Below are 43,994 nucleotides of genomic sequence, written 5' to 3' on the forward strand. Positions count from 1 at the left end.
AACCCCGGATGTCCTGAATTTGCTTTTTGTACTGCATCGACACTCAATGTACGGATCGTATTCACACCAAGCTGATCAATTTTATCAAACAATGTAACCCCTCCTGTAATTTAGGTTTTTTTTACCTATATTTCTACTTCTAATTTTATAGTATCTCCTCTGAAAAAGCAACGACTTTTAGTTTTTTTTACTAAAACTTGCTATTTCGGTCGTGGAGGCCTTTTTTCTTCTGGATTTCTTTCAATTTATCTGGTGTGACATCATTTCCATCGGGATCAACCACTTTCATCCCTTCAATATGATGTCTCATGCCAGAACGAAAGGCTGTCAGATATGCTTCTCGTAATTCCTTTTGCTCTTTGACTTCAGCTGGTGTCAATCCTTCTGCTTTTTTCTTTTTAGCTAACTGATTGATACGTTCGATTTTTTCAGGCGATAACACAACTATTCCTCCTCGCTTTTGCTTCTCCTACATCTTATATAAAAAACGAAAAAAAAACAACTACATCAATAGTCTTTAATGCGAACATTTGTTTGAAATCATGTATTTTCTATGGTACTATCTATTTATCAAGTGAAAGAAGGTGTACCTTGTGGCCCGACAAACTGAAACAAGACAAATCGAAGTCTTACGATATATTCACGAACAAGTGACCCAAAAAGGCTATCCACCGACTGTCCGTGAGATCGGAGAAGCTGTTCAGCTTTCTTCCACATCGACAGTCCATGGTCATCTTGCCCGATTAGAGAAAAAAGGCTTTATTCAAAGAGACCCTACGAAACCACGTGCAATCGAATTGACGCAACAAGGATTATCAAAAATTGGGATTCGCCCAACGACGATCCCTGTTCTCGGCGTTGTTACTGCCGGAGAGCCGATACTAGCTGTCGAGGAAGCTTCTGACTTCTTTCCAGTCCCACCAAACCTTTCCTCAGAAGAAGGCAGTCTGTTCATGTTGACGATCCGAGGAGAAAGTATGATCAATGCTGGGATATTGGATGGCGATAATGTCATTGTCCGTAAACAAGAAACTGCACAAAATGGTGATATCGTGATTGCGATGACTGCAGAAGACGAAGCAACTTGCAAACGGTTCTATAAAGAAAGAGATCATTTCCGTTTGCAACCCGAGAATGATTTACTGGAACCGATCATTTTAGATGAGGTGTCGATCTTAGGTCGTGTCGTTGGTCTGTACCGTAGTCATATTTATTGATAAAAAAGAAAATTCAGTTATTTATTTACGAGCTTGAGATCATGATCTCAAGCTCGTCTTTTCCTCTTTTAGTAGATATCTTTGTTCTTTTTGAACTTCCCTCTTTACAAACCGAACAAAAGTTCGTATTCTATAAAGAGGTGAAAATCATGAAATCAATGAGACGTTTTGGTTTAGTATTGATCGTTTTGTTTTTAGGTATTATTATTGGTAATTTTGGTCTACGTACAGCGCTGTTGGTTTTTGTTCCTTTGTTTACATTGTGGTTTATGTTGTGGGATGAAAAAAAATACCGTCAATCACAACGTCGTCAATCCCATGAAGACTCCTTCTATCACGAAACCTATTACAGCTCCAGGCACTCGTAAAAGTAAATAAGATCACTTCTATGAAAAATCCGTCCAAGCAAACGATGATCGCTCGTTTGCTTTTTTTAACGACAAACTGACTACCTACTCCTTGCACACATTTGTTCCATCAATAAATTGAGGCTACTCATCCAACGAAAATCCCCTTCCGCAAACGATTCATCCGTTTGTGGAAGGGGGTTTTCTGTTCAATATTTTATTTGATTAATACTCCATCAAAGTAATCATGTCGTAACCTTCGATTTTGTCACGACCATGCAGATCCATCAACTCGATCAAAAAGGCACAACCCACAACAACTCCGCCAAGTTCTTCGATCAATTCGATCGTTGCTTTGATCGTTCCACCTGTTGCTAATAAGTCATCACAGATCAAGACTCTTTGTCCTGGTTGAATTGCATCTTTGTGCAACGTCAAGGTATCTGTACCGTATTCAAGCCCGTAAGTGACTTCGATCGTTTCGCGAGGTAATTTTCCTTTTTTACGCACAGGAGCAAAGCCCACGCCTAATTCGTAAGCCACTGGACACCCTACGATAAATCCACGTGCTTCTGGTCCAACGACCATATCGATACGTTTTTCTTTCGCATAATCAACGATTTGCTTCGTTGCTTCACGATAAGCATCTCCATCAGCCATCAATGGCGAGATATCTCTAAATATAATTCCTTTGGACGGATAGTCAGGAATACTGGCAATATAATTTTTTAAATCCACTTTATTGTTTCCTCCTAGGTTGTTAACCATTTTTTTATTGTGGGAATGTCACTTAATAGTAAGAATTCCTCTGATTTGATTTTTTTCAATCGCTCCTGATAGCGGTCACTTGCAGTCAATAGATGACTCGCCGGATCTGCGACTTTCTCCAAAACACCATTGTTTATTGTAACAAACTTCAACTCAAAAAACACCTGTATCATAAAAATTAATAATTTTTGTGGAATTTTTAAATAGTTGGCCATTGCACCTAATTTATGTCTGATATCGATCCGTTCTTGCGCATGGATCAATTTGAAGAGTCGAGCATATTGTTCTCTTGTTCCTACACCGTTCAAGTATGCTTCATCAACAGAAATACCTAAAAAGTAAACTCGGCTAAAGGACCCAAATGATAAGATCTCTTTCAAGTCGTTCAAATCGGTTGGACAATCGATCACGACTAATGCGTTTGGGTCATTTTCCTGAATCCATGATTGAATCATTTCTTTATCTGTCCAATGAATGATGTGTTTTTGTATCGACTCATTTAGTTCTTTGATCGATGCTTCATCAAACGCTAAATAGAACGGACTTTCGATTTCATTTGCTAATGTTCGGTAACGTTTCGCCCGCCAATCAAATACTTGCAATCCTTCTACTGCAAAGTCAGAAACCATCAGCTGCGGTTTTTTGCGCCCATTCCATTCATTGATCGATAATTGTCCTACAATATCAAGCGAATCATCTACAAATTCATTTTCTTGTGGGCCAAAACCAAACGCGACAGCATCTAATTGACTATCTTCATCCACTAAAGAAAGCTTCAAGTGCTGTTGGTTCGAACCGATTCGTTTTACATTTTCGACTGCAACCTGTTTGAATAAAAAGTTAGGTACAGGATTATCTGTTCCGAATGGTGCCAGTAATTTCAATGTAGCGATTTGTTCGACCGTTACATCCTTTGGGGAGACGATTTCATCGATCACCAACACAGGACCTTTAGACAAGTCGATTTGCTTTTCTTCTATATAGGCATTCATCCGGTCTTGTAACTCAGGGATATTTTCCGCTGGCATTGTTAATCCGACTGCTGCGTGATGGCCGCCAAAAAATGTAAACAATTCACGCATCTCATTCAGCATATCGAAAAGATTCAACGCTTCGATACTTCGACCTGATCCTTTTGCAACGGACTGGTCTTTGATGCCTAGCACGATTGTTGGTTTGCCTGTTTGATTCATGATTTTTCCTGCAACGATCCCTAGTACCCCTTCATGCCAGCCTGGATGTGCTAATAAATGGATCTGGTTCTCTTCATTGATCATCGCCAATGCTTCTGAGGTGATTTGCTCAACGATCGCTTTACGTTCTTCATTGACCGTTTGTAACTGCTCGGCTAATGTCTGAGCTTGACTTTCGTCGAATGTGGCTAGTAATTCAACTGCTGGATTAGGGTCTCCCATCCGGCCGATGGCATTCAAGCGCGGGGCAATCGAAAAACCGATCATCGTTTCATCCGCTTCATTCGTACGTACACTACTTTTCGCAAACAGTGCCTGTAAGCCTACTCGCTCGGTATGACGAATTGCCTCTAAACCTAACGCCACTAGCGTCCGATTCTCATCAGTCATAGAGACAAGGTCAGCGATTGTGCCAATTGCGACTAAATCTAAAAATTCTGCTGGTGGTTCTTCCAACAAAGCGGTCGCTACTTTAAACGCGACACCGACACCTGCTAATTCTCCAAAAGGATAATTGCCTTGTGGATGGCGGGGATGGATGATTGCATAAGCCGCCGGTAATTCACTAGGCAACTCATGATGATCTGTCACGATCACATCTACTCCCTGCTGTTGTGCATAAGCAATTGCTTCATGCCCAGCTACCCCATTATCGACAGTCACGATCAATTGAGTCCCTGCGGCTATTTTCTCTTGATAAACGGTTAGATTAGGTCCATACCCATGTTCAAATCGATTAGGTAAAAAGACTTCCACTTGGGCACCAAGCAATTCTAACGTTTCTTTCATGACGGTCGCACTGGTGATGCCATCTGCATCATAATCTCCGTAAACTAAGATTTGTTCACCATTGATCACGGCTTCTTGGATACGGCTGATTGCCTTGTCCATATCAAACATCAAATATGGATCATGCAACTTTTGCTCTTTTGGATGTAAAAACCGATGGATACTTTCTTCCTCTCGGTATCCTCTTTGCCATAGCAATTGCCCGATCAGAGGAGACAATCCTTGTTGTTTGATTATTTGGATAAAAGATTCAGAAGGTGTTGTTTCATTGACCTTCCAATCAAAATTTGCTCGTCTCACATACTCACCCCTAACTTAGTCATTATAGCAAACGTCTTCTCTAAAAAAAAGAATTTCAGAAGATTAGATTCTGACATCTCCAACTTAAATAAACCAAAGTAGACAAAACAGATTCGTTTGCCTACTTTGGTTGCCTTTTAGAAATTGAGTAATAAATCCTCTATTTGATTTTTGATACAGTGATTTCTACCACTTTATTCTATTTACTTTCAAAAAAACATCAGCTATCCATGATCAATCAAAGTAATTGACGCTTTGCTTTGGTGTTTGAGAAGGTGATTCAGAAGGTGTTTGCATTTGTTCGATCTGTATTTGCTTTGCTTGTAATTCTGCTTGATAGGCCGCTTCAAGTTCCGCACGTTCATTTCGAAATTGTCTTTGTTGTTCTTCTGTCGCCTCTTCGATTTTCTTTTGGATATCTGCTTGGTTCTCTGCTAATTCTTTTGTTAATTGTTTTAATTGTTTCTTCTGTTGCCATAGTGTCGTAAAGGCTGTTAAAAATACAATCAATGCACCAATCAATGCTGAACCAATGATCACTAGAATCAATGGCGCATTAAAAGAAGCAAATCCAAAGCTTACAGGAACATTTTGATTGTTCAATACAGCGAACACGACAATGACAAGTACAAGTAAAAAACCAACGATCACACTACCTTGCTTTTTCATTTACTTCACCTACTTTTTATTAAAAATTCCACCTGCAAAATAATCCCCAATGGTTGGGAAAAGTGCATAAAATTTAGACGCGATTTCTAGCAATACCGGCTGATTGATCTCACGTTTAGGATGCTTCATCGCTCGCACGATCGTTTGTGCTAATTTAGTTGAATCCAAAACTAAATGACCGACTTTTTCCAAATAACTACCACTTGGATCAGCCTTATCAAAAAATTCCGTTTCGATTGGTCCGGGATTTACCGTAGTGACCGCGACTCCTAGTGGCTTCAACTCTAAACGTAACGCATTTGAAAAGCCCAAAACAGCAAATTTAGTAGCAGAATAGATCGTAGATTTAGCTGTCGCCATTTTTCCTGCCATGGATGCCACATTGATGATATGTCCTTGACGTCTTTCTGCCATATCGATCGCAAATTTTTGTGTCAATACCATCATCCCCAAGACATTGACTTCGAACATATCGTAGGCTTTTCCTAAGTCAAAGGATAAGAAATCCTCAAAGATACCAAATCCAGCATTATTGACTAAGATATCAACACGACCGACCTCAGTCATCACCTTGTCGTACAATTCATCTACGCTGTCAGGATTACTAACATCTAGTTGAAACGCGTATGCTGGTTTTCCACTTAGTTCTTGACAAACCGCCTTCACTTCGCCGATTTGTTGGATTCTTCTCGCACACGTGACAACGATTGCTCCTTGTTTTGCTGCTTCATAACAGATTTGTGCACCTAAACCACCAGAGCCACCAGTGACTAAAACGACTTTATTTTCTAAATTCAACTTTTTTCCTCCTCTTGAAACGGAACATCCACAACCTCAAAATCTTTCATGACTTTTGTATTTGGAAAGATTTCTTGCGCTTCTTGTTCAAGTTCTTGTGTTGCTTTTCCTAGATATCTCGCACTGATATGGGTCAGTAATAATCTTTGGACATTTGCTTCTTTTGCCACTTCTGCGGCTTGATGAGTCGTTGAATGGAAATAATTATGGGCCATTCTCGCCTCGTTTTTATTAAACGTACTTTCATGCACCAAGACATCTGCGTTTTTTGCTAATATAACAGAATTGGTCGTTTTTCGAGTATCTCCTAAAATGGTCACGATTCGTCCTTTTTTATCTGGACCGACAAAATCGCGTCCATTGATGAGCTGGCCATTGTCTAATTGGACCGTCTCCCCTTTTTTTAGTTTTCCATAGATGGGACCAGCTGGAATATTCAGTTCTTTAAGCTTATCCACTTGTAATTCGCCTTTGTGATCATGCTCAACGATCCGATATCCGTAGCTATCGATGCCATGGCTTAATTTTTTTGCATACACAGAAAAGTGTGCGTCTTCAAAAATAGCTTGATCTTCTGATAAATCAATAAAAACAAGGGGATAGCCTAGTTTGGTTTGAGAAATCGTCAGCGCATTGCGTACAAATGCTTCCGTTCCTTTAGGGCCATAGATTTCTAATGGTGTTTCGCCACCCTGAAAAGAGCGACTACTGATTAAACCTGGCAAACCAAAAATATGATCCCCATGGAGATGAGTGATAAATATTTTTTCTATTTTTCTTGGACGGATATTTGTTCGTAGAATCTGCATTTGCGTGCCTTCCCCACAATCAAACAACCAAATCTCATTTCGCTCGTCCAAAAGTTTCAATGCGATACTTGAGACATTTCGATGTTTAGCAGGAACCCCTGCGCCTGTACCTAAAAATTCTAGTTCCATAATTTACCTAACTTTCTATTCATTCTTATTAATTCTAGGGTAAAATCAGCCGACAATCAACTGAAATTCGCAGGATAATTTTTAGAAGACTGTCCCTATAAATGAAAAGAGTGAATAAGTACCACTATTCTTACATCCATTCTTTTTATCGTTATTCAGAAGGCGTAGTATCCTCTGAGCTATCGGTTGGCTTTTTGTGCTTTTCATCCCAATTTTTCTGCGCTGTTTCTTTTGCATGTTTTTCTACCTCAGTTGCATCATGAACGTCTTGTTCTACTTCTTCATAATCCAATCGAGTGATTTCTCCACCTAATTCCATCATCACAAGTTGGTTCAATGGTCGGTTGTCCTCTTCTTCTGCGATCAAGATCAGACCTGTTGCGCCTTCGCCGATCTTATTTCCAACAAAATCAAACACCGTTTGTGCATCTTTGATTTCCTTGGCATCTTGGCTCGCACCGATCATTCCGCCCGCAAACCATCCTAGCAAGATCCCTAATGGGCCACCTAAAACGCCAACTAGCATTCCGATCAGACCACCTTTAGAGGATTTATTGTTCCCAGTAAAATCTAAGAAGTCTTCGATTTTGAATTGATGGGCGCCATTAGACTGATGGCTGATGACCGCCATTTGTTCGCCTTTGATCGCTCTCGTCATGTGAAGCTTCTTGATTTCGGAAAATGCTTGGTAAGCTTGACTTTCTAACTCAAAATTCAATATGATCACTCGTTTGCTCATGGAGATCGCCTCTTTCTCATTTTCTTTTAGTGTACCTTGGAATAAACAAAAATAAAAGGGAAAACCTTTAAAAAATAACGCAGTATACAAAAAAAGGAGTTTGACATTCGTCAACTCCTCAAATCCGATAAAGGTTCTACGAAAGCCTGCTCCTAAGAGAGTAAGTCAAAACCCAAAAAAATGAACGATCATTTTCTCAAATTTTGCCTTACTACTTGGAACTGAACGGCTATCTAGTCACTTAAATATGTGGTGTATCTAATATTATTCGACAAATTCAAACTCAAACTCACCAATACGCACCAAGTCACCATCTTTTGCACCTCTGGCACGCAAGGCTTCATCGACACCCATCCCACGTAATTGGCGAGCAAAACGCATCACCGTTTCATCGTGGTCAAAGTTAGTCATTTGGAACAACTTCTCGATTTTCTCACCTGACAATACCCATGTCGCATCTGGTTCACGATCGATCGTAAATTCAGGACCTTCTGGATTGAAGCCATAATGAACGGTTTCTTCTTCGATCTCTTCCTCGTATAATGGGAATTCTGGTGTTACTTCCAACAGATCAGCTGTCGCATTCAGTAAGGCATCCAGTCCTTTACGAGTCACACCAGAGATTGGGAATACTGGGATGTCATCGGCAAATTCATCTTCTTTGTTTTTATTTAGTTGTTCTTTGAATTTCACTAGATTTTCTTCTGCATCCGGCATATCCATCTTATTTGCTACAATGATCTGTGGACGCTCTAACAAGCGCAAGTTATGAGAAGACAACTCATGGTTGATCGCCAAGTAATCTTCGTAAGGATCGCGCCCTTCCATTCCACTCATATCGATCACATGCAAAATGACACGAGTACGTTCGATATGACGCAAAAATTGTGTGCCTAATCCGACGCCTTGTGAAGCTCCTTCGATTAGTCCTGGAAGATCCGCCGCCGCAAAACTACGTCCGTCACTTGTAGTGACCATCCCTAGATTTGGTACAAGGGTAGTAAAGTGATACGCCCCGATTTTTGGTCTTGCCGAAGAGATCACAGAAAGCAAGGTCGATTTCCCAACCGAAGGAAAACCTACGAGACCTACGTCTGCTAGTACTTTTAATTCTAATTCGATTTTACGTTCTTGGCCGGGTTCGCCGTTTTCAGCAATTTCCGGCGCAGGGTTTCTTGGAGAAGCAAAACGGATATTTCCGCGACCGCCGCGGCCACCTTTTGCTACTACTAAAGTCTGACCATCTTCGACCAAATCTCCTAAGAGTGCCCCTGTTTCTGCATCACGTACAGTTGTTCCTTGAGGGACTTTGACATACGTATCATCAGAACCACGTCCATGCATCCCTTTACTCATGCCATTTTCACCGGGCTGAGCCTTAAAGTGACGGTTGAAACGGAAGTCCATCAACGTGCGTAAGCCTTCATCAACGACTAAGATCACATCGCCTCCTTGACCGCCATCACCACCAGCCGGTCCTCCATCAGGTACATATTTTTCTCTACGAAACGCAACCATCCCGTCTCCGCCTTTACCAGCCTTCACGTCGATTGTTACTTGATCTAAAAACATGGACATATTATCGTCCTCCTATTTCCTTTTATCTATTCTAACTATACTGACTACCTGAATTTCCACAATAAACACAAGTCCTGTCTATTTTATCGGTGAATGGCCCGTTTGTCCATCATTAAACTGAAAGTTTCACGGAAATACCTGACTCTTTCTTTATTTTACTGCAAGAACGAATGGAGACAAAATAAAACGTTGTGACCAAAAGTTTCAAGAAAGTTCTTAAAGTTCTTTAAGAAACACTTTGGTCACAACAGTTATTTTACATATTTTTCTAGGAAACTACTTACAGTCTTTTGATAATTCTCAGGATCAATCGAATATGCTTTGGCATGCTCTGCTCCTGGGACGATATATTTTTCTTTTGGTCCGTTCGTCGCTTGGTAGACTTTGTCCAACATTTCGTAAGGAACAAATGTATCCGCATCCCCATGGATAAACAGCATCGGTAATTGGTTTTTTTCTAATTGTTTGATCGCATCAGCTTCCCCAAAGAAATAGCCGGCTCTGATTTTTGTCATCAAGCTGGTTACTTGGATCAGTGGGAACGGCGGTAAGCTAAATAATTCATTGAGCTGATAAGCCAATTCTTCGTTAACAGAGGAATAACCGCAATCTTCGATGATCGCTTTAACATTTGTAGGCAGTGATTCTCCGCTAGTCATCATCACCGTCGCTGCCCCCATACTAATACCGTATAGAACGATTTCTTCCGATTGACCGTTTGTTTCAAGCACTTGATCGATCCATTTCACATAATCTTTCCGTTCGTGCCAGCCAAAGCCGATATAATCCCCTTCACTTTTTCCGTGTCCACGCGCATCAGGTACTAATACGTTATAGCCAAGATCATGGAACATCTTTGCGTAATTTGCCATCGTTTCTGCATTGCCCATATATCCATGAGCCACAATCGCCGTCTTATGACTGTCTGTTGCTGGTAGATAAATGGCTGATAGCTTCAACCCATCCGTAGATATCTGTTGCCACTCTTTACGATTGTCAGGATTCGCAAACCAAGATTGTGCACTCGATTCTTCATTTGTTTTTGTTGTGCCAGGAGTATCGCCTTCTAAAAAGTCTTTTTCTGAAGGAACAACGGCATAGTTATAAAAATAATTACCCGCAAAGACTAATACGACTGTCACGAGTAATGTCACGCCGATTAAAATTTTGATCCAAAGTTTCATCTTATACCTTCCTTGCTTTTACATTGATGTACTGTCTAAAATTAGTATAAACAAAGAGGACGTGTGATGCAATCTAGAATAAATAATAATCGTCATTGAAAGACCCGTAAAGCGATCAAAGCTTTACGGGTCTTTTCAATATTTAATTGTATAATTATTTACTTTCAATCAACTTGAAGTTTGACCATGGTTTCAAGAAATCAAGTAAGAATAACTCATCGTCTGAGATACGTCCGACGATATTCACTCGCCCATCATTTTTCATTTCCTTTAAAGCAATTTGTGTTTCGCCTTTATATTGACCATAACCAACGTTATCGATCAATACATCCCCACGGGTCATATCTTTCGTATTATGCGCTGGGAATGGTTTGTCTTTGTAATAGATGCGTGTCATCGTGGAACGCAAGATATACTCTGAGCGATCTCCACGATAACTATGAAGATTGTCGAATAGACAAATACGTTCGTCTTCTGTGATATCGTCTGCAACATCCACTTTTAATGTAGGATAACTTGCAAAGAAGGCTTCAGACATTGCGCGTAATTCCTCTTCACTCGCATAAGCATTTCCTACTGAGATATCATCGATCAAACCTGTCAACATCAAGTGTTTGACTTGCGTCGCGATTTCAAGATCACGATGGTCTTCTAGTGAACAAAGTCCGTCTTGTGTCGGCCATGGGCCAAAGTCGGCTGTTTGTGAATTTACGAATGCCATCGTATTCAAATTATATTTGCGGAATTTCTCCGAACAAGCGACAAAATGATCATATCCTAAACCAGAATAACGATGAGGGTAAAAGTTATGTGAACCTAGTAAGTTATCTGTGTTCGGCGAATAGCTCATGATATTGTCAACATAATTCGTGCCTGAACTCATGTTGATCTCAATTTTGATATTGTATGGATTGCGAGTCATTTTTGCTTCTTCAGCTCCAGTAAATCCAATATCAAGACGAATGCCGTCAGCGCCCATCTCATCAAAGAACGATAGATCATCATAAGAGATCTCTAACTGTTCAAATAAAGCTGGATTGATATCCACCATGACTTCCATCTCTAATTGATTGGCATAATCGACTACCTTTTTAAAGTCTGCTAAGACTTTTTCTTTATCGTCTGCAATTTGTAATAAACTTGTGAATACACGTTTAAATCCGTATTTATGTGCTAAATCTAAATATTCTTTGTCCTTTTCAAACGTTGAACGTTCTGGATAAATTGAAATTCCTAATTTTCCCATGTGTTGATACCCTCCTGGATGTGCGTTTTTGTATCCACTTACATTATAACAAACCGCTTTCAAATGGTCTACACCTTTTGCTATTTATTAAATAATTTCGCTTATTGTTCGAAAAAGTGTAGGTATTTATCTGATAATTTGCTATCATTAAAGATAACAACGAACTAAAAAAGAAAGGAATTACTTATGAAACACAAAAAATTATTTTTAACTATGAGTATGGCTGCAACGCTATTATTTGCAGCTGGTTGTACGTCGAACGGTTCAGATACCGCGTCTTCAAGTACAAAAGAATCTACAGAAAAAACAACAGAGACTAGCACTGTAGAAAGCATCGATTTAAATTCTTTAGAGTTACCTCAATTGAATACAGAAGTCGCTGATAACGAAGATCTAGTTGAAATGGTCACAACTAAAGGAACGATCAAGATCAAACTATTCCCAGAGCTTGCACCAAAAGCTGTGGAGAACTTTATGACTCATGCTAAAGATGGCTATTACGATGGCGTCACTTTCCATCGTGTCATCCAAGACTTTATGATCCAAGGTGGCGATCCTGAAGGGAACGGAACTGGCGGAGAAAGTATTTGGGGAGAAGGTTTCGAAACGGAGATCTCAAACCAACTGTATAACATCCGCGGCGCCCTTTCAATGGCTCGTACACAAGACCCGAATAGTAATGGCAGCCAATTCTTCATCGTACAAAACTCTGATGACATGCATGATGGTTTATTGAAAGATGATTACCCACAAGCTATCATTGACGCTTATAAAAATGGCGGCTACCCTAGCTTAGATGGTGAATACACTGTCTTTGGTCAAGTCGTTGAAGGTATGGACGTCGTTGATGCGATCGCTGCTGTCGAAACAGATAGCTCAGATAAGCCAAAAGAAGATGTGAAGATCGAAAAAATCAACATCTTACAGGAAGCAAAATAAACACACATTTGATCACTTTGAGGTCGTGACAGAAGTGTTCAGCCTAGAGAAATAAGGCGCCATCCACGAAAATTGTTTTTCAAATTTTTGTGGATGGCGCCTTATTTTTCGAAGAGGTTACTTTTGTTCCCGCCGTTTATTCGGTTATAGGTGGGTGAGATGAACGAATGTCCCACTCCCTTTTTTACTAAAAAAACTTTTGATGGCTGGGACTTTACAACTATTTTTTATATTTTCGCTAAAAAATAATTTTTTTATTTTCATCTTTAGTAAAACTTAACATTTTCAAAACAGTCTTAAATAGACAAAAAAAGATCATCTAAGAATAGAAAACTATTCAGAAGATGATTCTTTTTTGCGGAAAGCTACTTTCCACTCCCCTATTGCCATATCTATTGATATTTTTAGAACCTCTCTATGGGTTCCTAAAGTTTATTTTTATCTTTATGCTTGCTCATTGACGATAAATGTAAATTCACATTCACACACTTTTTTATCGTCAACAAAAGCTTCAGAAATCGCAGTCCCTACAGGTCCTTTCATTTTGATGATCTCAAAATGACACTTCATCACATCCCCAGGAACGACTTTTTGACGGAATTTTGCTTTGTTGATCCCACCGATATACGCACGTTTCCCTAGGAACTCTTCTGATTTTAAAATCAAGATCGAACCTGCTTGTGCAAGGGTTTCTAGGATCAACGCTCCGGGCATGACAGGATTGTCAGGGAAATGACCTTGGAAAAAATCTTCATTGATCGTTACATTTTTTGTTGCAATGATCTTCTTTCCTGAATCGATCGAATCCACGTAATCGATGTAACAAATTGGGTAACGGTTTGGAATAAGATCCATTACTTCCGTTGCTGATAATGCGTATGACATAGTTTACTCCTTCTTTCGGGCAATTGCCGTAATTAATACTTTGATTATCAAAGTATCATATTCTTGATTATTTGGCAATCATTTTTTATTCATCAAAAAAATAGTTTGACAATCAAAGCATTTTACTGAATAATAAGAAATCAAGAAGTTATTTTTTTGCACTTATATTATCGTCAAACAAAACTTTTATTGAATCAAAGGAGTGTCTATATGTCTTTTTTAGAAGGAAAAAAAATCGTGATCATGGGTGTTGCGAATAAACGCAGTATTGCTTGGGGTTGTGCAGAAGCAATGATGCAACAAGGCGCTGAGATCATCTATACGTACCAAAATGAACGTATGAAAAAATCGCTAGTCAAATTAGTCGGTGAAGATGCCTTCACTGTAGAGTGTGATGTTGCTAGCGATGAGAGCATCGAAAAAGCGATGGATACGATTGGTGAATATGCCGGTGAAATCCATGGTTTGGTCCATGCTGTTGCTTATGCCAACAAAGAAGAGCTTTCAGGTAACGTTTCTGATATTTCAAGAGAGGGTTATCAATTAGCACAAGACATCAGCAGCTATTCATTGATCGCTGTATCGAAGTATGCCCAAAAATACTTAGCTCCCAACAGCGGCATCGTAAGTATGTCTTATCTTGGTTCACAACGAGCGATCCCTAATTATAATATGATGGGAATCGCAAAAGCTTCACTAGAAGCTGCCATTCGCTACTTAGCCGCTGAATTCTCACCTAAAGGAATCCGTGTCAATGGGATCTCTGCTGGTGCGATCAAAACGTTAGCAGTTACTGGTGTGAAGGATTACCAAAAATTGATCGAGTTATCCGAATCACGCACCCCCGATCAACAAGGTGTGACGATCGAAGAAGTCGGAAATACTTGTGCTTTCTTGATCAGCCCCCTATCTAGCGGGATCATCGGTGATATCATTTACGTAGATAAAGGTGTTCACTTATCTTGATCCAATAAAAAATCAGCCCTCCAATGTGAGAGCTGATTTTTTTGTAGTTATTTTTAAAGCCAGTCATTATTCGACGACTTCGATCCAACCTTCTGGTGCTTCGATATCCCCAAACTGGATACCCGTCAATTCATCATATAAACGCTTAGTTACTGGTCCTACTTCTGTCTCACTGTAAAAGACATGTAAATCATTTTTATAGTAGATTCCACCAATCGGTGAAATCACCGCTGCGGTTCCACACGCACCTGCTTCTGCAAATTGATCAAGTTGATCGATGTAGATGTCTCCCTCAACTGCTTTAAGCCCCAAACGTTCTTCCGCAATCTGCAACAAGGAATACTTCGTAATACTTGGTAAAATCGAAGGCGATTGCGGTGTGATGAACTGGTTGTCTTTAGTGATACCAAAGAAATTCGCCGCGCCGACTTCTTCAATTTTTGTGTGCGTCGCTGGATCTAGGTAAACGCAATCTGAATAATTTAATTCTTTCGCTTCAGTCCCCGGTAATAGACTTGCTGCGTAGTTACCTCCTACTTTGGCAGCTCCTGTTCCATTAGGTGCCGCTCGGTCATAGTCAGAAACGATAAAGTTCGTTGGTTTCAATCCACCTTTGAAATAGGCTCCTACAGGCGTACAGAAAACAACAAACAAATACTCAGGCGCTGGATGAACACCAATGTTTTCTCCAACCCCGATCAGGAAAGGCCGTAAATACAACGTTGCTCCTGAACCATAAGGTGGCACAAAGGCTTCATTTGCTTTTACGACTTCTTTCACTGCATCAACAAACATTTTTTCTGGAACCATGGGCATCAATAAACGTCTGGCACTCTGGTTCAAGCGACGACTGTTTTGCTCTGGACGGAATAAATTGACCTTTCCATCTTTTCTGCGATAAGCCTTTAATCCTTCAAAGCACTGTTGGCCATAGTGAAGTGCGGGCGATCCTTCATGAAGTGACAGATAATTATCCTCGGTCACTTCGCCTTTTTCCCACTCTCCATCTTTCCATTTGGCAACGTAGCGCCAAGGTGTTTTGATGTAAGAAAATCCTAAGTTATCCCAATCTATTTGCATGTTCATACCACCAATCGTCAGTTTTGAAATATTTTAGCACTATCTCTCCCATTTGTCATCGTTTATTTTAACCACTTGTTATTGCAAGTGTGATTGGTAGCTTATCTAATGATTTATTTTGATTTTTATGCTGTTCTTGTTACAATACAAAAGAGACTAATTAGAAAAGGGGATTTTATGTTTTCATTCATTGCAACAGCAGAAACAACAAGCTCAACTGGAGAAAATTTGACTGATCAAGCGGTTAGTCAACTCAATGCGTTCCAACGTTTTTGGAATAATATTGATTGGGATGGGATTTTTTCTACAATGATCCAAAAAGGATTATTCCTTATTTTTTTGATTATTCTTTTTGGCCTCATTAATCGAATCGGTAAATACTTGATCGACAAATCTTTTAAACAATATTCAAAAAAAACCGTTCTTAACGGTAGCCGCTTAAAAACGTTACAAAGTCTTTTAAATACCATTTTCAATTATACGATTGGCTTTTTCTTTATTTATGCCATCCTATCCGTGATCGGTGTGCCGATTGGTTCACTATTAGCCGGAGCAGGGATTGCCGGAGTAGCCATCGGTTTAGGCGCACAAGGCTTTATGAGTGATGTGATCACTGGCTTCTTTATTATCATGGAACAACAAATGGACGTTGGCGACTATGTCAAATTAACGAATCTTACGATCGAAGGAACCGTGGTATCCGTTGGTATCCGGACACTGCAACTCAAAGGTGTTGACGGTACCGTCCACTTCATTCCAAACCGTAGTATCACAACGATCAGTAACCTTTCTCGTTCCAATATGCAAGTCGTTCTTGATATTCGGATCGTTCCGGAAGAAGGCTATGATAAGATCTATGAGATCATTCAAAAAGTTAATGAAACGTTAGCTGTAAAATACGAAGAGGAATTACAAACTGAGCCATCGATCTTTGGATTGGTCGATATCGGCAACAGTAACTTTGCGATTCGGACAATTTGTTACGTTTTAAATGGTAAACAGTTCGAATTGAAAGAAGAATTTTTGAGTTCATATGTCAAAGAACTGACAGCTGCCGGTTACAGCATCCCAAATACACCGATCGTGTTGAAATAGTTTATGTAGTGTCTACGCTGGGAGTGGGACATTAGCCCTCTCCTACCATCTAAAACCGAATGAACAGAAGTGTTTAGGTTTGACCTCTTTTTTTAATCATTAGAAAAATGTCTAAAATGACTAAATTATTTGATTCTCAGGACAAACTTTATTCCCACTCGTGCCATTCCTTAATACTTCAAATGAAGCGACGTCCAGAAGTTAGAAATATAATCTAACTTTTAGGCGTCGCTTCATTTGTTTTATGTCTTTCTATTTTGTGAGTAGGATCAATTACCTTTAACTAACGATATCGATTCTTTCTCTTAAATCATCTACATCTATTTTTGGTGATACAATATTTTGACGTTCTAATTCGTGTACCATGTAATTGACTGCTTTCAATAACTCTTTTCGTGTGATGATTCCTTTGAACACTTTATCCTCTGTGACAACTGGCAAGAACGAAGCATCCACTAGTAAATGAAGAACTTCTTCTAGTTCCCAATTTTCATCAATGGTTGGTACATCGGTTTCCATTACATCAGCAACTGTTAGGCCTTCTAATGGTTCCATACTGATTGTTTGTAGGTCCATCATCTTATTGACAACATTCGACAGACTGACTAGACCAACAAAGCGATCATCTTTCCCTAAGACAGGGATTTTAGTGTAGCCAACTTTCGATAAAACTAATAGTCCATGCGATAACGGATGTTGATACATAACATTTGCCACGTTTTCTGCTGGAACCAAAAATGTCTCTTGATTTTGCAGTAATAACTCTCTTACAATTGGTCCAATCATGTATTGGCCCTCCATTTCAAATTCTTTCAATATCTCTATTTTACCGAAAACGGATGCAAAATCTATACAAACATTTCTTTTTTTAGCAAAAATTAGAGTTTGTTTGTCAGCGTTTATATTCAAATGCCATGTTATCGATTTTTTTGTGTGATCGATTATAGTATTGGACAGCAAGTGTCTCTTTCGTACTCTCAATGATTGCGTAAGCTGGGATTTGGATCATTCCTCGAGGTTGGGAAATGCTTCCTGGATTTAAGAACAAGATACCTTCTTCAAATTCACACCCTAGTTGATGGGTGTGCCCAAAAAGAGCAATCGTTGCTTGTTGCTCTTTTGCTTCAAGGGCTAACTGAGTCAAACCAAAGCGGACATTCGATAAATGGCCGTGCGTCATATATACCCGATCAAGCCCAGTATCTACAACTCGTTTGGTCTCAAAGTCTGTGCCGAAATCACAATTGCCTTGTACACCGAGATAAGTTTCCCAAACTTCATCTGTTGCGTCAAGTTCTGAATCGCCACAATGAAAGAAATAATCAACTTGATTTTGATACTGGGTCAGCAATTCTTTGATGATTGCTCGATCCCCATGGTTGTCACTAACGACTAAATAGCGCATCTACTCCACTCCTTCCAACCATCCCTGCCAAACTTGGCTTAGTTTTGCCATAGCCAAGCCTCGGTGACTGTGGTTATTTTTTTCTTCACTTGAGATTTCTGCCGCTGTTTGAGTGTACCCATCAGGAATGAACAAAGGGTCATAGCCAAAACCATTTTCGCCTTTAGGTATCCGACCAATTCGTCCAGGCCACTCTGCTTCCACTACTAAACTTTCTTTATTTGGCTCAGCGAAAACCAACGTACAATGAAATTGTGCGGTGCGTTCTTCATCAGCTACATCGGTTAATTCAAAAAGTAATTTTGCGTTATTTGCCGCATCACTCTTATGTTCGCCAGCAAAACGGGCAGAATAAACTCCTGGTCTACCACCTAACACATCGACTTTCAGGCCAGAGTCATCCGCCAATACTGGCTGGTTCAATACTTGAGCAATCGTTTCTGCTTTTAACCGAGCGTTTTCTTCGAATGTTGTACCTGTTTCTTCGACATCAGGTATCTCAGGATAATCAAACAATGTTTTGACTGTATAGCCTTCTTTCGCAAATAAGGTACGGAATTCTTCTGCTTTGCCTGCATTTCGAGTAGCAATCACAATCGTTTTTTCTGTCGGTTCAGGCGTAGTGTCTGACCATTCACTCAACAAAACATTTTTTTGTTCAAAAATCAGTGATTCGATCGCTGTTTTGCCATAAACAAGCATTTCGTTCAATTGTTCACCATCAAAGGTAGCTTCTTCGCCTGTCCCTTGGATTTCCACAAATTTGCCCGATTCCGTCATCACTAAGTTCATATCGACTTCTGCTGCAACGTCTTCGTGATAATCCAAATCAGTCACACATGTCCCATCAGCTAAAATCCCTACACTGATGGCGGCTAAATGTTCTTTGATTGGATCATTCGCTAACACTTTTTTCTGTAATAATTTTTCGATAGCTAATCTTAAAGCCACAAATGCACCGGTAATACTTGCTGTTCGGGTGCCACCGTCTGCTTGGATCACGTCACAATCAACGATGATACTGCGTTCACCAAGTTTCTCGAGATCGACGACCGCACGCAACGAACGACCGATCAAACGTTGGATCTCCATCGTCCGTCCACTTAACTTACCTTTGCTGCTTTCACGACGATTTCTCGTATTCGTGGCGCGGGGCAACATACTGTATTCTGCTGTCACCCATCCTTTACCAGTCCCTTTTAAAAACGGGGGGACTGTCTCTTCAACCGTTGCCGCACAAATCACTTTCGTATCGCCAAAGCTGATCAAAACTGATCCTTCTGGATGCTTCAGCACATTTGTTTCAATCGTGATTTTACGTAAATCTTGGACATTTCTTCCGTCATGGCGCATCATTGCTCTTTTCCTCCTAAATCAATCGATTCAACGATCAGTTCTTTTAATCCTAACCAATCTTGGGCAATCTCATGGAACATTTTAGCTGATCCTGTCGTATAAAACTGACAAAGCGTTCGGCCATTTTGTGGTGAATTACTGATTTCAAAATAGTCAAGTAACATCGAAACTTCGCCAATCGTTTCTGCTCCTGAATCGATTAGCATGACTTTATCCCCCATAACATTCTGAATGATCGGGCGAAGGAGTGGATAATGGGTGCAACCTAAAATCAAGGTGTCGATCCCTTTTAATTCTAATGGAGCTAAAGTTTGGGCCACGATTTTTTTAGCGACTGATGATCGGTATTCTTTACTTTCTACGACTGACACAAACTTTGGACACGCCAAGCTGGTGACTTTCAGTTCGGGTGCTTTATCCAGCAAGGCCGTCTCGTAAGCGGCACTTTTGACGGTTCCAATTGTTCCAATCACCCCTACTCGGTGATTTTTCGTTTGTTTGACTGCCGCTCTCGTTCCTGGCAAAATCACACCGATCACTGGAATCGAGAGTGTTGCTTTGATTTCTTCTAATGCGACCGCAGTTGCCGTATTACAGGCAATCACAAGCATCTTTATGCCTTTTTCAACTAAATAATTCGTCATTTCCCATGTATAAGCGATCACTTGCTCTGCTGGTCTTGGTCCATATGGACAGCGCGCGGTATCGCCAACGTATAATATGTTTTCATTCGGCAATTGCTTCAATGCTTCTTTGACGACTGTAAGACCGCCAACTCCTGAATCAATAAAACCGATCGGACGTTTATCTGTCAATCGAATCATCCTTTTTCAAAAAAATTCTACCTTCTATATTGTGGACTTTTTGACGTGATTTATCAAGTCCTACAATCTGCTTTCCTGCTCTTTTTCCACATGACGACTCAACACGTGTCCCGATGGATTTTTTGGATAACGTAAGAAGGAATCCACAAAAAATTTTTAAAAAAATTTCGTGGATTCCTTCTTAATTCCCATTTAAAATACGATTTTTTCTACTAATAACTATACTTTCTTTTTTCTAGGTAAGAAGAAAGTAAAGAAAGTGCGTAACATACGACAAAATACATGAAAGTCATCATAACGAACATTGGTAAGACATAATTGGTATTTTGACCGTAGACGATCCGCGCTTGGTGTGTCAATTCTGGCAACGAGATGATCACCGCTAAAGAAGTGTCTTTGATCAACGAGATCAACTGACTGACGATAGCAGGGATCATTGACTTAAATGCTTGCGGCATGATGATCGTACGCATCGTTTCCACATAGCTTAATCCCGTGGAAAGCCCTGCTTCCATCTGACCTTTCGGCACAGCATTCAAACCTGCACGGAAAATCTCTGATAACATGGCAGATTCAAAAATCGTCAATGCTGCAACTGCTGACCAAAAGATGTTCATTTGGATACCGATTTGCGGTAAAGCAAAATAAGTGAAAAAGATGATCAGCAATAATGGCAGATTACGAATGATGTCGATAATCAAACCTACTATTTTTGATAAATAAGGAATACTCGCAAAACGAAGAACACCTGTCAGCCCACCGATCAGAAAACTAAAAATGATGGAGAAGAGCGAAACTTCGATCGTTACTTTTAGTCCTTCCAGTAAAAAGCGAATATTCATCCATGAAAATGCACCACTAAAATCCATTGAGATTCTCCTTTCTATGAACGAACTGCCCATTTTTTCTCAAGATAAACCATCAAATAAGACAATGGTAAGGTAATGATCAAGTAAAATAAACCGACGATGATATAGGTATCAAACGTGTTGAAAGTTTCACTAGCGATCAAATCCCCTTGATACATGATATCCAAACCAGCAACAATTGCTAAAATCGATGAATTTTTGACCAAATTGATAAATTGATTGCCTAATGGTGGGATAACGATTTTAAATGCCTGTGGCAATACGATGTAACGCATCGTCTCTGAGTAAGTAAATCCTGATGAAAGACCAGCCTCCATTTGACCTTTTGGCACAGTTTGGATGCCCGAACGAACGGTTTCTGCAATAAATGCGGAAGTATAGATCGTCAGCCCGATCGTTCCTGCTTGAAAACCATCAAAGCTGATCCAATAAAGTGGTAATACGACATAGAAGAACATCACGATGATCAATAACGGGATATTCCTAAAAAATTCAACATAGGCTTTCGCTAAACCACGAATCCATTTATTGTGTGACAATTGAAAAATCGCCATCAACGTTCCGATGATCAAACTGAATAAAAGTGCCAAGACACTTGATAGGATCGTTACTTTAAATCCATCAAGGAAGGCTGGCCCATAAGTTTGTATCAATTCACTCATTGTATTCCCTCCTTAATCAATTTTTCCCTGAGTCGTATCTGGGAACCATTTTTCATAAATCTTATCGTAGGTGCCGTCTTCAACCATTTCCGCTAATGCTTGGTTGACTGCATCTAAGAAATTTTCTTGTCCTTTGTTGATTGCAATACCATAAGGCTCTTTGGTAAATGTTCCACCTGCTAATTCATAGCTAGGGTTCTCCGCTGCCATTCCGAGTAAGATCGCATTGTCTGTCGTCATGGCAGCACCTTGCCCCGATTGTAAGGCAGTAAATGCTTCTGCATAGTTCTCTAACTCCAAGATCCGCGCATCAGGTGCATGTTCTCTGATGTTGGCAGCTGAAGTCGAGCCTTTTACCGCTAGAACAGTCGTTTCAGCGTTTAAATCCTCCACACTTTTGATGGGACTACCCTTTTCAACGAGCAATGATTGTCCGGCGTCAAAATAAACTGAAGAGAAATCGACTTGCTTTTTACGTTCTTCGGTAATCGTCATCGTCGCAATGATGGCATCGATATTCCCATTTTTTAATAATGGGATTCTTGTTTTAGAAGTGACTTCGACAAACTCTGCTTTTCCGTCCTCTCCTAAAATCTTCTTCGTGATTGCTTTGGCGATATCGATATCAAACCCTTGAACAGTGCGGCTTTCGATATCCATCATCCCAAACAATCGTGTATCGTATTTGACACCCCAAATGATCTCGTTCGTTTCTTTACTACGAGTCAAAATATCTTTTTCTACCAAACTGCTACCTTTACAGCCGCTCAATACTAGAAATACTAGCCCAAAAAGAAATAATAAACGAGTGAATGTTGTCTTACGCATATCGTTCCTCCTATCAATGATTGATTACTTTACTGATAAATTGTTTTGCACGTTCCTCTTTTGGATCATCGAAGAAATTGCGTACATCGCGACTATCTTCTAATACTTGTCCGTCCGCCATAAAAATAACACGGTCTGCCACTTCTTTCGCAAAGCCCATTTCGTGTGTGACCACGATCATTGACATGCCATCTCTTGCCAATTTTTTCATTACGTCCAATACATCACCGATCATCTCTGGGTCCAAGGCAGATGTTGGCTCGTCAAATAACAGCATTTCGGGATTCATCGCTAAGCCGCGAGCAATCGCTACACGCTGTTGTTGTCCACCAGATAACATGGAAGGATAGGAATCTTTTTTATCTAGCATATTGACTGTCTTTAAAAACTTTTCCGCATTTTTTACAGCAGTTGCCTCATCTTGTTTTAATACTTTGATTGGTGCCAATGTGATGTTTTCTAAAACTGTTTTATTGGGGTAAAGATTAAAATGTTGAAAGACCATTCCGACATTTTTTCTAATCTCCGTCAATTTTGTGTTTTTATCGCGAATATCGACATCATTGATCAAAAGCTTTCCTGAAGTGATTGTTTCTAAGCCGTTGATACAGCGAAGCATCGTACTTTTTCCTGATCCTGATGGACCAATGACAACGACAACTTCCCCTTTTTCAAACTCAAGATTGATGTTTTTCAACGCATGGAATTTGCCGTAATACTTTTCCACGCTATCAAATTTAATCATTGTCATAACATTACACTCCCATTATTATTTAGTAAGATTTCATTTAAAGATATATAATAGAACACATTATATCCGAAAGCGAAGCAACTTGTAAAGTTTCCAAGAAAATTCCTTTGTCCGTTTTCTTTTACCATTTGTATAAATAACGATTTCCTGACTGATTTTTTCAATGATTTTCGGTTTATCCTGTTGTTAATTCTGCAAAAAAACGGTAAGATATTAAGTATTAGTCTTAGAAATTACAAAGAGGTGTTCTTTTTTGAAAAATATTATTTTAACAGGAGACCGTCCTACTGGCAAACTACACTTAGGCCATTATGTCGGGTCTTTGAAAAAACGTGTAGAAATGCAAGCGGATGAGAACAATCAGTTGTTCGTAATGATCGCAGATATGCAAGCCTTGACTGACAATGCGAAAGACCCTGAAAAAGTGTCTTCCAATGTATTAGAAGTTGCTTTAGATTACTTATCGGTTGGTTTAGATCCTGCCAAATCAACATTGTTTATCCAGTCGCAAATCCCTGAATTAGCTGAGTTGACAATGTATTACTTAAACTTAGTAAGTATTGGTCGTGTGCGTCGTAACCCGACTGTTAAAACGGAGATCGAGCAAAAGAAATTTGGCGAAAGTGTCCCAACAGGCTTCTTTATCTACCCTGTCTCACAAGCTGCTGACATCACTGCGTTCAAAGCGAATCTAGTGCCAGTTGGTGAAGACCAAAAACCAATGTTGGAACAAACGCAAGAGATCGTCCAAAGTTTCAATCACACTTATGGAGAAGTACTAGTTGAACCGAAAGCCGTCTTCCCTCCTAAAGGAATGGGTCGTTTACCTGGGATCGATGGTAACGGAAAAATGAGTAAATCATTAGGAAATGGCATCTACATTTCTGACCCTGTGGATGTTTTACAGAAAAAAGTGATGAGTATGTATACTGATCCAAATCACATCCATGTCCAAGATCCAGGACAAGTCGAAGGCAATATGGTCTTTACGTACTTAGATGTTTTTGGTACAGACAAAGAAGCAATCGAAGAGATGAAAGCCCACTATCGTCGTGGTGGACTCGGTGACGTGAAAATCAAGCGTTACTTGATCGACGTATTAGAAGCAGAGTTCGCACCGATCCGCGCACGTCGTGAAGAATTGGCGAAGGACCCACAAGCCGTGATGGATATCTTACGTCATGGTAGTGAAGAAGCGGCTAAAGTTGCGGCAGCCACACTTTCTGAAGTGAAAGCGGCAATGGGCATCAATTATTTCAATCAGTAATCACACAAAAAAGCTGGAACAAAAATCATTGAATGATTTTTGTCCCAGTTTTTTCTTCTATTATTAAGGTTTAACGAATACTTGCATCAACTGTTTCTGTCAACGCCTTTTCAACCTTGCTCATTGCTTGGTTGATTTCTTCATCTGTCAACGTTGCTTCGGGATTTTCAAAGCTTAACGTATAGGCGACTGATTTATGCCCTGCTTCAATATTTGCTCCTTGGTAGACATCGAATAGTTCGACATTTGTCAAGAATCGGCCAGCAGCTGCTTGGATTGTGCGAACGATTTCTTGATTCGTCACTTGTTCAGCTACTAACATCGCAATGTCACGCGTCACACTTGGGAATTTTGTGACTGGTCGGAAAGTGATGCCTTTTTGTGATGCTTCCACAACTGTGGCTAAATCAAACTCTGCCACATAAGTTTCTGGAATATCGTAAGCTTTAGCAGTCATAGGATGCACTTGGCCAACAAACCCGATCATTGTTTCACCTAAATAAATGGCCGCCGTCCGACCTGGGTGAAGTTCATCGATCGTTGTCAACGCTTGATAAGTGATTTCCTCATTGATGGAAAGTTGTTCGAATACATTTTCTAATATTCCTTTTACTGTAAAGAAATCAACCGCTTGTGGCTTACTTTGCCAACTCTTCTCTTCCCATGTGCCAGACACCGCAAGAGCTACGTGAGTGACTTCTTGTGGTAGATGAGTCAATGGATCGTTTTCTTGATAGAAGACGCGACCTACTTCATAAAATGCGACATCTGAATTTTTACGTGCCGTGTTATATTGGACGTTATCCAAAAGACCACTGATCAAGTTCATACGTAAGACAGAACGGTCTTCACTCATCGGCCAATCCAAGCGAGTGATGGCTGTTTCTTTCAAAGCGAATTGACGTGATTTATCTTCCGTTGTCAGTGCATAACTAATGGCTTCAGTTAGACCACTGCCTTCAAGTAATGTACGGATCTTTCGTGTTGTCGCTTGTTCTTGTGTCAAACTACCTGCAACTGTTTCGCCGCTTGGTAACGTTGAAGGTAAACGATCATACCCATAAATACGTGCCACTTCTTCGATGATGTCTGCTTCGATCTGGATATCCCAACGTCTTGGAGGTACAACAACAGTATAAGTTTCTCCATCGAGGTGATAGCCGAATCCTAATGCTTCAAAGATCTCACTTACTTCAGCGACATTTAAGATTGTGCCAAGGTACTGGTTGATGCGCTTCAATGTGATCTGTACTTCGACTTCTTTTGCTTGATACTCAGAACCTTTGACCGCTCCTTGTAACACTTCTCCTCCTGCTAAAGCAACGATCATCGCTGCTGCAACATCGCTTGCTTCGCCGACGGTTCCTTTATTGATGCCTTTTTCAAAGCGCGCAGATGATTCACTACGTAAATTGAAACGTTTGGCTGTGCGGCGAATCAAGATGGGATCGAATAAAGCGGATTCTAACGCAACGGTTGTCGTTGTTTCCGTAATCTCTGAGTCTTGTCCACCCATTACTCCAGCTAAAGCCACTGGCACTTGTCCATTTGTGATGACCAAGTCTTCTGAAGTCAATGAACGCGTTTCGCCATCTAACGTCACGATGTTCTCTTCTTCTGCTGCATGACGCACCACGATTTCTTCTGAACCTAACTTATCATAGTCGAATGCATGTAACGGTTGACCGAACAATAATAAGATATAGTTTGTGATATCAACGACGTTATTGATTGGTCGGATTCCTTCATTCATCAAGATATTTTGTAACCATTGTGGACTCGGTTGGATCTTGACGTTTTCAATGATGCGGATTTGGTATGCTGGTACCAATTCTTCGTCTTCTACTTTTACCGCAATTTTCTCTGAAGCTTTACGTTCAACTTCTACTAACTTTTCATCATTGAATGTTGGTTTTTGGCGGTAGATCGCGCCAACTTCATATGCCACACCTCTCATTGATAATGCGTCGGCACGGTTAGGTGTGATCGATAGTTCGATGATAGCATCGTCCATATCTAGATAAGAAAAGACTGGTTCTCCATTGACCGCTTCTTGTGGCAAATAGTAGATGCCTTCTGAATATTCTTTCGGTACGACACTGTCAGAATAACCGATTTCTTGTAAGGCACAGATCATCCCATTCGAGACTTGTCCACGCATCTTGCCTTTTTTGATTTTGACATTGCCCGCAATCCGTGAATTTGGTAAAGCCACGATGACTTTGATTCCTGCTTTGACATTTGGTGCGCCACAAACGATTTGTGATAATTCTTCTTCGCCAATGTCGACTTGACAGATCGATAGATGATCCGAATCAGGATGTGGAATACATTCCTTCACTTCTCCGACAACGATTTTCTTCAAGCCTTCTTCAGGTACAGTTACACCTTCGACTTCGATTCCTGTGACTGACATTTTGTCTGCAAGTTCTTGCGGTGTCACATTTGATAAATCAACGTATTGATTCAGCCATTTATATGATACTAACATTCTTTTACTCCCCCTTGAACTGACTTAAGAAGCGCAAGTCATTTTGATAGAAATTACGAATATCGTTGACCCCATAACGTAACATTGCGACACGATCTGGGCCAAGTCCAAAAGCAAATCCGGAGTATTCTTCAGGATCGATCCCTGACATTTCCAAGACATTTGGATGAACCATACCAGCACCTAAGATCTCGATCCAACCTGTGTGTTTGCAGACGTTACAGCCTGAACCACCGCATTTGAAACAGCTGACATCGACTTCAACAGATGGTTCTGTAAATGGGAAGTAGCTTGGGCGTAAACGGATCTGGCGATCTTCACCAAACATTTTCTTCATCACGACTTCAAGTGTTCCTTTTAGATCACCCATCGTCACGTTCTTGTCGATCACCAATCCTTCGATTTGATGGAATTGATGGCTGTGTGTTGCATCATCAGTATCACGTCGGAAAACTTTTCCTGGTGAGATCATGCGTAGCGCACCTTTTGAAAAATCATGTTTTTCCATGGTACGTGCTTGCACAGGCGACGTATGCGTACGGATCAAGATTTCTTCTGAGATATAAAAAGTATCTTGCATATCACGTGCCGGATGGTCTTTTGGTAAATTCATTCGTTCAAAGTTATAGTGGTCTGACTCGACTTCATATCCTTCAACGATTTGATACCCCATACCGATAAAAATATCTTCGATTTCTTCCATGATCTGCGTCAAGATATGGCGTGTACCTTGTTTGACTGAGCTACCTGGAAGCGTTACATCGATGGTTTCTTTTTCTAATGCTTCATTCATTGCGGCGGTTTCCAAGACTGCTTTTCTTTCTTCGATTTCTTGTGTCAATAGATCACGGATCTCATTGGCAAAGCTTCCCACTTTCGGACGCTCTTCGGAACTTAGATCTTTCATTCCACGTAAGACCTCAGTAATCGGTCCTTTTTTCCCTAATGTTTCGACACGGATTTGATTTAGTTCTTTCAAATCCTGCGCCTGCTTGATCTTGACGATCGTTGCTTCTTTCAAGCTTTCGAGTTGTGCTTGTAAAGACATGCGATTTCCTCCTTTAAATTCAACTACAAAAAAGACCTCATTCCTATCAAGGAACGAGGTCTTCGCGTTACCATCCTAATTTACGATCCCAACGAGATCGTACACTCATTTTAATAACGACAGACATACTGCCGGTCTGAAAAATCTCTCAGACGAACTCGGAAAGTGAACTTCATTTTTCAAACACAGAATCTGCTTTCAGTCCATGACAGATCTCCCTATACTGGTTTAGCCAAACTACTCTTTTTCGTCAACATTCTTTTTGTCTATTCAACTAAAAACTAGTGTACAAGATTTTTGATGCAAAATCAACTGCATTCTTCGGGTGTGACCCATTTCTCACTCCAAAGCTGCAACTGGACCATCGCTTTTTGTAGATCTGCCCCTTTTTCTGTCAGCATATATTCTGAACGACTGGATTCATTACACGAAAAATTACGGGTAACGATCTTTTCTTTTTCAAGCTCTTTTAATCGTTCGACCAAGACACGGTCACTGACCATCGGGATTTTTGCAGAGAGATCAACAAAGCGCTGCGGACCATTTTCGAGTAATACATCGATAATCAATCCATTCCATTTTTTCCCTAAAATCGAGAATGTTTTTTCAAATTTGGGACACAGAATGAATTCTGTCTGTGTTAGCTCCATCTTACTCACCTCTTTTCATGAGTATAGCATATTACTTACAAAGTGTAAGTCCAGTTTGCTCACTTCTTATTCTTTATTAAGATTTATTATTTTCTTCGCCTGTAACAAAACCAAAAAGACATCTTGAACGGGTTTATTCAACGCTTCACTCAATGCCCGTTGGTATAAGTTCAATTGCCCGCGGTATTTGCTGATGACCTTAGTGATTTCCTCTGGGTTTTCAGGATGTAAAATAAAATCAGTCTTGAAATCATAAAGCTGCACATACTCCCCCAAATCAAGATATCCATCGACGATCCCATGGATCAATAATTCATCGTCTTCATTCGGGTAGTGATCGAATACCTTTTCTGCTTGTAGAAGCATTGAAAATGGTTGTTCGCGTTTCACTTTTTCTGGATGTTCGATCAGTGATCGGCCAAGGGTAGATTCATAAAACCATAAGATGGAATCAATTGGCACACGTTTCGCTACTTGTTCATCGACTAAACGTTTTTTGACGAGGGTCGTCAGTTCTTTTTCGATGCTTTCTTTCGTCAACTGTTCCAATGGTAGGACTTGTAACAGAAAATGTGTTGCTGTCCCAACAGCTGTGGCAGAAACTTTGCGCTCTTTTTGTACAAAGCGTGGTTCAGCTAATTGGTCTTGCGTATACCTGAAAGGCTGAGCAAAGGCTTTTTTATCACTGCTTTCCCAAGTCAAACGTGCCTCTGGAGAGTCGTCTGGATCTTCAAACAACCGTTTGATCTCAGAAACTGATTGATAACTCGTTGTTTGTGCAGAAGCCTCATAAGGATAACTGAAGGCTAAACGTGCTTGTAGTTCAGTCGTTAATGGGGTTAGATCTCCTTTTTGCTCTTCTGCTTGCTCTCCTTTGACTGTCAATGCTTGGCGTTGGGTTAAAATCTCTTGTTGATCCATCCAGGTGATCGTAAAATCTCCCGGTGAATTTTTCAGTTGTGGTAAAGGCGTGACTTCTGGAAAATATTCGGTCATTTTAGGATGACGGATCAAGCTGTAACCGATCCAATTCATCAAGCTACTCGAACTTTTCAGGCGAATCACAGGATCTAACACTACATCCGTTTGCTCACTTGCTTCTGACCAGGCTTTGAACGTGTCTTCTTTGCTTTTGTACGAACCAACAATAAACAATTTTTGCTCTGCTCTAGTCAGTCCTACGTATAATTTACGCATTTCTTCGGAAAGCAATTTCTTCTGTTTGGCTAATTTGATGGCTTGATAAGGCAATGTATCAAACAAGACCCGCGTGTCTGGCTCCATGTAGCGCACGCCCGCACCTAGTTTTTCTTCGAAGGCATAACGGTTTTTCAAGTCTTGCAGATTGAATTGCTTCGTCATATCTAATAAGAAAACGATGGGGAACTCTAATCCTTTACTTGCATGGATAGTCATGACACGAACGGCATTGTCACTAGAAGCAATCACTGGTTCCGCCAAGTCTTTGTCTTTCTCCTGCATTTTCTCAATAAATCGTACAAACTGATAGAGACCACGAAACGAGCTTTGTTCATAAGCTTTGGCACGATCCACTAACGCATACAGATTCGCTTGACGTTGTGCACCAGCTGGCAACCCAACGACATATTCTAAATACCCTGTTTGGTAATAGATTTCCCATAATAAGTCCGTGATCGAAGAACGCCGCGCTAACTCTCGCCATTGTTCCAGTTGCTCATTGAAATGAAGCAATTTAGCCGCTAATTCATCTTGGTTATTATTTTGATAAGCTAAGACTGCATCATAGTAAGTATGCGCCTTACCGGCTAATCGGATACGTGCTAACTCTGGTTCGATCAAGCCCACGACTGGTGAACGTAACACTGAAGCTAATGGGATATCCTGATAAGGGTTGTCAATCAATTGGAGCAATGAAATCATGATCCTGATTTCTGTCGCTTGGAAATAATTTTGGGCATCATTGAGTTCCAACGGAATATCAAACGTTTTGAATACTTCTAAAATCGTCAAATTATTTTTCTTCGTTGGTGTCAATAACACGATATCTTTGAATTCGATCGGGCGCTCTTCTTGACTTTTTTTGTCGTAGATCATGAATTTTGAATCGATCAATTCACGGATTTTCAAACCAGTCATCAAGAGTTCCCCTTCTGTTTTGTCTTCCAACATATCGTCCATCGGCAACTCGCTTTCTGTCGTTTCTTGTTCCTTTTCATAGATCAAGACTTCTGGTGCAAATCGTTCATTTTCTGGAAACCCAGAAAAACCTAGAACCAGCCGAGCCGCTTCATCATAAGCGATTTGTCCAACTGTTGGGTCCATCAACTGCTCAAAAATCAAGTTGGTAAACGCTAAGACTTCCTGCCTTGAACGGAAATTCTCAGCTAAGACGATTCGTCGTCCCCCTTTTTCTTCCGAGAATTTCTCATATTTATTGATAAATAGAGTTGGATCTGCTAAACGAAAGGAGTAAATCGACTGTTTGACATCTCCCACCATAAAGAGATTGCCTCTCTCTTCATCTGGCTCTCTGACCCAATAGAGCAATTCTTCTTGCAATTGATTGACATCTTGGTACTCGTCGACCATGACTTCTTTAAACTTTCTGCGATAATAAACCGATGCTTCGCTTGGTAGCCACTCTTCCTCTGTTTGTTTCGTCAATATTTGTAACGCCAAGTGTTCCAGATCATTGAAATCTAGTACGCCTTTTTCACGTTTGCGCGCACTGAAGCCTTCCATGAAAAGCTTAGTGACTTCGGTCATTTGTTCCACGAGGGGGAACGCTTTTTGACTCAACTCTTCAATTTGTGCAGGTGAAACCGGGAAGTAGTTTTTGCCAATTTGTTGTAAGATTTTTTTGGCACGGTCTCTCAAGGTTTTTACTTCAGCAGAACGCTCTTTCAACTCTGCTTTCCGACTACTTTTGAAGGTCGAAAACGTCAGGTTTTCTAAAGCTTGGTAAGCTTCGTCCAACTCATCACTCAGGAAACGTTCATAGATTTGTTGGATACTCGCTTGTTCTTGTGAGACTTGATCAAACATTTTTTCAAGTCCTTCTTCTTGTGCCAAAACGACCATTTCTTCGTATAGCTGCGTACAATGAAGTAAATCAGCCAAGACGAGCGGTCGGATCTGTTCTTGGTACAATGCAGAAGCTGCTAATCCCTCTTCTAGCCGATATGCTTCTGGTAAACGATTCAACCAAGCCAACGGATCAGGGTTCGCTCTGGCAAAATCATAGAGAGAAAACACGAGGTTAGTCAAACCATCGTCTGAGCGATCATTTGAAAAGTTCATCGTCAGCTGAAAAAAAGCTTCGCGATTTTCTGCATAAAGTTGTTCTCTGATCTCATCCCAGACATCTTCTTTCATCAAGATCGTTTCCGTTTCATCCGTCAACATCCGAAAGACTGGATCGATATCGATCAAATAGTAATATTTACGGATCACCGTTAAACAAAACGCATGGAGTGTCGAGATATTGGCGGTGGGTAGTAAAACGAGCTGTTTCGTAAAATGTTTTTGCCAGACCGGATCACTTTCACTATTCACTGCTTCTTGCAAGGCTACTTGGATCCGTTCCTTCATTTCTCTTGCTGCCGCTTCTGTAAACGTCACGATCAGCAACTCGTCGATATTGACACCCATTTTTAACTTTTCGATCACTCGGCGGACTAACACAGTCGTCTTACCTGAGCCAGCGGAAGCCGAAACAAGTAGGTTGTCGCCTTGGTCAAAAATCGCTTGCCATTGTTCATCGGTAAAACGTTCATTTTCCGGTTTTAAAGGAATTGATGTCACTCGTCTTCACTCCTTTTTAGTATTCTGCGCAATGCTTCATCTTTATCCAGTTTTTCTAAACGATGATAATTATTTTCTTTGAGCATGACATCAAACGTACAAATACTTCTGAACGGACAATGCTCACAAGCAATCCGTTGTTTGTCTTTGTAAGCGGGATTCAGTTTGATCTCCCCTGAGGTGATCGCTTCCCCAGCTAAACGCATATTCTCACGATTATGGTTCATGAATAATTGAAGTTCTTCTTCTGTATAGAATTTCTCTTTACTATAACTGCCCTTTTGCAACTCGTCTTTGGCGTTTTTCTTCACCGGATAGATCAACGAACTTTCTTTTGCTTCCAATGAATGATCGAGCACTTCTAACAGACCAGGATCATCGACAAAAACACCGTCATAGCTGAATTTCTTCAAGGTATTCTTCTCGACGTCTGTCGTATCCGTCAAGACTGGATTATGCACATGCAAGTAATAAGAGCCTGCTGGTTTGACTGCAGCTTTCCCAGTCAATCGTACAGCATCCATCAATGCCACATCAAGATATGTCAATAGTTGCATCGCCATGCCGTAGTAAGCTTCAGTCACATCAAACGAACGACCACTTGATTTATAATCGACTACACTTAACCATGTATCACTTTGTTCAGTTGCCACATCGATGCGATCGATTTTTCCGCGAACGTGGAGTTTTCCGCCTTTGTCTAAAGGTATTTCCAAACCTGGTATCCCTCGTGCACCAGCGATCTGACCAAATAAAATCTCGGTCTGTAATGGCTTCATGCCCGTATTCTTGCTTTGTTTTTGTAACGCCCAAGCCACTTTTTGGATCGTTTGCCCTAATTGGTAACGAATATAGTTCATGCGGGCAGAGCTATCTAAAATCTCAAAGCGTAATTCACCAAATACTTCCTGTAAGACTTTTTCAGTAAATTTTTGTCGTTCCTTCTCCGACATCGCCACAAGTGACAGTTGATTCGAGAACAGCAATTTGAAGAAGCGATCCAATGATTCATGATAAAAGTCTCCAGTGGCAGCTGGTGTCAGTCCATAGATATTACGTTCTTTCAGCTTCAAACCAAACTGGACAAAGTATTTATATTCACAGTTATAAAAGTTTTCCATGCGTGAGATCGACGTATAGATTTCTTTGCCATAAAGAGCTTCTGCCATTTCTTCTGATAAGGAAACTGGTACATTTAGATGATCTTGACTTTCAAAAATCGTCAATGCAAAATTTCGTTGATCCGAACGCAGAACTAACTCTTTTAGTTGTTGCCAATAAAGTGGTACTGCTTGTTTGGCTTCTTTCGCTAAACGATAGACCCGATTGATCGTATTGATCCCACTACGGTAAGTGCCAACGTAACAATCTGGCTTACTCGTCAATTGCAACTGGCATTTTGGCTCGACTGGAACACCTAGATAGTCAACGACTCGTTTCAAATACGGAGACATTTTTAACCGATTGGTATCATAGCTCTGCGCGTAGCTCAAGTACAAACGTTCCGTTCCCGAAACAAACACTAAATACGCTTGGAAAGGTTCGAAAGACATACTTTCTTTTGCTGGATCGAATAAAAACTGATCCTCGCCTAACCCTTGATTCAACGCTTCACGTTCTTCACTCGATAATAAACCTTTAGTTTCATGGCGATCTGGAAACACTTGGTCATTCAAGCCGACCGCAAATGTTACTTTTGCTTGATTGGCACGTACAAGTTCCAACCGGTTGATCCTCACCTGATCGATTGCTGTAGGGATCTTCCCATAGCTGAGATTTTCTAGACCACTCGTGATGATCTCTTGAAATAATGACCAATCGAATGCTGTTTCTCCGTAGATCAATGAATACTCGTCCAGAAGATCCATCAAAGCACCCCAAGTTTGTTCATGGTTTCTAGCCGCAGCTAACCCGCCACGCGCCACTTCTTGGTCTCGCCAAAAAAGCAATTGTTGTTGTACGCCGCTTTCGATCAAGAAGCGATAAAACAAAGTGACTGCTTCTTGCCCTGTTTGGCATTTTTTGATGTTCTTCAAAAACACCGGCACCATGTCGCGAAAAAGTCTCCTGATCGTATTTGATTGCTCTTCTAGTTGTTTGACGTCTTCTAGCTGTTCTGCTTCAAAATCATAGGCAACAAATTGCCAATCTTTTTCGCGAAGCCAATACTTCCCTTGGTAGTTGTACGCTAGTGCTACGTTTTCCGTGATATCTAAATTCGTGCGGAATTGATTTCTAGTAGCTTCCCAAGTAGCCAGATCGAGCTCTTCATCTGTCCGACCGATCGTCAACTCCGTCTTGAAGAAACGCATGATGTCGTTTAGGCGATATTGATAACGATCCAAAGCAAACAAACTGTTGATCCATTCGATCAATGGATGGTTTTCCATCAGTTGCTCTTCATCCAGATAAAAAGGGATCGCCATCTCTTGGAAAATTGGTCGCAATAAATTGCCATACAGTGTCATATCCTTCGTCAACACTTGGATATCTCGATAGCGAAATCCTTCTTGACTGACCAAACGACGGATCTCCACCGCTAATTGGCGAACTTCTTCCGTTGGATTCTCTGCCTCCCACAGATGTAATGTCTCTTGCGCGCCAAGTTTCACAGGTTGGCTTTTCTGCTGGCTAGATGTTTCTTCCCACATTTGTTGTAATGTTTGAAGTTCGTTTTGGTGTTCTCGATTCGGTGCATAATGATCGACAGCCACAGGAACATTCAATTCTCTTGCTGCGTTGAGAAGTTGGAAATAGATCTTTCCTGTATTGAAGAACAAGGTCAACGGATCGGGTAGATCAGATTTGTAGGGACGATCCAATAGCAAATCGACCACTAGATGTCCTTTTTCCATCATTTTTTGCAGCAACTGGTATTCTTGGGCATTGATCCGGGCAAAACCACTCACTAAGAACTTGATCTTATGATAATCCTGCGTCGCCATATAATTCGCTAACACCGTCAGCGCATCTTCAGATTGTAGGGCGCGTTGGACTAATTCTTCTTCAAATGCAGAGAAAATCAGTTGTAGATCCTTCATTTTCAATTGTCGGTCTTCTTCTTTTGGAGATTCTCCTGTCACAGAAGTTAACAGATCAACAGGGGAAATTTTTCCGACTTGTAGTTCGCTATATAGCTCTTGTAACTGACGGATAAACCCTTTTTTGCGGATTTCTCCTCGAAATATCGTCAGTTCTTCTTGTTTTTTTTCTAAAATTTGGCGGAGGATCATCGCTGAACCAGATTCGGTCAATTCACTACCTGTCAGCAACGTAGTTTGTTGCAATAAGTACCAAGCCAAACGATAGAAACTGAATACTTGCATGTTGGTTGTGCTAAATGAGCTTTTTCCGCTTTTTTTACGCATCTCAGCGAGTAATTCTTGCTCTTGTTCAAATTTATTATAGTTAGGTACAAGGAAAAATACTTGATTTTCTTCATCTTTGTCAAGCCAAGCGGCGGCTTCATCGATCAGTGCTTTGCGGTGGTCTTTTTGACCATTCCCTAAGATAAATTGTAACGACACCTTATTGCCTCCTTTTCCTGGTTGATATACCTCTTCATTATAACAAAGATAGCTGAACATTTGTTCTATTATCGTTTAAATTTTGGAAATAAAAAAGCCGGAGCAGGACGACTGTCCTCTCCGACAAATGATGTAGATCCAATCAGTGGATCGACCCCATTAATTTTTTGATTGGCTCTTTGATTGCAAATAAAATCACTGCACCGACGATTGCAACGACGCCGATAATACCAAAGTAGGCAGATTCAGTACCTGGTGTATAGAACCGTGCGATTTGTGCATTGATGGCTTGGGAAGAAGCATCTGCTAAGAACCAGATCGCAATCGTTTGCGATTCGAAGGCTCTAGGCGCCAATTTCGTCGTCACTGATAGGCCGACAGGTGATAAGCAAAGTTCAGCAATCACGATGATGAAAAAGCTACCGATCAGCCAAAGTGGGCTGACTTTTCCAGCTGTTCCATATAACATTCCTGGCAACATCAGTAATAGGTAAGACAATCCGGCAAATAACAACCCTAGAGAGAATTTCACTACAGTTGATGGTTGACGTTTACCTAAACGAGTCCATAAAGTAACGAACACAGGTGTCAAAATAAAGATGAAGATCGGGTTCAATGATTGATACCAACTTGCTTGGATCGGAACACCCATCAAGGTCGATTGTGTTCGTTCACTTGCAAATAGGGCAAGGATCGATGACCCTTGTTCTTGCAATGACCAAAAGATGATTGCTGCTAAGAATAATGGGATATATGCCCATACACGTGGTTTTTCTTCCACTGAAACATCTTTTGAAGTCAACATTTTGATAAAGTAATAGAGTGGTAAAACGATTCCTAAGACACTGATCGTATTAACAAAGAAATCGATCGTCAAATGTCCAGTCAGTTGCGCTCCACCAAAAATAATAGCAAATACGATCAAAGCGATCACAACATTACGGATAAATCCTTTACGTTCGCCTTGTGTCAAAGGATTTGGAGGTGTCATACCCACTCCATCCAATGTCTTACGTCCTTGGATCACATATTGCAATAACCCGAAGAACATACCGATAGCGGCTAATGAGAAACCTAAATGGTAGTTATACTCTTGACCAATCGTACCGACGATCAACGGCGCGAGCAATGCGCCTAAATTGACACCCATATAAAAGATCGAAAATCCTGCATCTCTTCGTAAATCGGTTTTCGTATATAAATGCCCGACCATTCCCGAAACGTTTGGTTTTAAGAAAGCTGTACCGATGATGATCAACGCCATCGAGATAAATAAAGTAGAGACACCAAACGGCAATGCCAAAACAACATGACCGATCATGATGAAGACCCCACCAATAAAGACGGTTTTTTTTGCTCCTAACACACGATCAGAAAACCAGCCGCCTACGATACTCGACATATAAATCAACGAACCATAGATCGACATGATCGACAACGCTGTGGCACGAGGTAAACCAAGGCCTCCATTTGCTACCGTGTCGTACATATAATAGATCAGTAAGGCACGCATACCATAATAACTGAATCGTTCCCACATCTCTGTGAAGAACAATGTAGACAATCCCTTCGGCTGACCGAAGAACCCTTTGTCTTGTTTTTCCATATTCCCATACCCCAATTCTTTTAATTTTCAGAAAATAATACACATATTTACCGAAAATCCGTGTAAAAATATTTATTTAAGAAATATATACTTATTTTCTATAAATACAACAAAAATTTAATGGGAAAACAATAAGAAAAAACATAGGTTATTTTTAATAATTATATAGTCTACTTTATGTCATAAAGCTTAAATGTCGGTATATTCAGTATGTAAACGGTATCGTAACGAATTTTTTATGTAAAAAAACATCTTTTTTCTATTCGTACATTTTGTTAAGCGTTTTGTTTTACTTACTTTTTGTAAGGTGATATACTTCGTTTTGTCATCAAGAAAAAAACGCAGAAAAGCGAATTAAAGGAGAACTAATCTATGACTGAATTTACAAATATCTTAAAAAACCGCCGTTCGATCTATGATCTAGGCCGTAACGTATCACAATCAAATGAAGAATTAACAACATTGATCCAAGAAGCAATCAAAGAAAGCCCTACTGCTTTCAATGCGCAATCAACACGTGCAGTAATCTTATTTGGCGATGCACATGAAAAATTATGGGAAATGACAGAAGAAGCTTTACGTCCACTGACACCTGCTGATGCTTTCCCAAATACTCAAAACAAATTAGCTAGTTTCAAAAAAGGTTATGGTACTGTCTTATTCTTCAAAGACACAGATGTGATCAAAAACTTGCAAGAGCAATTTGCATTATATGCAGATAACTTCCCTGATTGGTCAGAACAATCAAATGGTATTGCTACAGCCAATACTTGGGTGGCATTAAGCGAAGAAGGTTTAGGTGCAAACCTACAACATTACAATCCAGTGATCGATGAAGCTGTCGCAAAAGAATGGTCGATTCCTGCAAACTGGAAATTACGTGCACAATTAGTCTTTGGTTCACCTGAATCTCCAGCTGGCGAAAAAGAATATATGAACGATGCTGATCGTTTCCGCGTGTTTGGCTAATTCTACTAATACAAAAAGACAGCTCCTTCTACTAAAAGAAGGAGCTGTCTTTTTGTCATTTCAATGGATCATTCATCCTCATGCTCGATCATGATATCAAGTTCTGCATCATCATTTAAGTGTTTTGCTAAAAAAGGAATCAATTCTTCTAATGAGACAGAAAATTTCAATAACGGACCACGCCAACCGTTCCGGAAAAAATTCATTTTGACTTCTTTCGAATCTTTTGGTTGGTAAAGAACGACTTTGTTGATTTCAGAATATGGCACTCCACGATGGTCAAAGCTGTTCAAAACTAGCCCATCTGTAGTAAGTCCTCGACTATCTAACAAGAAACTCAATAACACAAGAGAAGCCAAGACGCCTTTCACTAACTCATCAGTGGTTGGTTGACTGACCAATGTATACCATAAAACCAGTAAAGCAAGGAACGGAACAACTAAATAGACCCAGCGATTCCGAACCGTTTTATAAACGATCTCTCGTCGTACAAGCCATAGAAATAAGCACATGACGATGACAAATAAAAAAAGAACTATTGTAAAAAAGGAAACCATCTTATCGATCCACACCTTTATTTTCAACTCTTGAAACTAGAAAATCAAAGGGGTAAATCATATCCCCTCTAACTGAACAAACGGTATTCAAGGAGCAGTACTTCGGTCATAAGCCAAAAAACTCAAAAATGAAATAGGCGTTTTCGTTTTTTCTATCTTATGCCTTAGTGTTCAATGCTCGTTTCATAACCTTAAAAGGACCTGCAACATGATCATTCGATGTTGCATGTCCATATCTTCTTATTCAAATGTATCATATTTAGCTACTACCATGCTAGCTTTTTCTTCTAATAATTCTTGATCTTCTATAGCGCATTGGGCAACTTTGACTACGGCGCAATTCGTCATTTTTGAAACAACTTCTCCAACAACTGATTTGGTAAAACCAATGGGCCTACATGAATATTGTTCTCCTAAATTAATCATTTCTTCCGTCATCAAAATCCTCCTAAACTACTCAAACAGTTTGCCACAGAAAATCATTTCGTTTTATCTGTGTGTTTCGTTAGTGGTGATTTGATCAAACTCTTATTTGATCTATCCGCATTATAGCGTACTGTTTTCGTTTTCACAAATTTTAACAGCTAAACATAATAAAAAAATCGTTTTTTGGACTGTTTTTCCTTGTTTTTTACATTTGATCAGGCAGATTCATGTAGTTTTTTTTAGAAAAACAATTATAATAGAAAGAAGTTTGGGGGAGTCTTTCATGTCAAAACAAAAAAGTAAAAAACGATTACTACTAGGCGGGGCAGTGCTAGTGTTGATTTCAGGCGTCTTTTACTTTACAAATAAACAATTAGAAGATAAAAAATCAATAACGGAGGAAAACATAGAGCAGACAATCAAAACCGAAGAAAAACAAGTACTACTCGACGTACCTCTTGAAAATCAATTCGATGAACCTGCACTAGAGAATGGCTGTGAAGTAACCGCCTTATCGATGTTGTTGCGCTTCTATGGCTACGAAACTACCAAGAATCAATTAGCCGAACAATTAAATTATGTCCCCGTTTTCAATGCTGATGGCACTCATGGCGATCCAAATGAAGGGTTCGTTGGTGAGATTTGGGGCGGTGACTGGGCAATGGGTGTCTATGTTCCACCAATCGCTACGTTAGCCCAAGAAATCCTGCAAACCGCTTATCATACCAAACCGCAAACGGATGCAAGCTTGACTGACATCAAAAATGCACTAAAAGAAGAAAAACCTGTATGGGCTTCTGTCACGATCGATTTTCAAGTGCCGACAGAAAATGATTTCATGACTTGGACGACTGCAAACGGTGAAGTACAAGTCACGCCATTAGTCCATGCCTGTGTTGTAACTGGCTACGATGATCAATCAATCTATGTCAATGATCCTTATGGCATAAAAAATCGTGCGGTACCAATCGATGACTTTGAGCAAGTATTTACTGCCATGGGCGGACAAATGCTTACTTTAGAAAAGAACTAGTATTTCCTAGAAAAATAGCTTATACTCAAGCTAACAACGCATGGAAGGAGCAAGAATCTGTGGAACGATTTATTCATAAAAAGGCGGATCCAAATGAAATCCCAATCATCTTCGTCCGTGATACTGCTGGTAATATCCAAAAAAAAGTGTCAGTCAATGAATGGACGAACCGATACAGCCCTGCTTCCCTCGATTTACTTGAAATCAAACTTTATCGACAAGCATTGGCTTATTATTCTGAGCAAGACTACGAGAAAGCCATTGATTTGTTGAAATTTTTGATCATTCAAACTGGCTATACTCATTTTGAGTACATCGAACGTCTAGCCACCATCTATCGTAAAATCCATGCAGAAGCACTTGAATATCAGTTGCTCTCTTCTGTCTTAGCATCCGCTGAGATCATCGGCTTGCCTGCTGGTTTGATCAAAAAACTGGAACGGCGGATCGATCAATTGAAATTGAGCATGGCGAGAAAATAAAATAAACCTAAGAACGAATGATTAAGTTATTAATCAATTATTCTTAGGCTTATTTTTTAATTCAACATTTAGTTTACATAATAAAAATAAAATCAACCAATTATAGCTAATGCTTCTTTAGGTACCTCTTCTTTGGGAATTTCTTCGTATGTTTCTACATGAGCGCCTTTATTCGTCAATCTCAAGTAACGGTCTTTTTTTAAAACAGATAACCCATTAAATTCAATCTCGCGTTCGTTGCCATTTGCATCAACTGCCTTTTGGATATATTTTGCTGTCCCAAACGAATTGACTTCATCAGGCTGTTTTGTTTTGACATACACTTCTCCCTTAGTGACTAACGGATTCAATTGGTCTATAACTGCTGGTAATTCTCCAGTAGCGTCTTGGGTATAAAACTTCAAGCCAAATAACGCCAACCCACTAAATACAACGGCACCTACTAATACTTTGATTACTTTCATTTTTCTACCTCCTCTTTACTCTTTGAGTATAGCTTGTAAAAAAATCACATTCATCCGTCTCTAGATCGAGTTTTTTATCGGACTTTAGCACAGAAGTTATTTTTACAAAATTTCATAGATTTTTGCTATTATATTAGGAAAGAAAGGATGTGTTTCATTATGAATAAAGAAGAAATACTTCAGAAAATTAAAGATCTGGTCCAAAGTGGCAATTTCACTGAAGCCAAAACATTTTTCGAAGAGCATAAAGAACAACTAGGTCCTTACAAAGAAAAAGCCCAAGAATTTCTCCAAAATGTCGATTTTCAAGGAATAACGGATAAATTCAAAAATCTATTCAAATAAAATTTATATTTTCATAGGGATGATCGGAGCGAGTCTGTCATGATCTAGAAACAAAAAAATCCTCAACAATCAAGGATTGTCGGGGATTTTTTGTTAGGATTTCTTGTGTTTCAAAAATAAGCGATTGATCTCCAAATCGCCACACTTCTATCAAAACCTACTTTTAATACAATCTTGATGGGTCATAGTGGTACGTCACATTACCATTCAGTTCGGCCTTTCCAACAACAAACTTGCGATTCTCAATTTTTAACCACGCTTCACGAAAAGCCATGACTTCCTCACGTTTGACCTCTATTTTTTGGATTTTTCCATCCATCAACTCTTGGATCATTTGTTCATAGGGATTCATCTTTGATTGCCTCCAGCTTATTTCAATATTCAGTGAAGATCGGTGCATGTATTTCTTTCGTATCTAAATCTTTTCGCACGTTCACTTTCGTATAAATCACTTTTTCAACTGGAATACTGTAGTAACTTTCGTCTCCATCATTAAATTGATGGACATCCGTTTTTGATAAAATACCATCGATTTTGTTCATTAACACTCGCGGTTCCACACTATTACTAACAATATAATAGCAAATACGGATATTGTTTACTAAATGTAGATCAACTTCTAATATCACTTGGTCCATGAAATACTACACCCTTTCTTTAAAAGAATTATAACAATAAGTACATCAAGAATCAAAAAAACAACTTTATTTAAAAAACAAGAAATTTTATAACATATCCTCTTGTGCACAAACATACAAAGTGTTATTTTTAATTATAGATTTCTTTTTTCCTTGGAGGCGTATATTATATGGACACTTTGGGACAATTGGTTTTTTATGTTCCTTTTTTTCTAATGACAACTTTAGCAATCTACTACACGAAATGGACGAAGCGTAAATTTTCCGTATTGCTGACACTTTTACCAGTCGCTTATTTTTCCCACAAAATATTTTCCCTTCGGCATTGGGAACCCACCCCAAAACTACTTTCACATGAATTAGGGTTGATTATTTCATTAACGATATTGATCTTATGGATTTATTACCTTTACAAACATCCTTAGTTAGCAGTACTACTCTTCACGAACAAAAAAGCCACGTTGGAAATCAGCAACGTAGCTTATCAGGAATCGGCATCTATTTAACGACCAACACATTACAAGGCGCATGAGTCACCACATAAGAAGCTGTCGACCCTACTAACGCTTGTTGGATCGAGCCTTTACCTGTTGCCCCCATCACGATAAGATCAATTGACTCTTGTTTTGGTAAGACAGTGGCGATCAATGTTCTTGGATCACCGGTCTCCACAATTGCATGAATTGTTTCAATCCCGAATTCTTTGGCATCATTGATTCTCTTCAATAGTTCCACTTCTGTTTTTTGTTTTTCTTCTGCATAGATTTTTGAGAACGCATAGGCACTATGTGTCAAATCGATTTTATTGATAATTGAAACGATCAATAATTCTGCTTGGTTATCTCTCGCTAATTCTAAAGCCTCGCCAAATGCTTTCTCTGCTTTTTCCGAACCATCAATCGCTACCATTATTTTTTTATACATATTCGTCATCCATCCCATCTCCTTGTTTCTTTTATTCTATCACTTCGTATAAATTTTATAAAAAATTCACTTTTTTCTCGGCTTTTCAAACTAAAATTGAGCATTTTCTATTTTTTTATTTTGAATCTTTCTAATAAAAAACAAATGTCAGAAGCGCACAATTCTTCATTTATGATGTTTTTCTAATTAAAACGCACATTATTTAAACACATTCTTGTTACAAAAAAGGAGCATTTGTCACAAACTGTTACGTATCTTTCACCTATGAAATATAATCCCATGGTAAAGTATTACTCGTTAGCGAAAACAGCTAATCAAAATAACTTTTTAAAATACGAAGGAGATCTTTCATGAA

The 43,994-nt window shown here is 39.8% G+C and carries 44 protein-coding genes; 11 read left to right on the forward strand and 33 right to left on the reverse strand.

Translation table 11 applies throughout. The features are described 5' to 3' along the window. Positions 1-92: thiamine pyrophosphate-binding protein (locus ACH0AK_RS14125; protein ID WP_153830417.1), on the reverse strand; the 92-nt coding region annotated here is incomplete at its 3' end. A gap of 98 nt (positions 93-190) precedes the next feature. Beyond that, positions 191-442, reverse strand: coding sequence for a DUF896 family protein (locus ACH0AK_RS14130; RefSeq protein WP_010735570.1), 252 nt, complete (start codon positions 440-442; stop codon positions 191-193). A gap of 151 nt (positions 443-593) precedes the next feature. Between ACH0AK_RS14130 and lexA the strand changes: the two genes are divergently transcribed. After that, positions 594-1,217: a transcriptional repressor LexA gene (lexA, locus tag ACH0AK_RS14135; RefSeq protein ID WP_010735571.1), complete on the forward strand. Its 624-nt coding sequence runs from the start codon at positions 594-596 to the stop codon at positions 1,215-1,217. A 149-nt stretch (positions 1,218-1,366) separates the two neighbouring features. Then, on the forward strand, positions 1,367-1,585 hold the full coding sequence (locus ACH0AK_RS14140) for a hypothetical protein (protein WP_023519576.1): 219 nt from the start codon (positions 1,367-1,369) through the stop codon (positions 1,583-1,585). A 204-nt stretch (positions 1,586-1,789) separates the two neighbouring features. On the opposite strand, the gene ACH0AK_RS14145 is transcribed toward ACH0AK_RS14140, so the two are convergent. The 9 genes from ACH0AK_RS14145 to ACH0AK_RS14185 form a co-directional block, all read right to left on the reverse strand. Then, positions 1,790-2,302, reverse strand: a complete 513-nt coding sequence (locus ACH0AK_RS14145) for an adenine phosphoribosyltransferase (protein ID WP_010735573.1) — start codon at positions 2,300-2,302, stop codon at positions 1,790-1,792. Between the two features lie 14 nt (positions 2,303-2,316). Next, positions 2,317-4,614 carry a single-stranded-DNA-specific exonuclease RecJ gene (gene recJ, locus ACH0AK_RS14150; protein ID WP_438846492.1) on the reverse strand — a complete coding sequence of 766 codons (2,298 nt, stop codon included), beginning with the start codon at positions 4,612-4,614 and terminating at the stop codon, positions 2,317-2,319. A 234-nt stretch (positions 4,615-4,848) separates the two neighbouring features. Then, entirely contained in the window at positions 4,849-5,283 is a 435-nt protein-coding gene (locus tag ACH0AK_RS14155) for a LapA family protein (protein ID WP_023519574.1), read from the reverse strand. Positions 5,284-5,292: 9 nt separating this feature from the next. Further along, positions 5,293-6,081: an SDR family NAD(P)-dependent oxidoreductase gene (locus tag ACH0AK_RS14160; RefSeq protein WP_029594283.1), complete on the reverse strand. Its 789-nt coding sequence runs from the start codon at positions 6,079-6,081 to the stop codon at positions 5,293-5,295. Continuing rightward, on the reverse strand, positions 6,078-7,019 hold the full coding sequence (gene rnz, locus ACH0AK_RS14165; protein WP_023519573.1) for a ribonuclease Z: 942 nt from the start codon (positions 7,017-7,019) through the stop codon (positions 6,078-6,080). Before rnz ends, ACH0AK_RS14160 begins: the two co-directional genes overlap by 4 nt. Positions 7,020-7,170: 151 nt before the next feature. Then, positions 7,171-7,758 carry a hypothetical protein gene (locus ACH0AK_RS14170; protein ID WP_023519572.1) on the reverse strand — a complete coding sequence of 196 codons (588 nt, stop codon included), beginning with the start codon at positions 7,756-7,758 and terminating at the stop codon, positions 7,171-7,173. Between the two features lie 264 nt (positions 7,759-8,022). Continuing rightward, positions 8,023-9,336 (reverse strand): GTPase ObgE, encoded by a 1,314-nt coding sequence (gene obgE / locus ACH0AK_RS14175; protein ID WP_318841660.1) that lies wholly within the window; start codon positions 9,334-9,336, stop codon positions 8,023-8,025. 251 nt (positions 9,337-9,587) lie between these two features. Further along, on the reverse strand, positions 9,588-10,520 hold the full coding sequence (locus ACH0AK_RS14180; RefSeq protein WP_010735580.1) for an alpha/beta hydrolase: 933 nt from the start codon (positions 10,518-10,520) through the stop codon (positions 9,588-9,590). Positions 10,521-10,674: 154 nt separating this feature from the next. After that, entirely contained in the window at positions 10,675-11,766 is a 1,092-nt protein-coding gene (locus tag ACH0AK_RS14185; RefSeq protein WP_226076404.1) for a DUF871 domain-containing protein, read from the reverse strand. Positions 11,767-11,952: 186 nt separating this feature from the next. On the opposite strand from ACH0AK_RS14185, the gene ACH0AK_RS14190 reads away from it, so the two are divergent. Then, positions 11,953-12,705, forward strand: coding sequence for a peptidylprolyl isomerase (locus tag ACH0AK_RS14190; protein WP_019723747.1), 753 nt, complete (start codon positions 11,953-11,955; stop codon positions 12,703-12,705). 444 nt (positions 12,706-13,149) lie between these two features. Here ACH0AK_RS14190 and fabZ read toward each other — a convergent pair whose 3' ends face one another. Next, positions 13,150-13,590 (reverse strand): 3-hydroxyacyl-ACP dehydratase FabZ, encoded by a 441-nt coding sequence (gene fabZ, locus ACH0AK_RS14195; RefSeq protein WP_010735583.1) that lies wholly within the window; start codon positions 13,588-13,590, stop codon positions 13,150-13,152. A 210-nt stretch (positions 13,591-13,800) separates the two neighbouring features. Here fabZ and fabI point away from each other — a divergent pair, with 210 nt between their 5' ends. Further along, positions 13,801-14,556, forward strand: coding sequence for an enoyl-ACP reductase FabI (fabI, locus tag ACH0AK_RS14200; protein ID WP_023519569.1), 756 nt, complete (start codon positions 13,801-13,803; stop codon positions 14,554-14,556). Between the two features lie 66 nt (positions 14,557-14,622). Here fabI and ACH0AK_RS14205 read toward each other — a convergent pair whose 3' ends face one another. Then, a complete protein-coding gene (locus ACH0AK_RS14205; protein WP_499797038.1) occupies positions 14,623-15,636 on the reverse strand; it encodes a branched-chain amino acid aminotransferase in 1,014 nt (337 codons plus the stop codon). Positions 15,637-15,813: 177 nt separating this feature from the next. Here ACH0AK_RS14205 and ACH0AK_RS14210 point away from each other — a divergent pair, with 177 nt between their 5' ends. Continuing rightward, a complete protein-coding gene (locus ACH0AK_RS14210; protein WP_010735586.1) occupies positions 15,814-16,731 on the forward strand; it encodes a mechanosensitive ion channel family protein in 918 nt (305 codons plus the stop codon). A 279-nt stretch (positions 16,732-17,010) separates the two neighbouring features. Here the strand turns inward: ACH0AK_RS14210 and cbpB are convergent, their stop codons facing one another. From cbpB to ACH0AK_RS14250, 8 genes are all read right to left on the reverse strand, one after another. Beyond that, positions 17,011-17,517, reverse strand: a complete 507-nt coding sequence (gene cbpB, locus ACH0AK_RS14215; RefSeq protein WP_010735587.1) for a cyclic-di-AMP-binding protein CbpB — start codon at positions 17,515-17,517, stop codon at positions 17,011-17,013. Positions 17,518-17,623: 106 nt separating this feature from the next. Next, the gene (locus ACH0AK_RS14220; protein ID WP_010735588.1) at positions 17,624-18,136 is read right to left on the reverse strand and encodes a metallophosphoesterase; all 513 of its coding nucleotides are present in this window, start codon (positions 18,134-18,136) and stop codon (positions 17,624-17,626) included. Then, positions 18,137-19,489: a ribonuclease PH gene (gene rph, locus ACH0AK_RS14225; RefSeq protein ID WP_034691725.1), complete on the reverse strand. Its 1,353-nt coding sequence runs from the start codon at positions 19,487-19,489 to the stop codon at positions 18,137-18,139. After that, complete coding sequence (gene racE / locus ACH0AK_RS14230) at positions 19,489-20,316, reverse strand: glutamate racemase (RefSeq protein WP_019724592.1); 828 nt, start codon at positions 20,314-20,316, stop codon at positions 19,489-19,491. Before racE ends, rph begins: the two co-directional genes overlap by 1 nt. A gap of 212 nt (positions 20,317-20,528) precedes the next feature. Next, entirely contained in the window at positions 20,529-21,185 is a 657-nt protein-coding gene (locus ACH0AK_RS14235) for an amino acid ABC transporter permease (protein WP_023519565.1), read from the reverse strand. Between the two features lie 14 nt (positions 21,186-21,199). Beyond that, the gene (locus ACH0AK_RS14240; protein ID WP_023519564.1) at positions 21,200-21,847 is read right to left on the reverse strand and encodes an amino acid ABC transporter permease; all 648 of its coding nucleotides are present in this window, start codon (positions 21,845-21,847) and stop codon (positions 21,200-21,202) included. A 12-nt stretch (positions 21,848-21,859) separates the two neighbouring features. Continuing rightward, the gene (locus ACH0AK_RS14245) at positions 21,860-22,675 is read right to left on the reverse strand and encodes a transporter substrate-binding domain-containing protein (protein WP_499797040.1); all 816 of its coding nucleotides are present in this window, start codon (positions 22,673-22,675) and stop codon (positions 21,860-21,862) included. Positions 22,676-22,688: 13 nt separating this feature from the next. After that, positions 22,689-23,426, reverse strand: coding sequence for an amino acid ABC transporter ATP-binding protein (locus ACH0AK_RS14250; RefSeq protein ID WP_010735594.1), 738 nt, complete (start codon positions 23,424-23,426; stop codon positions 22,689-22,691). A gap of 253 nt (positions 23,427-23,679) precedes the next feature. On the opposite strand from ACH0AK_RS14250, the gene trpS reads away from it, so the two are divergent. Next, on the forward strand, positions 23,680-24,693 hold the full coding sequence (trpS, locus tag ACH0AK_RS14255; protein WP_438846490.1) for a tryptophan--tRNA ligase: 1,014 nt from the start codon (positions 23,680-23,682) through the stop codon (positions 24,691-24,693). A 70-nt stretch (positions 24,694-24,763) separates the two neighbouring features. Here the strand turns inward: trpS and pheT are convergent, their stop codons facing one another. The 6 genes from pheT to ACH0AK_RS14285 form a co-directional block, all read right to left on the reverse strand. Further along, positions 24,764-27,184 carry a phenylalanine--tRNA ligase subunit beta gene (gene pheT / locus ACH0AK_RS14260; protein ID WP_010735596.1) on the reverse strand — a complete coding sequence of 807 codons (2,421 nt, stop codon included), beginning with the start codon at positions 27,182-27,184 and terminating at the stop codon, positions 24,764-24,766. Between the two features lie 4 nt (positions 27,185-27,188). Then, positions 27,189-28,232: a phenylalanine--tRNA ligase subunit alpha gene (gene pheS / locus ACH0AK_RS14265; RefSeq protein ID WP_499797041.1), complete on the reverse strand. Its 1,044-nt coding sequence runs from the start codon at positions 28,230-28,232 to the stop codon at positions 27,189-27,191. A gap of 308 nt (positions 28,233-28,540) precedes the next feature. After that, positions 28,541-28,882 (reverse strand): winged helix-turn-helix transcriptional regulator, encoded by a 342-nt coding sequence (locus ACH0AK_RS14270; protein WP_019724054.1) that lies wholly within the window; start codon positions 28,880-28,882, stop codon positions 28,541-28,543. 66 nt (positions 28,883-28,948) lie between these two features. After that, positions 28,949-32,668, reverse strand: coding sequence for a helicase-exonuclease AddAB subunit AddA (gene addA, locus ACH0AK_RS14275; protein ID WP_023519560.1), 3,720 nt, complete (start codon positions 32,666-32,668; stop codon positions 28,949-28,951). Then, a complete protein-coding gene (locus ACH0AK_RS14280; protein WP_438846488.1) occupies positions 32,665-36,195 on the reverse strand; it encodes a PD-(D/E)XK nuclease family protein in 3,531 nt (1,176 codons plus the stop codon). Before ACH0AK_RS14280 ends, addA begins: the two co-directional genes overlap by 4 nt. A 142-nt stretch (positions 36,196-36,337) precedes the next feature. Beyond that, entirely contained in the window at positions 36,338-37,801 is a 1,464-nt protein-coding gene (locus tag ACH0AK_RS14285; RefSeq protein WP_010735601.1) for a peptide MFS transporter, read from the reverse strand. 372 nt (positions 37,802-38,173) lie between these two features. Here ACH0AK_RS14285 and ACH0AK_RS14290 point away from each other — a divergent pair, with 372 nt between their 5' ends. Next, positions 38,174-38,770 (forward strand): nitroreductase family protein, encoded by a 597-nt coding sequence (locus ACH0AK_RS14290; protein ID WP_010735602.1) that lies wholly within the window; start codon positions 38,174-38,176, stop codon positions 38,768-38,770. Positions 38,771-38,838: 68 nt separating this feature from the next. Here ACH0AK_RS14290 and ACH0AK_RS14295 read toward each other — a convergent pair whose 3' ends face one another. Further along, positions 38,839-39,327, reverse strand: coding sequence for a hypothetical protein (locus ACH0AK_RS14295; protein WP_010735603.1), 489 nt, complete (start codon positions 39,325-39,327; stop codon positions 38,839-38,841). 240 nt (positions 39,328-39,567) lie between these two features. Further along, positions 39,568-39,765, reverse strand: coding sequence for a hypothetical protein (locus tag ACH0AK_RS14300; RefSeq protein WP_010735604.1), 198 nt, complete (start codon positions 39,763-39,765; stop codon positions 39,568-39,570). Positions 39,766-40,036: 271 nt separating this feature from the next. Between ACH0AK_RS14300 and ACH0AK_RS14305 the strand changes: the two genes are divergently transcribed. Next, a complete protein-coding gene (locus ACH0AK_RS14305; protein WP_023519556.1) occupies positions 40,037-40,786 on the forward strand; it encodes a C39 family peptidase in 750 nt (249 codons plus the stop codon). A gap of 59 nt (positions 40,787-40,845) precedes the next feature. Beyond that, entirely contained in the window at positions 40,846-41,268 is a 423-nt protein-coding gene (locus tag ACH0AK_RS14310) for a hypothetical protein (protein ID WP_066026276.1), read from the forward strand. Between the two features lie 92 nt (positions 41,269-41,360). On the opposite strand, the gene ACH0AK_RS14315 is transcribed toward ACH0AK_RS14310, so the two are convergent. Further along, complete coding sequence (locus ACH0AK_RS14315) at positions 41,361-41,732, reverse strand: YxeA family protein (RefSeq protein ID WP_010735607.1); 372 nt, start codon at positions 41,730-41,732, stop codon at positions 41,361-41,363. 159 nt (positions 41,733-41,891) lie between these two features. Between ACH0AK_RS14315 and ACH0AK_RS14320 the strand changes: the two genes are divergently transcribed. Beyond that, complete coding sequence (locus tag ACH0AK_RS14320) at positions 41,892-42,077, forward strand: hypothetical protein (RefSeq protein ID WP_019724087.1); 186 nt, start codon at positions 41,892-41,894, stop codon at positions 42,075-42,077. Between the two features lie 163 nt (positions 42,078-42,240). On the opposite strand, the gene ykzS is transcribed toward ACH0AK_RS14320, so the two are convergent. Then, positions 42,241-42,429, reverse strand: a complete 189-nt coding sequence (gene ykzS, locus ACH0AK_RS14325; RefSeq protein ID WP_010735609.1) for a protein YkzS — start codon at positions 42,427-42,429, stop codon at positions 42,241-42,243. Positions 42,430-42,451: 22 nt separating this feature from the next. After that, positions 42,452-42,715, reverse strand: a complete 264-nt coding sequence (locus ACH0AK_RS14330; RefSeq protein ID WP_010735610.1) for a hypothetical protein — start codon at positions 42,713-42,715, stop codon at positions 42,452-42,454. 170 nt (positions 42,716-42,885) lie between these two features. Between ACH0AK_RS14330 and ACH0AK_RS14335 the strand changes: the two genes are divergently transcribed. After that, complete coding sequence (locus ACH0AK_RS14335) at positions 42,886-43,140, forward strand: hypothetical protein (RefSeq protein ID WP_010735611.1); 255 nt, start codon at positions 42,886-42,888, stop codon at positions 43,138-43,140. Positions 43,141-43,213: 73 nt separating this feature from the next. Here the strand turns inward: ACH0AK_RS14335 and ACH0AK_RS14340 are convergent, their stop codons facing one another. After that, positions 43,214-43,648, reverse strand: coding sequence for a universal stress protein (locus ACH0AK_RS14340; protein ID WP_023519554.1), 435 nt, complete (start codon positions 43,646-43,648; stop codon positions 43,214-43,216). Between the last annotated feature and the right edge of the window lie 346 nt (positions 43,649-43,994).

Source organism: Enterococcus pernyi (assembly GCF_045371165.1).
GTDB classification, from domain to species: domain Bacteria; phylum Bacillota; class Bacilli; order Lactobacillales; family Enterococcaceae; genus Enterococcus_B; species Enterococcus_B pernyi.

What these genes read in the sequence shown, in the direction of transcription:
- ACH0AK_RS14140 (WP_023519576.1), top strand. Translation starts at nt 1,367, where the DNA reads ATGAAATCAATGAGACGTTTTGGTTTAGTATTGATCGTTTTGTTTTTA.
- ACH0AK_RS14155 (WP_023519574.1), bottom strand. Translation starts at nt 5,283, where the DNA reads ATGAAAAAGCAAGGTAGTGTGATCGTTGGTTTTTTACTTGTACTTGTC.
- rnz (WP_023519573.1), bottom strand. Translation starts at nt 7,019, where the DNA reads ATGGAACTAGAATTTTTAGGTACAGGCGCAGGGGTTCCTGCTAAACAT.
- ACH0AK_RS14170 (WP_023519572.1), bottom strand. Translation starts at nt 7,758, where the DNA reads ATGAGCAAACGAGTGATCATATTGAATTTTGAGTTAGAAAGTCAAGCT.
- obgE (WP_318841660.1), bottom strand. Translation starts at nt 9,336, where the DNA reads ATGTCCATGTTTTTAGATCAAGTAACAATCGACGTGAAGGCTGGTAAA.
- ACH0AK_RS14180 (WP_010735580.1), bottom strand. Translation starts at nt 10,520, where the DNA reads ATGAAACTTTGGATCAAAATTTTAATCGGCGTGACATTACTCGTGACA.
- ACH0AK_RS14185 (WP_226076404.1), bottom strand. Translation starts at nt 11,766, where the DNA reads ATGGGAAAATTAGGAATTTCAATTTATCCAGAACGTTCAACGTTTGAA.
- ACH0AK_RS14190 (WP_019723747.1), top strand. Translation starts at nt 11,953, where the DNA reads ATGAAACACAAAAAATTATTTTTAACTATGAGTATGGCTGCAACGCTA.
- fabZ (WP_010735583.1), bottom strand. Translation starts at nt 13,590, where the DNA reads ATGTCATACGCATTATCAGCAACGGAAGTAATGGATCTTATTCCAAAC.
- fabI (WP_023519569.1), top strand. Translation starts at nt 13,801, where the DNA reads ATGTCTTTTTTAGAAGGAAAAAAAATCGTGATCATGGGTGTTGCGAAT.
- ACH0AK_RS14205 (WP_499797038.1), bottom strand. Translation starts at nt 15,636, where the DNA reads ATGCAAATAGATTGGGATAACTTAGGATTTTCTTACATCAAAACACCT.
- ACH0AK_RS14210 (WP_010735586.1), top strand. Translation starts at nt 15,814, where the DNA reads ATGTTTTCATTCATTGCAACAGCAGAAACAACAAGCTCAACTGGAGAA.
- cbpB (WP_010735587.1), bottom strand. Translation starts at nt 17,517, where the DNA reads ATGATTGGACCAATTGTAAGAGAGTTATTACTGCAAAATCAAGAGACA.
- ACH0AK_RS14220 (WP_010735588.1), bottom strand. Translation starts at nt 18,136, where the DNA reads ATGCGCTATTTAGTCGTTAGTGACAACCATGGGGATCGAGCAATCATC.
- rph (WP_034691725.1), bottom strand. Translation starts at nt 19,489, where the DNA reads ATGCGCCATGACGGAAGAAATGTCCAAGATTTACGTAAAATCACGATT.
- racE (WP_019724592.1), bottom strand. Translation starts at nt 20,316, where the DNA reads ATGATTCGATTGACAGATAAACGTCCGATCGGTTTTATTGATTCAGGA.
- ACH0AK_RS14235 (WP_023519565.1), bottom strand. Translation starts at nt 21,185, where the DNA reads ATGGATTTTAGTGGTGCATTTTCATGGATGAATATTCGCTTTTTACTG.
- ACH0AK_RS14240 (WP_023519564.1), bottom strand. Translation starts at nt 21,847, where the DNA reads ATGAGTGAATTGATACAAACTTATGGGCCAGCCTTCCTTGATGGATTT.
- ACH0AK_RS14245 (WP_499797040.1), bottom strand. Translation starts at nt 22,675, where the DNA reads ATGCGTAAGACAACATTCACTCGTTTATTATTTCTTTTTGGGCTAGTA.
- ACH0AK_RS14250 (WP_010735594.1), bottom strand. Translation starts at nt 23,426, where the DNA reads ATGACAATGATTAAATTTGATAGCGTGGAAAAGTATTACGGCAAATTC.
- pheT (WP_010735596.1), bottom strand. Translation starts at nt 27,184, where the DNA reads ATGTTAGTATCATATAAATGGCTGAATCAATACGTTGATTTATCAAAT.
- pheS (WP_499797041.1), bottom strand. Translation starts at nt 28,232, where the DNA reads ATGTCTTTACAAGCACAACTCGAAAGCTTGAAAGAAGCAACGATCGTC.
- ACH0AK_RS14270 (WP_019724054.1), bottom strand. Translation starts at nt 28,882, where the DNA reads ATGGAGCTAACACAGACAGAATTCATTCTGTGTCCCAAATTTGAAAAA.
- ACH0AK_RS14285 (WP_010735601.1), bottom strand. Translation starts at nt 37,801, where the DNA reads ATGGAAAAACAAGACAAAGGGTTCTTCGGTCAGCCGAAGGGATTGTCT.
- ACH0AK_RS14290 (WP_010735602.1), top strand. Translation starts at nt 38,174, where the DNA reads ATGACTGAATTTACAAATATCTTAAAAAACCGCCGTTCGATCTATGAT.
- ACH0AK_RS14295 (WP_010735603.1), bottom strand. Translation starts at nt 39,327, where the DNA reads ATGGTTTCCTTTTTTACAATAGTTCTTTTTTTATTTGTCATCGTCATG.
- ACH0AK_RS14300 (WP_010735604.1), bottom strand. Translation starts at nt 39,765, where the DNA reads ATGACGGAAGAAATGATTAATTTAGGAGAACAATATTCATGTAGGCCC.
- ACH0AK_RS14305 (WP_023519556.1), top strand. Translation starts at nt 40,037, where the DNA reads ATGTCAAAACAAAAAAGTAAAAAACGATTACTACTAGGCGGGGCAGTG.
- ACH0AK_RS14315 (WP_010735607.1), bottom strand. Translation starts at nt 41,732, where the DNA reads ATGAAAGTAATCAAAGTATTAGTAGGTGCCGTTGTATTTAGTGGGTTG.
- ACH0AK_RS14320 (WP_019724087.1), top strand. Translation starts at nt 41,892, where the DNA reads ATGAATAAAGAAGAAATACTTCAGAAAATTAAAGATCTGGTCCAAAGT.
- ykzS (WP_010735609.1), bottom strand. Translation starts at nt 42,429, where the DNA reads ATGAATCCCTATGAACAAATGATCCAAGAGTTGATGGATGGAAAAATC.
- ACH0AK_RS14330 (WP_010735610.1), bottom strand. Translation starts at nt 42,715, where the DNA reads ATGGACCAAGTGATATTAGAAGTTGATCTACATTTAGTAAACAATATC.
- ACH0AK_RS14335 (WP_010735611.1), top strand. Translation starts at nt 42,886, where the DNA reads ATGGACACTTTGGGACAATTGGTTTTTTATGTTCCTTTTTTTCTAATG.
- ACH0AK_RS14340 (WP_023519554.1), bottom strand. Translation starts at nt 43,648, where the DNA reads ATGACGAATATGTATAAAAAAATAATGGTAGCGATTGATGGTTCGGAA.